Raw genomic sequence first — 46,462 nt, forward strand, 5'->3', positions numbered from 1 at the left:
GGATTAGGAAAAAATGGCCTTTCGTCTTCTCTATCTGGTTATCTGTTGTTTCTGTCAATTCTGTGTCAATGAAAATGGAGTGATCACTGACTTGGGAGATTTCCAACAGTCCCGTTACCACAATCGCGCCTACCATATCAATGGTGACTTGCGGTACAGAAGGTGTGACCGCAAGCCCAATACACTCAGATAGCGCTGTTAAATAGTGAGCAGAAATTATATTCCCTAGTTCTTGTAAGGCGGATAAACCAAGTTCATGTGAGGGAAGTTCCTCTACACTTATTTTCTTCTCAGGAATAAGTTGGTTAATCAGCTTCGTTGCATCATCTAATGATAAAACAAAGAATAAGCTTCCTGATAATTCACCTTCCATTCTAAGAAAAACAGCTGCGACAGGTCTGTCTGAGCCTCCCATTAAGTCCATCATCTCATTAAAAGAGACAATTTTGGCTAAAGGGACATTCATGTGTATCTCTTTATTAAGAAGCTGGGATAATGCGGTTGCTGCATTGCCTGCCCCTATGTTTCCCAACTCTTTTAATAAATCTAACTCATTTAATTTATCTTCATTGTTCATCTGTATGGCCTCAATCCTTGGATTGATCTAGCTGCAGGATTTCATTTAGGTCTAAACATACAAAAAGCCTTTTATCGATTTTCACTACACCTTGGACATATTTATTTTCAACAGAGCCTACAACTTCCGGAGCGGGTTCTATTTGGTCCTCTGTAATATCGACTACATCATTGGCCGCATCTACAATAAATCCTACTTCATGTTCGTCCACTACGGTGATGATGATACGAGATGCATCTGTTTTTCTTTTTTCCTCAATGTCGAACCTTGCTCGCAAGTCCACAATTGGTGTGATGACGCCCCTTAGGTTGATGACTCCTTTTATATGAGGAGGGACGTTGGGAACACGTGTGATCGGCAGTAGTTTTTCAATGGACCGTACTTGTTGGACTGGTATGGCGTATTCTTCTTTTTGAAGTTCGAATACTATTAGCTTTAATTTCTTTTCTGTTGCTTCCATAAATGTTACCTCCTGTTCATATTTAATAAATGGTATCGTTTGATACTGCTGTTGATTTCCGCAAATGGCTTCGCTTTCCTAGGGGCGCTGCTGGAGCCTCCTCGGCTACGCCATGGCCACTGAAAAAGTCTTTGATGTTAGATTTTGTTAAGCTACCGCTGTTGATTTCCGCAAACGGCTTCGCTTTCCACGGGGCGACCTTGAGCCTCCTCGGGCTACGCCCTGCGGGGTCTCAACATTGTCGCTACTCCCCCGTAGGAGTCTCCGCCTATTGCTCCAATCAACAGCTATTAATTATCCAAAAGATAGGTTATTGGGTTTTTCAGTGGCCTCGCTACGCCTGCGGGGTCTCCACCTAGCGCTATCTCCCTCAGGAGTCTTCGCCTTTTGCTCCAATCAACAGCTAGGGTCTTTATTTAATTAAAGCATTACAGTCTACGATTAGGGCTACTTGGCCGTCTCCGAGGATGGTTGCTCCGCTGATTGCAAAGGTAGAGTTCAGGTATTGTCCTAGTCCCTTAAGAACTACTTCTTGTTGTCCTATGAAGGAATCCACCACTAATGCGGCAATTTTTTCACCTTTTTTCACCAAGACAAGTGAATAAAACTCTGGAGGTTCTACTTGCTGCTTATGAACCTCGAATACTTTTTCCAAGTAGACTACAGGTACAATTTTACCCCTGAAATCAATGACTTCCTGGTTATGTGCTGTCAGGATTTCCTCTTTTTTAATAATGGCAGTCTCTATAATAGAAGATAAAGGAATTGCATATTTTTCGTTCTCAATTTCCGTTAATAAAACGGAGATGATGGATAGTGTCAACGGTAGCTGGATGGAAAATGTCGTACCTGCTCCTTCAAGAGAATCAATGGTGATTTTCCCGCCTAATGACTCTATCGTGTTTTTCACCACATCAAGTCCTACGCCTCGGCCGGATATATCAGAAATTACTTCTGCTGTGGAAAAACCGGAAGAAAGTATAAGTTGATACACTTCTTGTTCACTTAATCTTTCCCCTTCTTGTTGAGTAATGACACCCTTACTGATGGCTTTGTTAAGAACTTTTTCTTTCGAGATACCGGCACCATTATCCATGATTTCAATAAAAACATGATTTCCGCTATGATACGCTTTTAGCGTTATTTTGCCTTCTTCGGGCTTTCCATTACTACTTCTAATCTCAGGGATCTCAATGCCATGGTCTATGGCATTGCGCAATAAATGAACAAGAGGGTCTCCTATTTCATCCATCACGGTTCTATCAAGTTCTGTTTCCGCCCCAATAATTTCAATGTCCACCTTTTTCCCTAGATCTCTTGCCAATTGCCTTACCATTCTAGGAAAGCGGTTAAAGACTGTTTCTATTGGGACCATACGCATATTTAAAATTATATTTTGTAAATCATTAGAGATTCGGGACATTCTTTCCACAGTTTCAATTAATTCTTGCTCATTCAAATCCTTAGAGATTTGTTCTAATCTGCCTCTGTCTATGACAAGCTCTTCAAACAAGTTCATTAAACCGTCTAAACGATCAATGCTAACCCGGATTGTTTTATTGGATCCCGGTGTCCCCTTGACTGGAGTTGACTTCTCTTCCTTTTTTTCCAACACTGAGGTTGTTGGAGCTGCTTCTACTTGTGCTGAAGTTATTTCTTCTACAGCTGCTTCTACGGAACTTTCGCCATCAAAAGTTGCAAGCTCTTGCGTATCTAGCTTAATGACATTTACCTTTTCAAGCTCAGATACCTTCATTATCTTTTCTTTGATACTACTTACTTCTTCTTTTGAAACCATCGTAATTTGGAAACTATTTTCAAACTTCTCTTCTTCTAAAAGATCAACGGATGGATTTGATTTAATTACTTCTCCCATCCCCTCCACCACTTCAAATACCATGAACACTCTTGCAGCTTTTAACAGACAGTCTTGTCGAAGAGTGATTGTTACTTCATATGGTGTGTATCCCTGTTCCTCTGATTGTTGCAATATCGTAATCTCATAGGAATCATAAGAATGCTCTGTAGATTTTTGTTCCTCAGAGTTTTTGGGCAAGGAATATTCTTCCCCCTTCTCAATTTTAATAAGCAGGGCAACCACTTCTTTGACATCTTTCTTTCCATCTCCACCTTCTGAAATAGAAAGCACCATTTCCTCTAGGTATTCAACGGAACGAAATATAATATCTAACAGGTTGGTGGTAACATTTAGTTTTTCATTACGAATAAGATCAAGAACGTTTTCCATCTGATGGGTAAGGCTTGCCAGATCTTCATAACCCATTGTGGCAGACATACCTTTGAGGGTATGCGCAGACCGAAAAATCTCGTTAACAATTTCAATGTTGGCAGGGTGTTTCTCCAACTCTAATAGCTGATTATTGATAGTTTGCAAATGTTCTTTGCTCTCTTCAAGAAAAATATCTAAATATTGGTTTAAGTCCATTCATTGCACCCCTAAGACAAAATGTATTGGTTAATTCTCTTTGACATATCTTTTAGATGATGTACTTCATCTACCATACCTGAATGTATTGCGGCCCTTGGCATGCCATAAACGATACATGATTCTTCTGACTCAGCAAGTGCCACTGTTTCCGTTTTTCCATTTTCCTTTAATTGCTTTAATCCGGCTGTTCCATCATTCCCCATGCCTGTTAGGATCACAGCAATTTTTTGATAGGTTTCAAGATTCCCAATGGAACGGAATAATGTGTCTACAGAAGGACGGTGGCCCCGAATAGGAGGGGCTTCATGAAGATGAATGAAGAGGCTTCCTGCACGCTTTATCACTTCCATATGAAAATCTCCCGGTGCGATATATGCGGTCCCCTTTTCCACTTTTTGATTATGTACAGCCTCTACTACTGTTATTTCGCAAATGGAGTTTAGTCTATTTGCAAGTGACTTGGTAAAATGTTTTGGCATATGCTGAACAATAAATAATGGTGCAGGAAAAGATTTAGGAAGCGCCGTAAGAAGTGTTTGCAACGCACGTGGACCTCCAGTGGATGTTCCGATACAAACCACTGCATCACGCTTACCCGCCTTTTCCAATAGGTCTATTTTACTATAAAAACTCTGAGAGGAAAGTATTTCCTTCTCTTTTTTTATAGGTTGCTTGAAAAGAGAGATGTTTGATCGGGATGCAAGCAGAATTTTTTCGATTAGTTCCTCTTTCACTTTATGTATATCAAGTGAAATGGCACCTGAGGGTTTGGCAACGAAATCTACTGCACCTTGTTCCATTGCAATGATCGTATTTAAGGAACCCTCTGTTGTTGTACTTGATAGCATAATAGTAGGAACCGGATGTTCTCTCATAATGACCTCTAGTGCCTGCAAGCCATTCATCTGTGGCATCTCTACATCCAACGTTATAACATCAGGAGAGTACTCTTTAATTTTCTCAATAGCTTCTTTTCCGTTTTTAGCAGTGGCTATTACCTCTATCTCAGGATGTTTTTCCAATAGATCGGATAATAGCTTTCGCATAAAAATGGAGTCATCCGTAATAAGTACTTTCACTTTGTTCATGCTAAACGCCTTCCTTTCCATAACGCTAACCGAACAGTCGTCGCAGCTTATGTATAAATGAGTTCGTTTTCTTGGTGGAATTAGTGTCCTGTCCACGTAAATAATTTGAAGCAATGTCTTGGACAGCACGACTTACATGACTGTTGGGAAATCTTAATACAAATGGAGTTTGTTCCATCACAGCTAACGTCACATACTTATCGTCAGGTAACGACCCCAAATGGGAAAGGCTTCTGTTCAAGAATTTTTGAGAAACAGATTGTAGCCTTACAGCAGTATTTGTGGCATGTTTTACACTTATCGCACGATTGACCACCAACTGAAAAGGTATATTTTGGTCGTGGTTGTGGATAAATTTCATGGCAGAGTAAGCATCTGTCATTGCGGTAGGTTCGCATGTTGAAATCAAGATTATTTCGTTACAGGACAAGATTAATTGCAAACTTTCATTTGTAATCCCTGCTCCCATATCAAAAATAATGTAATCATATTGAATGGACAATCGTTGAAGCTGAGAGAGAAAATGATTTCTTTTTTGTTCATCAAAATGAAATATATCTTTTAAGCCGGAACCACCGGCAATATATGATAATCCTTCTGGCCCTTTTTGAACAATCTCTTCTAGTGGAAGGTTCCGTTCAAAAAGGTGCAGAATGCTGTATCTTTGCGTAACTCCCAGTAGAATGTCAATATTGGCCATCCCTATGTCCATATCAAAAAAGTAAAACGTTATAGCCTTTTTTTTGCAGGGATAAGGAGAAGTTCAATGAGAAATTCGACTTGCCGACCCCACCTTTTCCGCTCATCACCGCAATGGCCCTTGCTTCTTGTCTTATGGCAGGGTCTTCTTGCGGACTTTCTTTTGATCTTTTCACTTGTTCCCTTAAAGCTCTTGCCTGATCATTCATTCCCCAATTTCCTCCATGATCGTGCGAACCATCAGTTCTTTCGTGAACGGAATAAGGTCCTCAGGAACATTTTGGCCATCTGTTACAAACGCAGCACTTTTTTGATACGTTCTGGATATCTCGTACATCGAACCAATCGAGGTTGTTTCGTCTTTTTTAGTAAAAATGAATTGATGGATTCCCACATTCCAAAACTGGTCCGTTATTTTTTTCATATCAGACATTTTGGAAGTAAGGGATAAAACCAAGAAAGTCGTCATTTCCTCTTTAAAATCCAGTACTTCCTTCAATTCTTCTACAAATCGTTCGTTTAGAAAATTTCTTCCAGCTGTATCGATAAAGACGACATCCAAATGGGATAGCTTGTTTTTAGCTGCCGAAAAGTCCTCGGCGGAATAACAAACTTCAATGGGTGCATCTAGAATGCTTGCATACGTTTTTAATTGTTCGATTGCAGCGATACGGTAAGTATCTGTTGTAATGAAACCGATTGATTTCCCCTTTTTAAGGGATGCGTCGGCAGCAAGCTTTGCCAATGTTGTTGTTTTACCGACTCCTGTTGGGCCTACTAGACAGATAAACTTCTTTTTGTAAGAATCTTGATCAAAAGATACCTCTCCTAAAGACTGAAGCACTTCCGTTTCCAACAGTTTCAGCAAAGATTTATCTGTCATTGTTTTATTTTCCAGCCATTTTTCATAAATGGTTTCCATCAGCTCTTCTACATGGAGGGAGCTAATTTCACTTTGTAAGAGCTTTTCTTCCAAATGGAAGAAAAAATCCGGCAACAATGGGTCCCTTTGCTTTTCTTGGGTTAAGCTTTTCATCATTTTCTTCATTTCTAGTATGCTGTCAAAAAGTTTATCTTGTTCTATTCTCGAGGCTGCTGGAGAAGAGATTTTTTGCTTAGAATCTGGAATTCCCTCAGATTGAATAGGGATATTTTTTGTTTTCACCGTCTGGTTAGATAAATCTTCATCCACTGCTGCTATCACTTCCACTCCCTTTTTGGAAAGGAGCCCGAAAAATCTTGATGTCTTAACTGCTTTGGAATTAAGGATGACCGCATCATCTCCCAATTCAAGTCGAACCAGTTGCATAGCCTGTTGCATATTCTCGGCTTTATATTTTTTCACTTTCATCCTTCCACATTCACCACCCCGATGCTTTGTACTTCTATGCTTGCTTCCAATTCGTTATAAGACAGAACAGGTACTTGCGGTAAATATCGATCTAGCATTTGCTTCACATACATCCTGACAGCCGGAGAGCATAATAGGATCGGGGATTGCTCATAAACAGAAAACTGTTCCATTTGCTCGCCCACCTTTTGTACAATTTCCATCGATACATTGGGATCAAGGGATAAGAAGTTGCCATGTTCTGTTTGTTGAATGTGATCAGCAATCAGTTTTTCCACCCTGCCTGCCAATGTAACGACCTTAAACGTCTCATTTCCAACGGCATATTGATTGGTTATCTGTTTACTTAGTGCTTGTCTTACATACTCTGTCAGAAGGTCTGTGTCTGCTGACATCTTCCCGTAATCTGCCAACGTTTCAAAAATAATAGGCAGGTTCCTAATCGATACGTTTTCTTTAAGAAGTTTGGCAAGGACTTTTTGAACATCCCCAATGGAAAGTGGCGAAGGTGTTACCTCTTCCACTAAAATTGGCGTACTTTCTTTCAAATGATCGACAAGTTGTTTTGTTTCCTGCCTACCAAGAAGTTCGTAGGCATGTTGTTTCATTTTTTCTGTAATATGTGTTGATACCACTGAAGGAGGATCTACAACGGTATAGCCATACATTTCTGCTTCATCTTTCATATCCTCGCTTATCCATTTTGCTGGGAGACCAAAGGAAGGTTCTATCGTATCAATTCCTTCAATGCTGTCTTCATCCATTCCCGGGCTCATAGCAAGATAGTGATCAAGCAAGAGCTCGCCTTTCGCGACTTCATTTCCTTTGATTTTTAAACGGTATTCGTTGGGTTGCAGCTGAATATTATCCCGGATGCGAACAACAGGGATGACTAACCCAAGCTCAAGTGCTAGTTGGCGTCTTATCATGACTATCCTATCTAGCAAGTCTCCCCCCTGCTTGGAGTCTGCCAATGGAATCAATCCATAACCGAATTCAAATTCTACCGGGTCGACAGATAAAAGGTTGACCACACTGTCAGGACTCCTTAATTCATCTGTCACTACTTCCTCTTCCGTTTCCTCTTCCACAACAATATCTGCTTTTTGCTTTTGGCTTATCATATAGCCACCTACGATAATAAGAGAAGCAATTGGTGCCGTTAATAAAGGACCAATCGGAGTGGCAATACCAAGAAGGAGAATGGTGGTTCCAGCAACATAAAGCATTTGCGGATAGGCAAACAACTGTTTCGTAATATCTCCACCAAGATTCCCCTCAGATGCCGCCCTTGTAACCACGATACCTGTAGCAGTTGCTATCAGCAGGGCAGGAATTTGAGATACAATTCCATCCCCTACCGTTAGAAGCGTAAATTTTTGAGCAGATTCAGCAAAACTCAATCCCATCTGAGCCATCCCGATAACAATACCGAAGATTACATTGATGAACACGATGATAATCCCTGCTATGGCGTCACCTTTCACAAACTTACTGGCCCCGTCCATCGCTCCGTAGAAGTCTGCTTCTTTTGCAATTTTTTCACGTCTTTCTTTTGCTGCTTGTTCAGAAATCATTCCTGCGTTCAGGTCTGCATCAATGCTCATTTGTTTCCCTGGCATTGCATCCAATGTAAAACGTGCAGCCACCTCTGAGACACGTTCTGCACCTTTCGTAATAACAACAAACTGTATAACCACCAAAATGATAAATACAACAAGTCCAACGACCACATTGCCACCTACCACGAATGTTCCAAACGTTTCTACAACAGTACCCGCAGTACCTTCACTCAGAATGGATCTTGTCGTAGAAACGTTTAGACCTAACCTGTACAGTGTTAGTAATAAAAGCAAGGACGGAAATATGGAGAATTGCAACGGCTCTTGAATATTCATGGTTGTTAATAGGACAATTAGAGCAAGGGAGATATTAATAATGATAAAAATACTTAGCATCCATGGATAAAAAGGAATAATTAACATGGCAATAATCAAAATGACACTAAGTAATACGGATAAATCTTTTGCTGACATGAACTTCTATCTCTCCTTTTCTTTCAACCATCATTTCACTTGATTTTGTAATCGATAAACATATGCCAGAATCTCCGCTACCGCCTGAAAAAATTCTTCAGGGATGGCATCTCCTATTTCAGCTTGGCTATAAAGTGACCTTGCCAGCGGTTTATTTTCCACTGTGACAATGTTATGCTCTTTTGCTTTTTCTTTAATCTTTTTAGCAACATAATCCACGCCTTTTGCAAGAACAATCGGCGCATCACCTTTTGATTCATCATATTTCAATGCAATCGCAAAGTGGGTTGGATTTGTAATGATGACATCTGCCTGAGGAACGTCCTGCATCATCCTCTGCATTGCCATTTCGCGTTGTTTTTGCTTGATTTTTGATTTAATCAGCGGATCACCTTCCGCTTTTTTATACTCATCCTTTACATCATGCTTAGACATTCGGATGTTTTTTTCATAATCATACTTTTGATATAAATAATCAAAAATGGATAAAAACAGTAATGCTCCTCCTGCAAACAAACCCATTCTCACGGTCAAGGTGCCCAAGAAGGCAAACGCTTCATGTAAATTCTTTTGAGAGAGAATCAGCACTTCTTCTAAACTCATCCACAAAATAGAAAAAGTTATAATCCCTACAAAAACAATTTTCAGCATGGACTTAACCAATTCGACTATGGCGCGAACGGAATAAATCCGTTTGAACCCTTGTATTGGATCCAACTTATTGAGTTTCATATGTATCGCTTCTGTCGAGAATAATGGACCTACTTGGAGATAATTTGCTATGACTGCTCCAAGAAGAGCAGCTAGCATAATTGGTCCGATGATCCAGATCAATTGCATGATCAACTCCAGAAATATCATATGAACTTTTTGGACAGTCACTTCCTCGAGCAGATAAACGCGGAAGGAATGCTCAAACAGCTTTAAGGTCTCATCCTTCATCCAAGGACCAATTGCAAACAGGCATAAGAAAACTGCAATTAATACGAAGGAAGTATTTACATCTGCACTTTTGGCAACCTGCCCTTTTTTCCTTGTATCCTGCTTCTTTTTCGGTGTAGCTTTCTCCGTCTTTTCACCACTGAAATATTGCAGGTCTAACCTAACCCAATTTGTCATCTAGATACCTCCAAGCAATTCCAATAAGCCTCTCATGGTATAAAGCATGAGTTCAAAAAGCTTATAAAACAGGGTGAAAAGGATGGTGAGAGAGAATATGATCGTAATAAAACTTACCCCTATCTTCAAAGGAAGACCTACCACAAAAACATTAAGCTGCGGCACTGTCCTAGCGACAATCCCTAGCGCCACATCCACTAAAAATAGTACACCGACTATCGGAATGGCTAGTTGCAACGCTATGACAAACATGGTGTTGATTGTTTTGAGCACAAACTCAAATACTTGTGCTTCCCCAAGTGGTATCCATGCCTGCGTAACTGCTATCATTTCATAGCTGTAAAAGATGCCATCCATCATTAAGTGGTGCCCGTTAACAGCCAAAAGAAGCAGCAAGGCGAATGTATAAAAGAATTGGCCCATGATTGGACTCTGTATGCCTGTCTGCGGATCAATGACATTGGCAATCGCAAATCCCATTTGGAAGTCGATGAATCCCCCTGCAATTTGAATAGCAGATAAGACCATATATGCGACTAGACCTATCAAAAGCCCTACCATCAACTCTTTTATTACCAACAAAATATATGTCCCATCAATCCCTATAATCGGGAGGTCCAACGAAAAGGACATAACAAGTGCAAAGAAAAATCCGAGACCCACTTTAAAAGTGGAAGGTACATTCCGATAAGAAAAGAGTGGCAGGGTGACAAAGAATGCCGTCACTCTTGTCAAAACCAATAAAAATGCTGGAAAATAGTTCACCCATTCTAGCATGGGACTAACTCACATACCGGTGAATATTATTGAAGATTTCCAAAGCATATGAAAGCATGTTGGACAGCATCCACGGACCAAAAACAACCAACCCCACCAATACCGCTACAATTTTCGGTATAAAAGCCAGTGTTTGCTCTTGGATCTGGGTCGTTGCTTGAAAGATACTTACAATTAAGCCCACGACTAAAGCCAATATCAGAAGAGGTGCGCTAATTAATAGAATCGTATAAACTCCTCTTTCTGCCATAGATATTACAAATTCCGGGCTCATTTTTACACCTCATTCAAAATGTTAGCAATAAAGATTTCACGATTAAATACCAACCGTCCACAAGGACGAACAATAAAATCTTGAACGGCAAAGAAATCATAACAGGCGGCAACATCATCATCCCCATACTCATCAAAACACTTGCGACAACCATGTCAATGACTAGGAAGGGAATAAAGATCATAAAGCCAATCTGAAAGGCGGTTTTTAATTCACTGATGGCAAAAGCCGGTACAAGAACGGTAAGCGGTATATCTTCAATGCTCTCAGGTCTTTCCATTCCTGCATAATCGATAAATAATGCCAGGTCCTTTTGTCTAGTATGTTTGCTCATGAATTCCTTTAAAGGAATGCTCGCTTTTTCATACGCCTCATCAAGCGTTATTTCTTCGTTGAAAAGAGGCTGTAGAGCCTGATCGTTCACTTGTGAAAATGTTGGTGCCATAATAAAAAATGTCAAAAACAATGCAAGGCCTATTAAAACTTGGTTTGGCGGCATTGATTGGGTGGCAAGGGATGTTCGGACAAACGATAACACAATAATTATCCTCGTAAAACTAGTCATCAAAATAAGTATCGCTGGTGCTAAAGAGAAAACAGTCAGTAATAATAATAGTTGCACGGATGTGGAGACAGTCGACGCTTCATTCCCGCTAAATAGTCCCATGAATTCCGTCATTGCCCATACTCCTTTTTATCATCCATTTCAGTCAACTTCTTTTTCCGATCTTTAGATAATTGACCTAATTGATCTTGTAAAAGAGAGGAAAAGCTTGATTTGCTGTTTGTTTTCTTTATTCCTTTGAACTTTTCCATCATACTTGACAACTTATCGGAATTAATTGTCATATTCTCAGAACGGTCTCTGTAAGACTGAATAAGTTGTTCACGTTCTTGTTCATCTGTTATTTCTTTCAGCAGATTGATGGAGTCTCCCACCCCCACAACCAACACACTGTTTCCAACTTTCACAAGTTGAAGAGATTTGTTGTTTCCGAGGTTTGTCCCACCAATGTTTTCAACCGACCGTCCACTATCTAACTTGTTTCTGCTATTGATTAGTTTCAACGCTCCATAGAGCAGTGCCAATACAAATAACAGAGCGAATATCATTTTAATAAAATCAAAAAAGGAGACAGATGGCGGCTTTTGCTCCAAAATATCCTGTTCACCTTCAGAAGGAGTGTTCAGTTCTCCTTCTGTTTGATCAGCTTTTTGTTTGTCTAATTCGTTTTTTACACTATTTTCTAAACCGGCCGCAAAGCCTGTCATCGGCAGTGAAAATAGAAGAGCCACCACTAGTAAACTACGTAAAATCTTGTTGGCATACAAAACAGACACCTCTATGAAAGAGTTTTGTGGATAGCTTCAATCACTCGATCCGCCTGGAAAGGTTTTACGATGAAGTCTTTCGCACCCGCCTGGATTGCATCAATGACCATTGCTTGTTGCCCCATTGCAGAACACATGATTACTTTTGCATTTGGATTGATCGCTTTGATTTCTTTAAGGGCAGTGATTCCATCCATTTCAGGCATAGTGATATCCATAGTAACTAGGTCTGGGTGGTGTTCTTTGTATTTTTCCACCGCTTGCACGCCATCCGCTGCTTCACCCACAACGTCATAGCCGTTTTTCGTCAGGATATCTTTTATCATCATTCTCATAAATGCCGCATCATCCACAATTAAAATTCTTTTACTCATGTTATTTCCTCCTAGGATCTATCGAAGTTTTCTAATTCTATCTGTTTGACTTACAATATCTGTTACTCTTACTCCAAAACTCTCATCTATCACTACCACTTCACCTTGCGCGATAAGTTTGTTATTGACAAGAATATCCACCGGTTCCCCTGCAAGCTTATCCAGTTCAATAATGGAGCCTGTTGACAATTCAAGGATGTCTTTGACAGAACGCTTCGTTCTTCCTAGTTCCACCGTAACCTGTAGAGGTATATCCAAAAGCATATTTAAGTTATTAGGTTCAGATTCTTCCACGGTTGTTGTTTCAAAACTCGAGAAGACTGCAGGTTGTACATTAACTGCTTGCTGCGTTCTTGGTGCAGGATTGCTAGGCCTTTCATGCCCGCCTGCATATGCATGTTCTCTAATAGGAGCTTCTGTAACCGAACGCTCTTCTTCCCTTTGATAGTAATCTGCAGTGGAAGCTGTTTGTTCTTGATTCCGTTGCTCATAGGAAGATTCATTTGCTTGACTAGTTGGTTTTTCTGTTTCCTGGATAACTTCTGAAACTTGATTGGTTTCGTCATCGCGGTGCAGGAGTTCTTCCACTAATTTCTTTGCAAATGGATAGGGAAGTATTTGCATGATGGATGAATCTATTAATTTGCCGATCTTAATGGAAAAGGCCACCTTAATTAACAGTTCATCTTCTGGCATCTCACTGGTCCCATCTCCTGCTTTAAAATCAATCAACATGACAGAAGGAGGTGAAATATCAATCTTTTTTGCGAACACAGTCGACATGGAAGTAGCGGCAGAACCCATCATCTGATTCATCGCTTCATGGACGGCACTCAAGTGAATTTCATCAAATTCATTCTGAGGGTTCTCCCCTGTTCCTCCAAGCATCAGATCTGCAATGATAGCAGCATCCTTTTGTTCAACAACCAGTATGTTAGAACCAGAAAACCCTTCTGTGTAACTTACTCTTATTGCTACATAAGGATCTGGGAATTCACTTTCCAATCTGCTTTTCTCTACCAAAGTAACCTTTGGTGTTGTAATTTGAACTTTTTGATTCAATAAAGTGGATAAAGCGGTTGCGGAACTGCCAAACGATATATTGCCAATTTCACCAAGCGCATCCTGCTCCATTGTAGATAGATATTCTTCAATATTAAGATCAACAAAGAGGGGTTCTTCATTGTTGCTATCTGTACCTCGAAGCAACGCATCTATCTCATCTTGAGATAACATTCCATCACTCATCATCCTCGTATCCCTCCTTGATTTTTTCTAAAATCTGTACGGCCATATTTTTCTTCACCTGGCCGACCTGTCCATAAAAACTAGGTTTATTGTCCACTTTGACAATTATGGGCTCATCTATTTTCTGTTGTAGTGGAAGTACATCACCAATTGTTATGTTCAATAGATCTGAAAAAGATATTTCTGAGTGTCCCAATTCAGTCGTAACCGTTAATGCAGTGGCTCTGATCGCTTTTTCTAGAGTAGCTATCTCATGATCCTGCCTCACTTTGTTTTTCTCTTCCATCCAATAGTGAGCAGATAATTTAGGAATAACTGGCTCTAGCACTACATGAGGAATACATATATTGATCATCCCCGTTACTTCACCGATCGTAATATTCATGGATATTACTATTACTGTTTCATTCGGAGAAACTAATTGCAGAAACTGCGGATTCACTTCTAAATCTGAAAGAAATGGTTGAATGTCCGCTATTGTATCCCATGCTTCGCCGAAGTTCTCAATGGCTCCCTCAAAAAGAGTGGTCATAAGCTTTGTTTCTATTTCTGTTAAGCTGTCCACTTTATTAACGCCCGTTCCCTTGCCTCCAAGTTGCCTGTCAAGCATCGCATAAGCAATAGTTGGGTTTATTTCAAGAACAACCCTTCCTTCAAGCGGCGCCACTTCAAATACATTCAGAATGGTCATTTTAGGGATAGAACGAATGAATTCTTCATAAGGCAGCTGATCTACAGACGCCACACTGATTTGTATGTAGGTTCGCAATTGAGCAGAAAAATAGGTCGTTAACAATCTGGCAAAGTTTTCATGAATTCTTGTTAAATTTCTGATTTGATCTTTGGAAAACCGAAGTGCCCTTTTAAAGTCATATACTTTAACCTTTTTCTCCTGATTTTCCTTTTTTAGCTCCTCGGCGTTCATTTCCCCTGTCGATAGGGCAGAAAGAAGCGCATCTATTTCACTTTGTGACATCACTTCTGTCGACATATCCACCACCTCCTAATTTACATGAATCTCTTGGGTGATTAATTTTGAAGGAGAAAGGAGGTTGTATAGACTTTCACGATTTCTCCGTCCTGCATCACTTCATTGATTTTTTGTTGAATTTCCTCTTCCAGTTGCGTCAGACCTTTTCCACCTTCAAAATCAGAAGCAGTCTTGCTGGCAATTTGGTGTATCACGATGTTTTGAACCTGAAAATCCCTTTTCAATAGTTCTTCCGTCGCTTTTTTACTATCTGTTTGGACTTTCATCTTCAAACGGACATAGCCCCCGCTTTGCAGGTTCGTTGTCATTTCATCGAAATCAATGGAGTATTTAATGATTTCATCAATGGTGGGCTCTTCAGTTGATTCATCCGCATAGAACTTATCCACAGTAACCAATGCAATTACTCCTATAAGTGAAATACCAAGGAGGATAATGATCATGATATTAAGTAACTTATTGCGAAACATCTTTTGTACCCTCCAAATGTGTTCCATGATGCATGTGAGCGAAGAACTCTTTGCAATGCAGGACCACTTCTTCCATTCTCTCTTTGACTATCACCTTTTTACCATTATTTAAGGTAATCATCGTATCAGGTGTTTCCTCTACCTGCTCAATCAACCAGACATTGAGCGCAAAAGGCTTCCCGTTAAGCTTTGTTAGCTTTATCATTTTAGTCGGGCTAAGTTATTCCAACTCATCCCTTCCCCCTTTATCGCTTCAGATTGACAAGCTCTTGAAGAATTTCATCTGATGTCGTGATGATTCTGGTGTTCGCTTGGAACCCTCTTTGAGCCGTGATCATTTCCGTAAATTCCTCAGATAAGTCCACATTGGACATTTCAAGTGTGCCGGAAATAATGGATGCAGCGCCATCGTCACCTGGTTTAAACATTTCCTCAAGCTGGATTCCATCACCATTTTTATCCATTGTTCCGGAGTTGTTGGATTGTTGGAATAGATTTTCTCCAATTCTTTCTAAACCAGCATCATTTGGAAATTTAGCTAACATTAGCTGACCTGCAACTTTTAAATCTCCAAACTGATCAATAAAGTTCACTTTTCCATCTCCGGAAATACTGAAGCTTCTTGCATTAGGCGGAATTTGGATTAGACCAGGGCTGCCGCTTAATGAATCTGTCCATGTAGGTTGTTGGATCATTTCAGCTTTGGCGATGAAATTCTCGAAAGTCTTGTATGCGGTGTCAAGGCTGGTTTTGACTGATTGTGCATAGCTTACAAGATTTGAAAGGTCATTGACATTGGCTGTTGCTGCAGTAGGCATCGGGATGGTTGGGTCTTGGACAACCGGGTCAATCATTCTGTATGCTACTTCACCAGTTTCACCAATAAAACTGTCTATCCCGTCGTTCATGTTTTGGGCTGAAGTTGTAAAAGCAGTTCTTTGATTCACATAAATATCCGTATTGAAATCATTGAACTGGGTTGCTGCATTATCTCTGGCGGTTTCGGCTGCTGTCGCCGCTGCTGCAAGTTGAGGATCATTTCCGCCTGATTCCAGATTCGCTTTTTCAGCATCTTCAAATGTTCGTTGAGCTTCCAAGAACTTCATTGAAAGGTCTAGGAATTTGTTCGTGTCATTTCTAAAGTCCCTGTATTCATCAAAGAAAATCTCCCCAGAATTCAACGCAGCGTTGGACGCTTCCATGATTTGGTCATTTGGAATTCGCTTCTCCCCTGTTTCTCCAACCATGTACATTCCGTTTGAGTTTACGATGTATCCATTATTATCAAGGTAGAAGTTACCTGACCTTGTATAGTTCATCGCTACCGCATTGTTAACGGCACCACCTAGTATCTTGTTATCCCCATAGTTGGTGTCACTATCAACATTCACTCTTGTAACATCTGCAATGGAGGCTACTGCGAAGAATCCATCTCCGGATAAGGCTAAATCAAGTGGTCTTGCAGTGGTTTGCAGTGACCCTTGAGTTTGGATGGTATCTATCGTACTAATCATGGAGCCTAGTCCAATTTGCTTCGCATTAACTCCACCTTTTCCTGCTGCAGGTCCGCTTGCACCTGATAATTGTTGGACCATCATCTCTTGAAAAGTAGCTCTTCCTTTTTTAAAGCCATACGTATTGACGTTTGCAATATTGTTACCAATCACATCTAGTTTTGTTTGAAAGTTTCTAAGTGCTCCGATACTTGAATACATGGAACGTAACATTCTTTTTCCCCCTCATTTTGCTTTCTGGTCTATCACTATTTATTGTGTAATTTGGTGGATGGCATTAAGCGGTATCTTTTTATCTGACAAGCGCTCATCTGTAACTGTGAGATGAATTTTTCCGTCCTTGGTAAATACGGAGTTAACCATGACGTTTTCATAGGATTCTTCCCCTAAAGTGATGGAAACCTTTTTTCCAATTAGGTGACTTGCTGATAGTAGGGAGGCATTTCCACCTTGAGAGATCTCTCCAGACTGATTCACTTTTGTGATTTGCTCTACAGTGATCTCACTTCCATCATCCATGATAAGTCTCGCCTTTCCATCTTGCATGGAGATACTTGCAACCGTACCGTTCTTCATTTCGACAAATGGTTCGTCTTCCACCATATATGTGTGCTGCCAAGTAAGTTCTGAGCCTAGATATTGTTGCAGGGAGAGTACGTTCATTTTATTCTGGGTGTCTATAAAACCTTCCATGCTTTTATTCAAGTTCGCCATTTGTTCAAGAGAAGAGAAATTTGCCATTTGGGCAATAAATTCTCTGTCTTCCATTGGGTTTAATGGATCCTGGTTTTGCAATTGGGCAATAAGAAGACGTAGGAAATCGTCTTTTCCCATCACATTGTTCTGATTAGATGTTTCCACCGGACGGTTCTGAATGTAAAGATCAGATGAAATAGTATTTGTCATGTTCTCTCACCTTCAGGGATTTTTATTTCTAACTCTTCTAAAAGGACATCTTCAAAAGTTTGATTGGAATCGTCTTGTTGCTTGTTCTGCTTAAAAGATTGCTTTGCTTGGGAATTTTCTTCATTTGTTCCTTTATGCTGTTGTGTGAACTTTTGCTCTTGATCTAAAAACACAATTTCAATCTTATCCATATTCGCATTCGCCTGTGCAAGAGTTTGTTTCAAATTGGCAATACCGCTCTCAAGAAGCGATGCAGCAGACTTGGAATGAACAATAAGTTTAGTGACTAAACCGTTCTCGGTTTCCTGTAATTTTATATGTAATGTTCCAAGATGATCGGGAGCCAACCGGATGGTCATGGACTGGTTACCGTTAACTAGTCTTGTAGTTGTTTTAGACAAGATACCTTCAAGCTTTTGCATCAATTGTTCTCGTGCAACCTCATTTGAAGTTGTATCCACTACCCATTGGATGGTCGTCTGTTTTGGTTGTTGCAACAAGTTCATCGTAACGGGACCAATTTGTAGTAAGGATTCACTAGGCATAAAAGCTGTTTTCAATGAAGACGAATCCGATGTGGGTGGAAAAGTTGGGGTCGCTGCCCTTACCATCTGTTCTACCTTGCCCATCTTGGAATCTATTGCCTTTAACAGATCCTGTATGTTTGACTGTTCTTTAGTAGACATTTGTAGATCTGACTTTTCATCCATTGGCGTAATATAACTTTTCATAAATATCATCACTCTATCTGATAGCTGAGTGAATGGTTGTATTAACTTTTTATCGACTTTTCCTTGAATATTGCCGTCAAAATTTGAGAGGAGGGACATCATCGCCATAACATCTTCTAACAAATGGAAATATTCTTCTGGTAGTTCTTTATTTTCATTTGAATCAGTCTGCATGTTTTGCCACTCTTGTAGTTCATTAAGAATAGCAAGCTGCAATGTTGTGATGTCATCCATTTCTTTCATCAATTTCTCCACTGCGGCATTATCTTCTCCTACCATCTCACTATCAGACTGAGAAAGGGACAACATGGCAGAAAGGAGACTTTCAGACAAGATTGAACGGAAACTGTCCGACACACTTTCGGTTAGTTGCTCTGACTTTTTCATACCGTCTGGACTCATTTTCTTGCTTGAACCGACGGAAGCAGAAGCTTCACCAGTTACAAAAAAGTTCACTTCTTTCATTCCTTTCTAAAAACCTATTCCTTATCGGCTAGTAGTTCCGTAAATCTTGCTGCCTGTTCTGGTTCGAGTTGTCCTAAGATAGAAGATGTTTTGGAGGTGCTTAATTCATTTAAGATCAAGAGCGCCATATCTTCATCCAGTTCTATTATGATTTGAGCAGCCTTTTTCGTGGACATTCCTTCATATAGCTTGGCCAACTCTTTTGTTGAAGATCTTATTTCTTGTTGTTGTTTCTCTAAATCTTCTATTTTACTATTCGCTTCTTCTAGACTTGCAACAAGCTTAGTGATCTCCCTTTCTTTATCACTAATTTGCCTTTCTAGGAGAATGATTTCTTGCGAGGAATTTGTGTTGTCATTTTTTGTAGATGACGACCCTTCTTCTTCTTTTTCTTCCTCAGTAATAATCACTTCTTCCTTGGCAGGGAGGAAAGATTGGGCAACTTCAAATACATTTTTCCCTTCATACGTCAGATAGCCCAGTACAATGACAAGTGTGAAAAGAAGCGGAATGATAAACAAATACAAAAGCTTTTGCAGGAATGTATATTTTTCTTCTACTTCTTCTGTTTGTTTTTCTATTTTCATTTTTTATTCACCTATTCGTGTGTTGCGAATATTGAAGAATGGAGAGTTCGTCTATAAATGTTGCCTCCACTTTAAGATCATTTTGCTTCCAATAAAGTTTTTCTTTGTTATCCAACACTTCATATTTTTTACATTCCACCGATTGTTCTTTTAGTTTTTCTTCTTTTAAGTTCATGAATGCCCTAGCATGGCTTACTTTTTTTTGTTGGTGAAGCAAGTTTTTTTCCAAGTTCCCCATAAAGAATTGCTGCTGTTTAAGTGTTTCTATTGGTATTCCAGTTTGGAGGCTAACTTGCAAAACTTCATCTAATTGCTCTTTCTTCTTTAATAATTCATATAAGGTTTGGCCTTCTGTTTCAAACTGTGAAATTGCCGTTTGATATTCTGAACTTGCCTGGTCTTTTTCGGCTTTTTTCACCACCAACAACTTTTCTAAACGGCCTCTTCTAACAGACATGCCTACCACCTACTTCATTAAGTTTGTTAATTCTTTTTTTGTATCAGTAAACTTCCAGCTATCATCCACTTCTTGTTTTAAATAGTTTATGATGGCCGGGTAGGATTGAATGGCATCATCGATTTCTCTGGAGCTTCCTCGCTTATAGGCCCCAATATTAATAAGGTCTTCAGCTTGGTAATATTTCGAAAGCTTTTCCCTCATGGATTCCGCTGCACGTTTATGTTCATTATCAACGATATGGTTCATAACCCGACTCACACTTTTTAACACGTTAATTGCCGGGTATTGCCCCTTATTTGCAAGATCTCTATCTAAAACAAAATGACCGTCAAGTATCCCGCGAACTGTATCAGCTATGGGCTCATTCATGTCATCCCCATCCACCAGCACTGTGTAGAAGGCCGTGATGGACCCGTGTTGGTTTGTGCCGGTTCTTTCCAACAATTTAGGAAGCATGGAAAATACGCTGGGTGTATAACCTTTGGTGGTCGGCGGTTCTCCCACTGCCAAACCAACCTCTCTTTGCGCCATTGCCACCCTTGTCACTGAATCCATCATGAGCATGACATTATAGCCCATATCTCGGAAATACTCTGAGATGGCCGTTGCCGTATATGCCCCTTTTATCCGCATAAGTGCGGGTTGATCGGATGTAGCCACGATAACGATGGAACGACTTAACCCTTCAGGACCAAGGTCACGTTCCAAAAAGTCTCGAACTTCTCTGCCTCGTTCCCCAATAAGTGCTATCACATTAATATCTGCATGAGTATTTCGTGCAATCATCCCAAGAAGTGTACTTTTTCCAACTCCACTACCAGCAAAAATCCCGACCCTCTGCCCTTTGCCTACTGTAAGCAGGCCGTCAATGACTTTTACTCCCACTTCCAATTCTTCTGTAATTGATGGTCGCGTCATTGGGTTTGGGGGTGCTTGGTCTGTAGGGTATTTACCTAAACCGACTGGTAATTCCTCCTCTTGATTAAGAGGTTTTCCCAGTGCATCAAGTACCTTTCCCCTCAACTCTTCACCGATTCTAATTTCCAAAGGGTTATTTGTCGCCTCCACCATACATCCAGGTCCAATATCCTGGATATCAGTAAATGGCATTAAAATAACGTGGTCATCTCTGAAGCCGACGACCTCCGCTTGTACAATTCTTTTTTTCTTTTTATGGATGATGATATTGCATACATCCCCAATGGAGCTCTCTGGCCCCTTGGACTCAATCATAAGACCGATAACTCTTTTTACTTTTCCATAGCGCCTGTACGAATTCATCGTGTCTATTTCTTGCAGTAACTCCTCAATTGTCAACATGGTTACAACTCCGCTCTTACAAGTTGTAAAAGATGTTCTTTAATTTCCTTCAACTGAGTATCAATAGATACATCCATTCTTCCTGCAGTAGAATCAATCCAGCAACCGTTTTCTTTCAACTCTGAGTCAGGATAGATAATAAGTTCAAATTGGCTATTGATGATATTTTGCAAAATCTGTTTATTCATCATAAGAGTTGGGTATTGTTTAGGACATACATAAATTTTTACATCCTCTTTTTCTTTTACTTCTTTAAGGGCTGCTTGAACCAACTGCGTAAAAGTGGAAGGATCTGAATCCAAGGAAGACCCAATAATCTTTTCAGCCACTTTTACACCAAGCTTGACGATGGACTCCAATGAGCTGTCAAGTTTTTCATTATAATGCAATTGGGCAAGTTCAATTATTTGATTTGCCTCGTTAAGCTTCTCTTCATATAGTGCTTGTGCCTCTTTTTCCCCTGCTTGATAACCTTGATCATGGCCTTCATCATATGCTTTTTGCATCCAAGATTCTTTCTCTGACTCCCATGCTTTCTTGTCCTCTTCAATCTTCTTTGCAGCAGTTTGTCGTTCCAAGGATGCCTGTTCCAAAATATCGGCAGCCTCACGATTTGCCTTTTCTATGGCATGATTAATAGATTCTATACTATGACCAAGTACTGTTTCTGTATTTGCATCCGTTTGTTTCTTGTTGAAAATCGGAGCAACTTTTATAGAAACAGATTGAGAATTTCCTTCTTTAAGAGAAAAAGATTTTATTAACTTAGACAATGATGTCATCTCCTCCGCCACGAGCAATGACGATCTCCCCTGCTTCTTCAAGCTTTCTAATGATTCCTACGATACGAGATTGAGACTCTTCAACATCCTTCAAGCGAACAGGACCCATGTATTCCATATCGTCTTTCATGGTTTCTACCATTCGTTTAGACATATTCTTAAATACAATCTCTTTGACCTCTTCACTTGCAACCTTCAGTGCAAGCATCATATCTTCATTTTCAACGTCACGAATTACTCGCTGAATGGCCATGTTATCAAGCGTAACAATGTCTTCGAATACAAACATGCGTTTCTTGATTTCTTCTGCCAATTCAGGGTCTTGAATTTCCAAGGAGTCAAGGATGGTTCTTTCTGTACTTCTGTCTACCTGATTTAACACTTCTACGACAGAGTCAATTCCGCCAGTGTTTGTATAATCCCGAGTAACGGTAGTAGAAAGCTTTCGTTCAAGGATTTGCTCTACCTCATTAATAATCTCAGGTGAGGTACTGTCCATGACTGCAATCCTTTTTGCAATATCCGCCTGCAATTCTTGCGGTAACTCTGATAATATTTGACCGGACTTTGTCGGTTCCAAGTAAGATAAGACAAGTGCAATCGTTTGTGGGTGTTCGTTTTGTATAAAATTAAGGATTTGAGAAGCATCCGCTTTTCTTGCAAAGTCAAAGGGCTTAACTTGCAAAGAAGAGGTAAGCCTTGTGATGATGGCTGTAGCCTGGTCTTTCCCCAAGGCTTTCTCTAAAACTGTTTTGGCGTAACCAATTCCTCCTTGAGATATATAATCTTGAGCAAGGGCGATTTGGTGAAACTCTTCCAGAACATCCTCTTTAATATGAGAATCGACTGTACGCACACCGCTGATTTCAAGTGTTAATTTCTCGATTTCTTCTTCTGATAAGTGCTTGTAAACGGAAGCCGAAACATCCGGACCAAGCGAGATCAATAAGATGGCTGCCTTTTGCTTATTTGAAAAGGCTTTTGCCTGCGTTGCTTTTGCCATATTCGTCTCCCTTCCCTTCTATTCCGACAACCACGAACGTAAAAGTTTCGCAAATTCGTCCGGCTTTTCTTTGGCCATTTTTTCTAGTTGTTTTCGGCGTGCTGAACTTTCTGACTCTTTTTCATTGTTTATATCCGGCACTTGGAATGGAACAGTTTCCTCTTCTGTAACCATTATTTCTTCCTCTTCCTCTTTACTACTTCGTTTGAATAGTAGGAACAATAACAAGAGGATGACAGCTAAGAGAATTCCAGCAGCGATATATACCCATGTTGGAATTGTAGATTCAGTTGATTCTTCCATTTCTACTTTTCCATTGAACTCTTGAACGGAAACAACAATTTTCTCATCAATGTTAGCTAGTTCAGGGTCTTCCCCTAACATATTTTTATCAATGGTTGTTCGGACAATTGTACTTAGTATTTGTCTAATATCATTTATCGTATTTTCCTGCATGGATAATGGGTCATCAGCGACAGGAGGTTCAACCATAACTTGGATGCCCAAATCTCTAACTTTATAAGGGCTTTCTACAATTTCAGATCTGATTCGATTCACTTCATTATTGATTCTTTCTTCCATTTTTTCATAATCGCCACTGCCGGATCCTCCTCCGGCTACATATGCAGGGATATCTGCTTCTCCAGTTCCAGGAACCCCACCAGCAGTGTCTTCACTACCTGTATAACTCTCCGTAATTCGTTCAACGCTTACTGCAATTCCTTCCATGTTTTCTGGATCAACTGGTGTTACCCTATTCTCTTCTCTTGCTTCCTGCGTGAAATCAATGTCAGTGGTTACGGAAACTACTACTTTGTTGTAACCCATCATCATTCCTAACATCTGCTGTACTTGCCTTTGGATGTCTCTTTCAATTTCCTTCTTTAGCTCCAATTGCGTGGACGCATTAAAGGTGTTACCGGAACTCTGGTTATTATTTAAATCAAAATACTCAAAATTTTGGTTCATGATGACGATATTATCTGTAGCTAAGTTAGGAATACTCTTTGAAACAAGATGATAAAGCGCATTAACATGATTCTGGTCAAATTGATACCCAGGATCGTTTTCTATGACGATGGAGGCTGAAGCCTCTTGTGTTGACTCTCTTACAAACACCCCTTCTTCAGGGAGACTAAGCATGACCTGTGCTTCTTTCACACCTTCAATACTTTTAACCAAATTCGCAAGTTCTGTTTGCATGGCATCCAATTTCATTATTCGGAATTCATTATCTGTCATTCCAAACCCTGATCTTTCTCCAAAAAAACCATAATCAATGCTACCGCTTTTCGGAAGGCCCTCAGCAGCCAATTCCACTTTCAATGAATCTACTGATTGTTGAGGTACCAAAATAGCGGTACCGTTATTTGTAATCTGCGATTGGATGCCTCTTCCATCTAACACTTCCTTAATTTGACCTGTTTCCTGCACGGTCAAATCTTTATATAGAGGAGCCATGTCCGTCTTATTCAGGAAGTACACCATCGCAGCTATTGCAAAAATGGATACGATAACTGTACTGAGCATTGCTGTCTTTTGAGCTTTCGTTCTACTAGTCCAAAAGGAAAAAGTTTTTGTCTTTATCTCTTGTAATCTCTCTTTCATTACGTCAATTCCCCCGGTTATTATCTTGCAGCAAAGTTATGCAGTAAATAACCGCATTTTTCTATCTGTAAGATCACAGTCACGCTTGGGTGACAAAAATTATTTATGTATCAAGGTTGAGCGGAGTTACTTAGCCATATCCTTTAGGCTACACTTGCATTCTCATAATTTCCTGATATGCTTCCACGCCTTTGTTTCTTACTTCCATCGTAAGCGACATGGCTACACTTGCTTTTTGCTGAGCAATCAGCACGTCATGAAGCTCTACTCCCTCATTATTAACTAGCTTTGTAGTAATTTGATTGGAAGCAACTTGTGCATTGTTCACTTCATTTAAAGCATCTTTTAAATAGGTAGAAAACTGTTGATGCACATCCCCACTCGTTTTCTGAACACTATTTAGATTCTGAACCATTTGATTAGAATTAGCTATTTTAGTAATCATCTATATGACCTCCACTTATTTACCAAGCTCCAACGTTTTCATCATAATACCTTTTGAAGCATTAAATACCGTCACATTCGCCTCATAGGACCTTGATGCACTCATAAGGTCGACCATTTCTTTTAAAGGATCGACATTGGGCAGTTCAACATATCCGTCTTCATTTGCGTCCGGGTGCTCTGGGTCGAACATTACACGGAAAGGAGCATCATCTTCTTTAATTCTAGTTACCTTCACTCCACTTCCAAAACCACTTCCATTTCCAGAGGCTTTTTGTAAATAGGATTGGAAACTGTTTTCCTTCGGTGCGGTTTCTACCAGCTTCCTTCTGTACGGTTCCCACTGCCCGTTACGGTATTCCCCGCGGGTTGAGTCGACGTTTGCCATATTTGATGATATAACATCCATTCTGAGCCTCTGTGCGGTAAGAGCGGAGCTCGAGATGTTCATACTTTTAAACATGGACATTATCCTCTCCCTCCTTTAATTACGTTTTGAAGGGATTGGAACTTCCCGCTCATTTGATCAATTAATGTGTAATAATATATTTGATTTTCAGCCAAATCTGACATTTCTTTATCTATGTCGACATTATTGCCATTATGTGAGTAGGAATAAGATGTGTTATCCATTTTAAACGCTTTATTTGAACTTCCGGAAAATTCTCTATGTCTGTCATCTGTTTTATTTGCTTCAAGTGCTCTTTGGTAAGTTTCACCAAAGTTCGGTTTTATTTCTTTTCGTTTAAAGTTGGGTGTATCAACGTTTGCGATATTATGTGAAATAGCTTTATGTTTTGCACCCGAATACTGTATACCTTTTTCCAATGCTTGGATTGATGTCGAAAAAATCTTCATTAGTACCCCCATAAATATATCTTTTGTTACGAATTATATATTTTTGTCGAAATATGTATGTATGTTTTTATTGTAAATTAAGGTAACCGATATGTCTATGTGTCAATTGTTAAAAAAAATCGTCAATTTGACTCATTTTCCTCCATAGGCATAAAGACCTATTACTATTTTAGGATAGAAAAATTACTAATAACTTATACGCCGCTGTTCCTTTCCGCAAATGGCTTCGCTTTCCGCGGGACGGTGCTTGAGCCTCCTCACTTCGTTGCGGGGTCTCAACCAACCGTTACTCCCCCGCTGGAGTCTCCGCCATTTGCTCCAATCCACAGCTGAAGATTACGTAAACCATATTAGATGGCTTTTCATAAACCCTTTAATGAATGAGGTCACCTTGTTGATTGGAGTGGAAGGCGCGCAGACGCCCGCAGGCAAGCGAAGCGCCTGTAAGGAAAATCAACAGTTTTATAAACTTTCTCACTATAAAATAAAAAGGGTCTGACTCTTCTGCGAAATGCAGATAAAAGTCAGACCCTTTTTTTATATATTTAGCATTAATGTGATTTTAGTTTGGAAAGCTCCATAAGGAACTTGTCGTTTAGCACTTTAATATAAGTACCTTTCATCCCAAGTGAACGGGATTCGATAACACCGGCACTTTCTAATTTTCTTAGTGCGTTTACGATAACAGAACGAGTGATTCCTACTCTGTCTGCAATTTTACTTGCTACAAGAAGGCCTTCTTTTCCATCAAGCTCTTCAAAGATATGCTCGATTGCTTCAAGCTCACTGTAAGAAAGGGAGCTGATTGCCATTTGAACAACAGCCTTGCTTCTTGCTTCCTCTTCAATTTCTTCCGATTTTTCACGTAGGATCTCCATGCCTACAACTGTCGCGCCGTATTCAGCCATAATCAAATCGTCATCAGAGAATGGCTCTTGAAGACGAGCAAGAATCAGTGTTCCAAGGCGCTCCCCTCCACCGATAATAGGAACGATTGTTGTTAAACCAGATTTAAACAATTCCTTGTTCTCTACAGGGAAAGCTGTATATTCACTATCCACATCCAGGTTAGAAGATGTTTCTGAGATATTGAACAAGTTCTTAGTATACTCTTCAGGGAATTGACGGTCTTCAAGCATCTTGATCATACGCTCGTTTTCAATCTGTTGGTTAATGGAATAGCCTAATAGCTTCCCACGGCGGGATAATACGAAAACATTTGCTTCAATGACATTGCAAAGTGTTTCCGACATTTCCTTGAAGTTAACTGGTTTACCAGCTGCTCTTTGCAGCATAGCGTTGATGGTTCTTGTTTTTTGTAATAATGGCATTTTATATTTCCTCCTAAAAATCTACTTCTATAAGATAAATTGGCTTAAATCTTTATTTTTTACGATATTGCCTAGTTTTTCGTCCACATATTTCGGTGTGATGACGATTTTCTCCAGGTTGATATCAGGCGCTTCAAATGACAGGTCCTCCAACAATTTCTCAAGGATAGTGTGAAGACGACGGGCACCGATATTATCGGTATCCTGGTTCACCTGAAACGCTACTTCAGCTAGTTTACGAATAGCATCGTCAGAAAATTCGACTTTTATACCTTCCGTTTCCAATAATGCCGTATATTGTTTAAGTAAAGCATTATCTGGTTCCACTAAAATTCTTACAAAGTCATCTATTGATAGTTTGGTCAATTCCACACGAATCGGAAAACGACCTTGCAATTCTGGAATGAGATCAGAAGGCTTGGCGATATGGAAGGCCCCTGCAGAAATAAATAAAACATGATCTGTCTTTACTTGGCCGTATTTTGTTACTACCGTTGATCCTTCCACAATAGGGAGGATGTCACGCTGAACTCCTTCACGGGACACATCTGCAGAAGAACCGCTGTTCTTTTTAGCGATTTTATCGATTTCATCTATAAAGATGATTCCATTTTGTTCTGCTCTATTAACAGCTTCTTGTGTCACTTCATCCATATCAATTAGTTTTTGTGCTTCTTCATGTGCAAGTACTGGTCTTGCCTCACGGACAGTCAGCCTTCTTTTCTTTTTTTTCTTCGGCATGAGATTGCTTAGGGCATCTTGCATGTTCATGCCCATTTGTTCCATACCCGAGCCTTGCAGCATGTCAAACATGGACCCTTGCTGTTCTTCCACTTCAACCGTGACATAACGGTCTTCTAGTTCTCCTAGAGCAAGTTGATGGGCCATTCTTCTTCTTTGATCTTTGATTGATACTTCTTCTTGCTTTTCCTGCTCTTCCGTATCGTTGGAGTTAGTATTTCCTCCAAAAAACATTTCAAGCGGATTTTTATAGGACGCGCTTTTTTGCTTGCCAGGAACAAGTAGTTCCACCAAGCGTTTGTTTGCATTTTCCAGGGCTTTTTCTTTCACACTCGCCATCTTTTCTTCTTTTACAAGACGGACGGATGTTTCCACCAAATCGCGTACCATCGATTCAACATCACGGCCTACATAGCCAACTTCTGTGAATTTCGTTGCTTCTACTTTGATGAATGGTGCACCAACAAGTTTGGCAATTCTTCGGGCTATTTCAGTCTTTCCGACACCAGTCGGACCGATCATCAGAATGTTTTTAGGGACTACTTCATCACGAAGATTGCCTTTGAGGAGACTTCTTCTATATCTGTTTCTCAGTGCAACCGCAACAGCCTTTTTCGCATTTGTTTGACCTACAATATATTGATCGAGCATATCTACTATTTGCCTAGGGGTTAATTTTGTACTCATGTCCACAACCGCCTTTTCTATAGTTCTTCTACAATGATATTGTCATTAGTGTACACGCAAATTTCACCTGCTGTTTCCAAGGAGGCTTTTGCTATCTCACGTGCTGTCATATGCTCTCCTGCATATCGTTTTAAAGCACGGCCAGCAGAAAGTGCATAGTTCCCGCCTGAACCAATTGCAAGTATTCCGTCATCAGGTTCAATAACTTCACCCGTTCCGGAAACTAACAACATGCTGGACTCGTCCATCACAATCAACATGGCTTCCAACTTTCTCAACACTTTATCACTACGCCATTCTTTTGCAAGCTCAACTGCTGAGCGTTGGATATTGCCGTTATATTCCTCAAGCTTCGCCTCGAACATTTCGAATAAGGTAAATGCATCTGCCACAGATCCTGCAAAACCCGCAAGAATCCGTCCGTTAAAAAGCTTGCGCACTTTTCGTGCTGTATGCTTCATGACAACTGCGTTTCCAAATGTAACTTGACCGTCACCTGACATTGCGCATTGTCCCTTATGCTGGACTGCAAATATCGTGGTAGCATGAAATGATGACATGAAAAGATCCTCCATTCGTTCCTCATGCACGAGGATGAAATTGATTATACGTCTTTTGCAAATGTTCTTTTGTCACATGTGTATAGATTTGGGTGGATGATAAACTGGCATGTCCGAGCAATTCTTGTACAACACGAAGGTCTGCTCCTTCATTCAACATATGCGTGGCAAAAGTATGCCGAAGCATATGTGGACTAATATGTAAGGTAGAACATGCCTGTTGTACCATGTCATTAAGTATCAGCCTTACACCTCGGGGGGTAAGGGCACCTCCACGGAAATTAAGAAAAAGATGCTTGGTGGAATTAGGCGTTTTTTGCTTTTCAAGCAGTGACTTTCGGCCGTCTTCCAAATAGATCTTTATGGCGTCTTGTGCAAAACTTCCAAACGGGATGTAACGCTGTTTATTCCCTTTTCCAGTGACAAGGATGGTACCGACTTGAAAGTCAATATCATGAATTTGAATGTGACAACATTCACTAATTCGGATGCCAGTTGCATAGAGCAATTCTAAAATGGCTTGATTCCTCTGACCTAACGGTGTTTCCAAATCTGATACAGCAAACAACTTATCAAGTTCTTCACTATAGAGGAACTGCGGAAGCCGCTTTTCCTGTTTTGGCAAGGAAACACTGGTAAAAGGGTTTTGCTCCACCTTTTCCTCACGCAAGAGAAACTTATAGAAGCTGCGTAAGCTTGATGTTTTTCTTGCAACCGATTTTCGTGCGTACTTTTTTTGATGCAGCCTGGTTAAATACATACGTGCTTCTGTATGAGTGACTTCATTGATGCTTGAAATGGCTTCCTCTTTCATAAAATCAAAAAAATCTTCAATATCCTTCTGATAAAATACAATAGTATATTTTGAGTAATTTTTTTCAATTTGTAAATATTCTAGAAAAGAAATTAATGGAGCGTTAACATTTTGCATACTTATCACCTCACAAGGGCTACTAAATATTATCACAATTTAGTAGCCCTTGCAATTAATTTGATTAATTTTTTACAAAATTCTGAATTGTTTCCAACGCTCTCCTAGCATGCGCTTCATTTCGCTCTTGTTTATTTTTTATCTTCTTCGGAAGATCTGGAAATAACCCAAAGTTTGCATTCATCGGTTGGAAGTTTTTCGCGTTTGTAGAAGTAATATAGTGCGCCATACTTCCAATCGCGGTTTCTTTAGGGAACACCAACGGTTCCTCTCCAAGAACGAGGCGTGCCGCATTCATCCCGGCAATAAGTCCTGACGCTGCAGATTCCACATAACCTTCCACACCTGTCATTTGCCCTGCAAAGAAAAGATCTTCTCTTTCTTTGAATTGATATGTTGGCTTCAATAGATTAGGTGAATTGATAAAGGTATTACGGTGCATGACACCGTACCTTACAATCTCTGCATTTTCCAAACCAGGAATAAGACGGATCACTTCTTTTTGCGGACCCCATTTTAAATGTGTCTGAAAACCAACAATATTATACAAAGTGCCTGCCGCATCATCTTGTCGGAGTTGCACGACTGCATATGGGCGTTTGTCTGTTTTAGGATCTTCTAACCCAACAGGCTTTAAAGGTCCAAAAAGCATCGTTTTCTTTCCGCGGTTTGCCATGACTTCAATCGGCATACACCCTTCAAAGAAAATTTCTTTTTCAAATTCCTTTAATGGTACGGTTTCTGCTTCAACTAATGCATCATAAAAACGATTAAACTGCTCTTCTGTCATCGGGCAATTCAAGTAGGCAGCTTCTCCTTTATCATAACGGGATTTCAAATAAACAATATCCATATTGATGCTGTCTTTTTCAATGATTGGAGCTGCAGCATCGTAGAAATATAGATACTCTTCGCCTGTTAAGGAACGAAGCTGGTCTGAAAGGGCTTTGGAGGTTAACGGTCCTGTTGCAATGATGGTCGGTCCTTCCGGGATTTGTTCCATTTCTTCATTAAATACAGTCACATTAGGATGTTCTTTTACTCTTTCCGTAACTTTTGCAGCAAATTCATGCCTGTCCACCGCAAGAGCACCGCCTGCAGGAACCGCACAGTCATCTGCTGAACGGATAATGACGGAGTCAAGCATTCTCATCTCTTCCTTTAGCACCCCAACTGCATTTGTCAGGTTGTTCGCGCGCAAGGAATTGGAGCAAACAAGCTCTGCGAATTTATCTGTATGATGGGCAGGAGTTTGTTTGACTGGGCGCATTTCGTATAAATGTACCTGAATCCCTTTATTTGCAAGCTGCCATGCTGCTTCACTACCGGCAAGGCCGGCTCCAATTACATTAACTACTGTGTTTGTCATAACTGATACCTCCAAAAACGTTGTAAGATTATTGCTACACTCACTACTTTTTTTACAAAGGAAAAAGGGCTGACCCAACCACTCAAGTGTCAGTCCCCTCTTTACTATAATAAAGCTTATCCTTGTGGTTCTTCTTTATAATCGCACTCTACGCACTGAACCTGTACACCTTTTTTAAGCTTTTTCTCGACCAGTAATGATTCACACTTCGGACATTTTCTGGCAATAGGCTTATCCCATGATAAAAATTCACAGGTAGGGTATTGGTCACAGCCATAGAAAATTCGTTTCTTTTTACTTTTTCTTTCCACGATATTCCCTTTTTCACATTTAGGACAAGGGACGCCGATATCTTTTACGATAGGTTTTGTATTGCGGCAGTCAGGGAAATTGGAGCACGCCATGAACTTTCCGTACCTTCCCATTTTAAAGACCATTTCGTGACCGCAAAGCTCACAATCTTCACCTGCAGGCTCATCTTTTATTTCAATTTCCTGCATTTCCGCTTCCGCTTTTTCTAAACGCTTGGCAAATTCATGATAAAAGCCGTCAATAATATTGACCCAATTCACTTTACCATCTTCCACATTATCCAGGTTCGTTTCAAGATCTGCTGTAAATTCGACATTGATGATTTCCGGGAAGAACTCCAAAATCAATTGAATGACAATCTGTCCAAGCTCAGTCGGAACAAACCTTTTGTTATCAAGCGCTACATAGCCTCTTTTCTGGATAGTATCCAGTGTAGGAGCATATGTGGACGGTCTTCCTATTCCCAACTCTTCAAGGGCACGTACCAGCCTTGCTTCCGTGTACCTTGGTGGGGGTTGTGTGAAATGTTGCTTTTGATCGATATCTTTGGAGAAGACTGTATCACCTTTCTCTAAAGGAGGCAACAGGTTTTCTTTTTCTTCCTGTTGATCGTCATTACCTTCCACATATACTTTCATGAAACCGGCGAACTTGACCGTGGATCCTGTCGCACGGAATTGAACATCATTTTGCGTTAAGTCTACACTGACGGTATCCAAAATTGCTGGTGCCATCTGACTCGCAACAAACCGCTCCCAAATCAATTTATACAAACGGAATTGATCGCGTGATAAATATTCTTTGATCGACTGAGGGTCCTTCATGGTTGATGTCGGACGAATCGCTTCATGGGCATCCTGTGCATTGCTCTTTTTTGTCTCTTTTCTTTCTTCATTAGAAACAAATTGTTTGCCATATGTCTTTTCGATATATTCCACCGCTTCTTTTTTTGCGGTTTCTGAAATACGCGTTGAATCTGTACGCATATAGGTGATAAGACCGACCGTACCTTCTTTTCCAAGCTCAATGCCCTCATAGAGCTGCTGTGCCATCATCATCGTTTTCTTTGCACGGAAGTTAAGTTTACGCGCTGCTTCCTGTTGCAAGGAGGATGTGATGAAAGGAAGCGCTGGATTACGTTTACGTTCCTTTTTGGTTACACTCTTAATTTCAAAAGAGTTGCCCTCAAGCCTTCCGAGAACCTCATTGACATCGGCTTCAGATTTAAGCTCTGTCTTCTTTCCATCTACTCCATAGAAGCTTGCTTCAAATTCTTTTGATTTGCCTGTCAGGAAACTACTTTTTATGGACCAGTACTCTTCCGGTTCAAATGCATTAATCTCTTGCTCTCGTTCAATAACTAATCGAACAGCAACGGATTGAACGCGCCCAGCACTTAATCCTTTTTTCACTTTCTTCCATAATAAAGGGCTTATATTGTAGCCCACAAGTCGATCCAATATCCTTCTTGCCTGTTGTGCGTCCACTACATCCAGATTGATCGGTCTTGGATGTTTGAATGATTCCTTGATTGCATCTTTTGTTATTTCATTAAAAACCACCCGACAATCAGATGTGATATCAATATCAAGACTGTGAGCAAGATGCCATGCGATAGCTTCCCCTTCGCGATCCGGGTCAGCCGCGAGAAAAATTTTCTTCGCTTTTTTTGCCGCTGTTTTCAATTCCTTCAAGACGGGACCTTTCCCTCTGATGGTTATATATTTAGGCTCAAATTCATGATCTACATTTACACCCATTTGACTTTTAGGTAAGTCTCTTACATGCCCCATGGAGGCTTTCACTTTATATTTTTTTCCTAAATATCGTTCAATTGTCTTCGCTTTTGCTGGTGATTCCACAATCACTAAATAATCTGCCATTCAATAATCCTCCTCAAGAGGGTAAATTCTCAGAAAAAACATTAAGGTGATGCGTTTTCTCAAAGTTTTTAGCTTCTATTTTCATTTTTGTTTTATCTATTATAATAAATCTTCACCATTATCAAATATTATGTAACCGTTTGTCAAACAGAGCTTTTCAATAATTTATGTAATTTCCTAGTTTTACTCACATTAAACATCCCGGTTATCCTTATGTATTATATGTAGACACAGAATCTTCTTTATATACTTGCCTCTGCAAACTTTTCTCATTAGAATAGTCCATCTAATAAGGAAAAAGGGTACAATTTTTAATATCATTGTACCCTATAATAATATAGACATATATTGATTTGTAAAGTAAAAAACGAAAATTCTCTCAAAAATAGTTAATTTTTTGTCACTTAATTGTAATCTCTTTTACTATTTATTTATTTTTATCATTTCACTGCTACCTAATTCTTCTAAAATATCATGATGACTTATCACAAGCTTTGCTCCCTGTTGGATAAGCGCATTTGTCCCCTTAGAGGTTTCAGAAAGGATGGACCCTGGAACAGCAAACACCTCTCTTCCTTGTTCCATCGCTTGATCTGCTGTAATGAGGGACCCCACTTTTCTCTTTCGCTTCAATAATGATTACTCCTTCACTTAAACCGCTGATAATACGATTCCTTTGTGGGAAATTCCATCTTGTTGGAGGTGTGTATGGAGGATATTCTGAGAGGAGTAGATGGCAAGAGGCAATTTTTTTCTGCATAAGACAGGTGTTCTTTCGGATAAATTTGAAAAAATCCGCTTCCTAAGACTGCTATGGTGTTCCCTCCCATCTCCATTGTTAATTGATGAGCAGAAATGTCCACTCCTTTTGCCAATCCGCTAACAATTGTTAAATTTTTCTTTTACTAGAGGGGGAATTAACTTATTTAAAGAGTGATTACCATAAGAAGACATCAATCTTGCACCAACTATTCCAAGCATCCTGGTCTTTAACAGATGTTGATTTCCTTTTGTGTATAGGACAACTGGTGGGTCGTAAATTTCTTTTAATAGGGCAGGGTAATCTTTATCCCAAATGGTTAATGGTAGTATGCTTTGCTCATTATAAATAGAAAGAAGTTGTGAAACATTATTGTTGTGGATATGGTGATAAATGGACTGTGCTTGCTTTTGAGTAGTGGTGAAGTATGAAGCAATATCAGAAGGTTTCATGGTGTATAGTCGTTCAAGCGTGGGATCTTTCATTAATAGATTTTGGAGTGCCTTTATGGTGAGACCTGGACAATGATGCAGGGTTATCAATCTTCTTTTCTCCATTTGCATATACGCAAAAACACCTCTTTCCTAAGAAACGGAAACGGGGATAGCCTGACCCGACTATCCCTTTTCCAATATTATATTAGTGAGTTTTACATTTATCGTAAATGCCTTGCTCTTTAATCACTTTGATAAGCGTTTCACCCATTACAGATGGAGTATCAGCAACTTCAATGCCACACTCATTCATCACACGGATTTTCTCATCTGCAGTACCTTTACCGCCAGAGATGATTGCTCCTGCGTGACCCATACGCTTACCAGGAGGTGCAGTACGGCCGCCGATGAAGCCGACAACAGGTTTTGTCATGTTCTCTTTTACCCAAAGAGCTGCTTCTTCTTCAGCTGTTCCGCCGATTTCACCGATCATGATAACTGCAAACGTATCTTCATCTTCATTGAATGCTTTTAATACATCAATGAAATCAGTTCCGTTAACCGGGTCTCCACCGATACCTACTGCTGTAGATTGACCGATGCCTTCTTGAGATAATTGGTGAACCGCTTCGTACGTTAATGTACCAGAACGGGAAACAACCCCAACATGGCCTTTTGTGTGGATATAACCAGGCATGATTCCGATTTTACACTCACCAGGAGTGATAACGCCAGGGCAGTTAGGACCAACAAGACGAGTCTTTTTCCCTTCCATATAACGCTTCACTTTTACCATATCGAGTACAGGAATATGCTCTGTAATACAAATAGCCAAATCAAGCTCTGCATCTACCGCTTCCATGATTGCATCTGCAGCAAATGGAGCAGGTACATAGATGACAGATGCATTTGCACCAGTAGCCTTGACAGCTTCTTCTACTGTATTGAATACAGGTACACCTTCAACTTCAGTGCCGCCTTTACCTGGTGTTACCCCACCAACGATTTGTGTGCCATACTCAAGCATTTGCTTTGTATGGAACAACGCTGTGGAACCAGTAATACCTTGTACGATTACTTTTGTATCTTTATTAATGAATACACTCATGAATGTCCCCTGCCTTTCTTATCCTACTTGCGCTACGATTTTTTGTGCACCATCAGCCATGGATTCTGCTGCCACGATGTTTAAGCCAGATTCACGTAAAATTTGTTTTCCTAAGTCTACGTTCGTACCTTCCAAACGCACTACTAGAGGAACTTCAAGTCCTACTTGTTTCGCCGCTTCCACAACACCTGTAGCAATGATGTCACACTTCATAATTCCACCGAAAATGTTAACGAAAATACCTTTTACATTATCATCAGAAAGGATAATTTTAAAAGCTTCTGTTACTTTCTCAGCAGTCGCACCGCCCCCAACGTCCAGGAAGTTAGCGGGGTCTCCACCATAATGTTTGATAATATCCATCGTTGCCATTGCAAGTCCGGCACCATTTACCATACACCCGATGTTTCCATCAAGTGAGATGTAGCTTAGGTCATATTTGGATGCTTCGATTTCTTTTGCATCTTCTTCTTCTAGGTCACGGTATTCCAAAATGTCCTTGTGGCGGTATAGTGCATTGGAGTCGAAGTTAAGTTTTGCATCCAAAGCCATAACCTTCGCGTCACCTGTTACAACAAGTGGATTGATTTCTGCGATGGAGCAGTCTTTTTCCACGAAAGCTGTATAAAGGCTCATCATGAATTTAACCGCTTGTCCAACCAACTCTTTTGGAATGTTGATGTTGAATGCAATACGACGAGCTTGGAACCCTGTTAATCCTACAACAGGATCAACCACTTCTTTGAAGATTTTTTCTGGCGTTTGCTCTGCCACTTCTTCAATTTCTGTTCCACCTTCTTCAGATGCCATTAGGACAACTCGGGAAGTTGCACGGTCTAATACAAGTCCAATATAGTATTCTTTCTTGATGTCGCATCCTTCTTCAATAAGTAGGCGTTTTACTTCCTTACCTTCTGGACCCGTTTGATGAGTAATTAACGTTTTGCCTAGGATTTCTCCCGCATATTCACGAACTTCATCCAAGTTCTTGGCAACTTTCACTCCGCCCGCTTTACCGCGGCCACCAGCGTGAATTTGCGCTTTCACAACACAAACTTCTGTTCCTAGTTCTTTTGCAGCTTCTACTGCTTCTTCAACAGTGAACGCTACACGGCCATTTGGAACAGCCACCCCGTATTTTCTGAGGATCTCTTTTCCTTGATATTCATGGATATTCATTTCCCATCCTCCAATCTTATGTATAACAGAACATTATTTAAAAATAGACTGCGCTTTCATTTTATTAAATGAGCCAACAAATGTCTACCTTTCTGCAAAAATATTATACTATTTTCAAAAAATTAATAGATTGACATCTGATAATGTCGAAAAAAACAACTTATGACGCAAAAACGAGCTAAATTTGACAGATAATTCAATCTTCTTTCATTATGCTGAAAAACTTTCACGTGGAGTTTTTCACATTCTTTTCCGCCTCTTCATGGAGGTTGTACACGTATGCCAGAACCTCTGCTACCACCTCATACAACTCTTCAGGTATGCTCTCATTCAGCTCTAATTCCATCAGAACCTCCAAAAGTGCCCCGTCTTCTTGGAGTGGAATTTGATGTTTTTTCGCTTCTTGTATTATATTTTCTGCAATAATACCTGCACCTTTCGCTTTAACAACCGGCGCTACTGTTTTCGCTTGATCATATTTTATGGCAACCGCTTTTTTTCTCTTATCTTGCTCCTTGTTCATATTTTGATATCCAACCCTTTCTCGTTTGGAGTCAGAATTACCTTTAAAAAATCAACAGGTACGCCATCGTTTTCTTCGTGTTCCCTCCACTCCGTTTTAACGGCACTTAGCTTAAAGCCTTTAACGGATAGACTTTCCTTAAGAAGTGGTGCACTTTTCTCCACCAACTTCTCCATTGACGGATAGGAGTGATGAAGTGATACGCTTACCACTTTCTGTTGTACAAATACATCTACCATGACAGAAGAAAATACAGGCAAATCTAACATAAGAACGATCCTGCAATAATCAGGATCAAGCATTTCATTCTTTTTCTTTGAACTTATATGTACATACCAATCTTTCGTTTCTTCATGCATTTTGATAGGAATTGGTATAAAGATGTGGTGCAGATTGCCTTCTTCTCTTGAAAGCAACTGAAAGCCTGTCAATTTGGAGATGAGTTGTGTTACCGCTGCTTTCTCTTCAAGGGTCGCCACTTGTTGTAAATAATTCATCATTAAAGGCTTCAACTGTTCCAATTTTCCTTCAGAAAAGGGCTGCCCCTGCCGGATGAGGTCACTGAGGCCCTTTTCGAAGTCGAGGCCGAGCAACGTCACAGCCTGCCTGATAAATTGCAATGCTTCCGCTTTTGTATGTAGTGTTTGGGGCTGCTGCATCTTTTGAATAACCTCCATGAGCTTTTCCTGGGCAGGCGTTGGTTGAGTTATCTTTTGAAGGCTTGCTTCCACTTTTGTAAGTGTCTGTATGGTTGTTTCTTTATCAGATAAACCTCCTATCATCATTTGCAGCTTATCTGGAATGTTCGTGATGCCATTTTGTTTAGCCAGAACTTTCAGCATTTCGATAGCCTTCTCCTTTTCGGTTGCTGGAAGGCGTTCTATTACTGCTACAAGTTCTTTTACAGTAGTTGCAGGCATGTTGTCCCCTTTTTGTGCAACAATCGCCTGAATTCGCTCCTGCGTCGTTTGTAAGGGGGTGGGGGTTTGTGGAGGGCGGGCAGGCGTCATTCCACCAGTTTTAGCTTCGACTTGTATTGGGAGTGCTCTCGGGACAGTAGGTATTTTTTCTGTAGGTACCAAAAACAATCCTTTCGGGCCCTTCTTAACCTGGAATAGATATTCCTCCCCGACCTTCACTTCCCCCTGTATGACGGCCTTAGAAGAGACTGCACCTTTTTGAATGGCAAAAAGAGCACCATGAAGCTGCTCTGTTACCAATGCTTTGAACACCCTTCCTGGTGCTATGGATAGATTATCGAGAGATGTTTTATTTAACATCGACTCAGGAACTTTGGACTGAATCAATTGCCATAGGTTCATAGCGTACTCCTTTTATCTCAGTCAACCATTTCCTTTACCGGCGAGAATGATTGACGATGCTCTCGGGTTACCCCTGTTTCTTGCAGAGCAAGAAGATGCTCTGGCGTGCCGTATCCCATATTTTTATCAAACCCGTAATCCGGAAATTCCTGAGCGAGGTTTTTCATATATGTATCCCTCGTCTCTTTTGCCAATACTGACGCTGCTGCAATGGATATGCTTGTTGCATCCCCTTTAATGATGGATGTCTGCTCAATGTCGAGATCCAACTTCATCGCATCAATCAGCAGATGCTCCGGTGTATGATGAAGATTTTTCACAGCTTGCACCATCGCAAGCTTTGTCGCTTCATATATATTGACCTGGTCAATTTCCCTTGAATCAATGATCCCTATACCGTAGCTGATAGCATGCTCTTTAACATAGCGGAAAAAGTGTTCTCGTTTCTGCGCATTAAGCTTCTTTGAGTCAGTCAGTCCAGGCAGATGGAAATCCTCTGGCAGAATGACAGCTGCCGCCACCACAGGCCCTGCAAGAGGCCCACGTCCCACTTCATCTATGCCGGCAATATATCGGCACCCTTTATCCCAAAGAGGACGTTCATATTTTTTCATCTCTTCAAACTGTTCGAGAAGTTGCCGAGTTTCCAACCTTTTCTTTTCCCACCTTTTCAAAAGTGTCTGAACACCTTTTCGCTGGTCCTCTCTTATAGATAAGAGGAATGGGTCGTTTTCACTCTTTATTCCAACAAGCAATCTTTCTATGTCTTTTATCGACTTCTTTTCCATATTTTTTAACTCCATTTCCCCAAAAGAAAAAGGCTGTACAGATGACAGCCTTTTTCTAAAGTTTTTCCGGCCTTTCCAAACTAAGCTTGCCTAGCTTCTCAGAACGGATCTCCCTTATAACCAGTTCAGCAGTCTTATCGTAATCAATCAGTCCGCCGCTCATCTTACATCCGCGTTTTGAGCCGATTGCGTCAAAGAGTTCTACAATATCCTCTGGTATTTCCTCGAGTCCGTATCGCTCCTTTAATCTATCCGGATAGGCTGCCGTCAGGAATCTTAAAGCAAATACTGCAATATCCTGCAGATTGATAATGGTATCTTTGATGGCGCCAGTTGTAGCTAAGCGGTAGCCTACTTCCTGATCCTCAAATTTCGGCCAGAGAATCCCGGGAGTATCAAGCAGCTCCAATTCTTTCCCGACTTTGACCCATTGTTGAGCTTTTGTTACACCGGGCCTGTCTCCTGTTTGAGCGATATTTTTCTTTGCCAGCCTATTAATAAGTGTCGACTTCCCAACATTAGGGATTCCTACAATCAAAGCCCGGATTGCTCTTGGTCTGATTCCGCGAGATTGCATTTTATCAAACTTCTCTTTTAACAGCTCTTTTGATAATGTGGCAATCTGTTGAATCCCTTTACCAGTTTGGGAGTCGATGGCAATCGCTTTAGTTGATGAACCTGGAAGATTAAAATAGTCCAGCCATTCCCGTGTTACTTTTGCATCTGCCATATCCGCTTTGTTTAATAGGATGATTCTTGGTTTATTGGAGATGATTTCGTCGATCATAGGGTTTCGTGATGAAACAGGGATGCGGGCATCTACCAATTCATAGACGATATCAATCAATTTAAGTTTTTCTGTTACTTGTCTGCGGGCTTTCGCCATATGCCCGGGAAACCACTGTATTGTCATGATAATTGCCTCCTGAAGTCCTTGCGAAAAACATTAATTTTAAATTTCGTTATTCACCGCTGTTGATTTCCGCAAATGGCTTCGCTTTCCTAGGGGCTGACGTGAGCCTCCTCGGCAAGCCTGCGGGGTCTCCACCTAGCGCTATCTCCCTCAGGACAAGGAAGGCTTCGACAGCGAAACATCGCAACGAAAAAAATGCGTAGCATTTTCGAGGAGTCTTCGCCTTTTGCTCCAATCAACAGCAAGGGTTCTATTTTACCATTCTTAGGTCTGGTAGCGGCCAGTAGACGATATTGGTTTTGCCTAATACTTCTTCTTGTGGCACTGTTCCGATATGACGGCCATCCTTACTGAATCTGCGGTTATCTCCCATTACAAAAAGGTGGCCATCTGGCACTTCTTTAAGGCCTGTCTTTTCTTCCAATGTGAAATCTTCCGTTAATGGACCATCAGGATACTGAGCTTTATAGTTGTCTAAATACGGCTCTTCATATGCTTCTCCGTTGATATACAAGACATCATCCCGGTATTCCACTTCGTCGCCCGGCAAACCGATGACACGCTTGATATAGTCCTTATCTTCTGTTGCATGGAACACAACGATGTCAAATCGTTCTGGTTCGCCAACTTTATATCCGATCTTGTTCACGATCATTCTATCCTGATTATGCAGAGTGGGCATCATGGAATCACCATCTACCACAATCGGTGCGAAAAAGAAATAGCGTATTGCTGCTGCAAGAATTACTGCGATTGCTAAGGCCTTTACCCATTCCCATAGCTCATTTTTAGAACGTGCCATATCTGTTCCTCCGCCGTTTTCATAATGTTCTCTTGTTTAAATGAGAATTTATATGTAATTCTACTTCAATTATATACCTTGTTTTTGTTTATACAAAACGTAAGATATTGCGCAGCCGTTTTTTTAGTAAAAAAAGAGAGCTTGTCTCCAAGCTCCCCCTTTGATTATCGAATCTCTTTGATACGCGCTTTTTTACCACGTAATGCACGTAGGTAGTAAAGTTTCGCACGACGTACTTTACCACGACGAACTACATCAATTCCCTCAATTTTAGGGGAATGAAGTGGGAATGCACGCTCAACTCCAACACCGTAAGAGATCTTACGAACTGTGAAAGTTTCGCTGATTCCGCCGCCACGACGCTTGATTACTACTCCTTCATACACCTGAATACGCTCACGCGTTCCCTCTACAACCTTAACGTTAACACGTACAGTGTCACCAGGACGGAAAGAAGGAAGATCAGTTTTCAACTGCTCTTGAGTAATATCTTGAATTAATTTTTGCATAGTTTTCTGCTCCTTTTCCACAGATGCTCATACCATACTTATTTGATGCAGCGGAACATCGTTTTTAGACATAGCAATAGCTAAGTCACAAAGAGTATAATAGCATATTAGAAAGATAAAATCAATATGCCTAGCCCTCTTTTTTTATTTCTTCGAGCCATGCTCGTTGTTGATCTGTAAGTGGATATTTATCAAATAAGTCAGGTCTTCTGTTCCAAGTTCTTCTGATGGACTCTTTTGTCCGCCATTCTTCAATATGTGCATGATTTCCTGATAGAAGTACATCTGGCACTTTCATGCCACGAAAATCAGCCGGTCTCGTATAATGAGGATGCTCAAGGAGTCCAGTACTAAAGCTGTCCTGTTCATGGGAAGCGGCTTTTCCTAATACATCTGGAAGTAAACGAACCACACTGTCTACAATAACCATTGATGCAAGTTCCCCGCCAGTAAGAACATAGTCGCCAATGGAAATCTCATCTGTAACTACATGTTCTCTTATTCGTTCGTCATAGCCTTCATAATGACCGCAGATGAATATCAAGTGCTCTTCTTGTGCCAGTTCTTCTGCTTTCTTTTGCGTATATCGCTCTCCCTGGGGACACATCAGAATAACTCTCGGCTTATTACCAGTTTGGCTTTCCTCTGTAAGAGATGATACTGCATCAAATATCGGCTGGGCTTTGAGCACCATTCCAGCTCCGCCTCCGTAAGGATAGTCATCGACTGTCTTATGTTTATTGTCCGCAAACTCTCTGAAATCGGTCACACTGTATTGAACGGCACCTTTCTCCGCAGCTTTGCTCAGAATGGAAGATCCAAGAACACCTGTAAACATCTCCGGAAAAATGGAAAGAATATCAATCTTCATCTTAAAACAGTCCTTCTAATGGCTCTATGATGATTGTTTTTTCCTGCACGTCCACTTTCTTTACTACTTGATCGATATAAGGGATTAAGATATCCTTCCCTTTCTTTGCCTGTATGACCCAGACATCATTTGCTCCCGGTGTCAGTACTTCCTTAACGGTGCCTATCTCCTCCATTGTTTCCTGAAGGATGACTTTACACCCAACGATTTCGTGAAAATAATATTCCCCTTCTTCAAGCTCCCCTAGTTGATCTTCCGGAACCTTAATAATCGCACCTTTAAACTTTTCCACTTCGTTTACATTATGGAATCCTTCGAATGTAAGAAGATCAAAGGATTTATGTACCCTTCTAGATGCCACCTTAACTTCTACAGGTTCCTTATCATTTGGCAAGAATAAGTATAGAAGATTCCCCTTTTTATAACGTTCATCCGGAAAATCCGTTCTGGAAACCACACGCACCTCACCTTTTATCCCATGCGTATTAACAAGCTTACCTACATTGAACCATTTTGACATTCCATGCACCTCCACGCGCAGTATTTAACTGACTGTTCTATGTATTATAGCGTACCCCTTTAAGGGAACACTTTAATCTAAACTTTGAGTAATATTATCATTCTTCAACCATAAGAAAAGGGGAAGCATCAAAGCCTCCCCCTACTCCATAATCTCTAATTGTACTCGTTTATTCTCGTGAGAAGCAGCAGCGAACAAAACTGTCCTGATTGCTTTTGCAATTCTACCCTGCTTGCCAATCACTTTCCCTAAATCATCTTGATGCACAGTAAGTTGGTACGTAAGAACATTACCTGTTTCTTTTTCCGTAACCTCTACATTTTCTGGATGATCTACTAACGACGTCACAATTGTTTGGATTAGATCTGTCATTTTGCCTCTTACTTACCTAATTTGGCATTGTGGAATTTTTCCATAATACCTTCGTTAGAGAAAAGGTTACGAACTGTGTCAGAAGGCTTCGCGCCATCTTGTAACCATTTAAGAGCTAGTTCTTCATTGATTTTAACTTCAGCTGGTTGTAATACTGGGTTGTAAGTTCCAACTGTTTCAATAAAACGTCCGTCACGAGGAGAACGAGAATCTGCTACTACAATACGATAGAATGGGGATTTTTTAGAACCCATACGTTTTAAACGAATTTTTACTGCCATTTAATATAGCACCTCCGAAAATATTTCACACAAGATAGTATGATAACAAGTAGTTACTTGTTTGTAAAGTGTTTTTTCTTGTCACTTTATTTATTAAGAGAAAAAATGCTGTTGATGCTTACATGAAAGGGAATTTGAAGCCGCCTTTTTTACCTTTTCCTTTTTGCATGCTTGTCATCTGTTTCATCATTTTTTTCATCTCTTCAAATTGTTTGAGTAGACGGTTAACTTCCTGGATAGGTCGTCCGCTACCTTTTGCTATCCGCTTTTTGCGGCTTGCGTTGATTAGATCTGGATTATCTTTCTCCGCTTTGGTCATGGATTGGATAATTGCCTCCACGTGACCAATCTGCTTTTCATCCACCTGGACATTTTTTAAGCCCTTCATCTTGTTGGCTCCAGGAATCATTCCCAGTATTTCATCAAGCGGGCCCATGTTTCTTACTTGGCCAAGCTGTTCCAGGAAATCATCAAACGTAAAGTTCATCGTACGCAGTTTCTGTTCAAGCTCCTTGGCTTTCTCTTCATCTACATTCGATTGTGCTTTCTCGATAAGAGTCAGCACATCTCCCATACCTAAAATACGAGAGGCCATACGTTCAGGATGGAAAGGCTCGATGGCATCCAATTTTTCACCCATACCAATATACTTGATTGGGGTATTGGTTACCGCCTTAACGGATAATGCAGCTCCACCTCGTGTATCTCCATCAAGCTTTGTTAAGACAACTCCAGTCAAGCCAAGCTGTTCATTGAAGCTTTGCGCTACATTTACAGCATCTTGTCCTGTCATTGCATCGACAACAAGGAAGATTTCATCCGGGTTGGAGATTTCTTTTACTTGTTTTAACTCGTCCATTAAGTTTTCATCCACATGCAAACGTCCGGCAGTATCGATCAGCACATAATCATGGTGCTCATCTTTCGCTTTTTGGATGGCTTGCTTTGCGATTTCAACTGGACTCACCTGATCTCCTAAAGAGAATACAGGCATGCTTAGTTGTTTTCCAAGTGTTTCAAGCTGTTTAATCGCTGCCGGTCGGTAAATATCCGCCGCAACTAGAAGTGGTTTTCTATTGTGCTTTTTGCGCAATAGGTTTGCAAGCTTTCCGGTTGTCGTCGTTTTACCAGCACCTTGTAGACCTACCATCATGATAACGGTTGGCGGTCGGCTGCTTACAGCTATTTTACTTTGCTCCCCGCCCATAAGTGCGGTTAGTTCTTCTTTTACCACTTTAATTACTTGCTGACCGGGTGTAAGACTTTTCATGACTTCTTGTCCAACTGCACGTTCATTCACGCGTTTCACAAAGTCTTTCACTACTTTGAAGTTAACATCCGCTTCAAGCAATGCCAATCGAACTTCACGCATCATTTCTTTAACGTCTTGTTCGCTTACCTTACCTTTTCCGCGGATCTTCTGTATCGTATTTTGCAAACGGTCGGCTAAACCTTCAAATGCCATGTATGCCGCCCCCTAATCTAATTTCTCAAGCGACTCGATCAGCGCTAAAAGAGACTGACCGTAAAGCGGTCTTTCCGCTTTTTCGACTTCATCCTTCATCTGCTGCAAAAGCGTCTGCCGCTCTTGAAACTTTTGAAATAACAAAAGCTTTTCTTCATATTGCTCAAGCATCTGTTCTGTACGTTTTATGTTATCATACACTGCTTGACGACTTATGTTATATTCCTCTGCTATCTCACCAAGGGAGTGATCATCTAAGTAATACAAAGACATATAGCTTCGTTGCTTTGGTGTTAACAACGACTGATAGAAATCATAAAGATAGTTCATTCTCGTTGTTTTTTCAAGCATCCTCTTCACTCTCCCTTGTTAAGTGAAATGCCTTTACAATAGCTTATTTTACAGGTTGGGATATGGAATGTCAAGTTTTTTTCTTGACTTGGGGGAAAAGCGAGAATGAGAGAAAACATCTAACCACCTTAGGTTCTTTTATACTTAAAAAATATTTGTTGGTTGGTTATCCACCGCTGTTACTTTCCGCACATGGCTTCGCTTTCCGCGGGACGGTGTTTGAGCCTCCTCACTTCGTTGCGGGGTCTCAATCTACCGTTACTCCCCCGCTGGAGTCTTCGCCATTTGCTCCAATCCACAGCTGAAAATTGAGTAGATGTAACGTTAATGCTTATCCCGTTAACTCGGTTAGATGCTTTTTCATAGACCCTTAAATTAATGAAACCTTCTTGTTGATTGGAGTGGAAGGCGCGCAGACGCCCGCGGGAGGAAGGGACAGGGAAGACCCCGCAGGCAAACAAAGCGCCCGAAACGGAAATCAACAGGTTCCCACACTTTCTTCTCTATATAAAAGCCGCCCGTCAGAG

At 40.5% G+C, this 46,462-nt stretch carries 53 protein-coding genes (1 of these 53 running past the window's edge); all 53 read right to left on the reverse strand.

Annotated elements, in window-relative coordinates; all coding sequences use genetic code 11:
• Positions 1 to 577, reverse strand: partial view of a chemotaxis protein CheC gene (locus tag M313_RS0105905; RefSeq protein ID WP_010193350.1) — the 5' portion only. The gene continues 50 nt to the left of window position 1, outside the view; 577 of the gene's 627 nt are visible here — the first part of the coding sequence; it begins with the start codon at positions 575 to 577; its stop codon lies beyond the left edge, outside the window.
• A 10-nt stretch (positions 578 to 587) separates the two neighbouring features.
• Positions 588 to 1,037, reverse strand: a complete 450-nt coding sequence (locus tag M313_RS0105910) for a chemotaxis protein CheW (protein ID WP_010193352.1) — start codon at positions 1,035 to 1,037, stop codon at positions 588 to 590.
• A gap of 412 nt (positions 1,038 to 1,449) precedes the next feature.
• A complete protein-coding gene (locus tag M313_RS0105915; protein WP_010193354.1) occupies positions 1,450 to 3,483 on the reverse strand; it encodes a chemotaxis protein CheA in 2,034 nt (677 codons plus the stop codon).
• Positions 3,484 to 3,494: 11 nt separating this feature from the next.
• Positions 3,495 to 4,574: a protein-glutamate methylesterase/protein-glutamine glutaminase gene (locus M313_RS0105920; protein WP_010193356.1), complete on the reverse strand. Its 1,080-nt coding sequence runs from the start codon at positions 4,572 to 4,574 to the stop codon at positions 3,495 to 3,497.
• A gap of 25 nt (positions 4,575 to 4,599) precedes the next feature.
• Positions 4,600 to 5,274 carry a P-loop NTPase gene (locus M313_RS22825; protein WP_010193358.1) on the reverse strand — a complete coding sequence of 225 codons (675 nt, stop codon included), beginning with the start codon at positions 5,272 to 5,274 and terminating at the stop codon, positions 4,600 to 4,602.
• A gap of 13 nt (positions 5,275 to 5,287) precedes the next feature.
• Entirely contained in the window at positions 5,288 to 5,482 is a 195-nt protein-coding gene (locus M313_RS26285) for a P-loop NTPase (RefSeq protein ID WP_010193359.1), read from the reverse strand.
• Positions 5,479 to 6,618 (reverse strand): flagellar biosynthesis GTPase FlhF, encoded by a 1,140-nt coding sequence (gene flhF, locus M313_RS0105930; protein WP_157182424.1) that lies wholly within the window; start codon positions 6,616 to 6,618, stop codon positions 5,479 to 5,481. The genes M313_RS26285 and flhF overlap by 4 nt, the downstream gene beginning before the upstream one ends.
• A gap of 2 nt (positions 6,619 to 6,620) precedes the next feature.
• On the reverse strand, positions 6,621 to 8,660 hold the full coding sequence (flhA, locus tag M313_RS0105935; protein WP_010193363.1) for a flagellar biosynthesis protein FlhA: 2,040 nt from the start codon (positions 8,658 to 8,660) through the stop codon (positions 6,621 to 6,623).
• 30 nt (positions 8,661 to 8,690) lie between these two features.
• Entirely contained in the window at positions 8,691 to 9,779 is a 1,089-nt protein-coding gene (flhB, locus tag M313_RS0105940) for a flagellar biosynthesis protein FlhB (protein ID WP_010193364.1), read from the reverse strand.
• On the reverse strand, positions 9,780 to 10,556 hold the full coding sequence (gene fliR / locus M313_RS0105945) for a flagellar biosynthetic protein FliR (RefSeq protein WP_010193365.1): 777 nt from the start codon (positions 10,554 to 10,556) through the stop codon (positions 9,780 to 9,782).
• Positions 10,557 to 10,560: 4 nt separating this feature from the next.
• A complete protein-coding gene (gene fliQ / locus M313_RS0105950) occupies positions 10,561 to 10,830 on the reverse strand; it encodes a flagellar biosynthesis protein FliQ (RefSeq protein ID WP_010193366.1) in 270 nt (89 codons plus the stop codon).
• 13 nt (positions 10,831 to 10,843) lie between these two features.
• The gene (gene fliP, locus M313_RS0105955; RefSeq protein WP_010193367.1) at positions 10,844 to 11,509 is read right to left on the reverse strand and encodes a flagellar type III secretion system pore protein FliP; all 666 of its coding nucleotides are present in this window, start codon (positions 11,507 to 11,509) and stop codon (positions 10,844 to 10,846) included.
• A complete protein-coding gene (locus M313_RS22830) occupies positions 11,506 to 12,162 on the reverse strand; it encodes a flagellar biosynthetic protein FliO (protein ID WP_010193368.1) in 657 nt (218 codons plus the stop codon). Before M313_RS22830 ends, fliP begins: the two co-directional genes overlap by 4 nt.
• Positions 12,163 to 12,173: 11 nt before the next feature.
• A complete protein-coding gene (locus M313_RS0105965; protein ID WP_010193369.1) occupies positions 12,174 to 12,536 on the reverse strand; it encodes a response regulator in 363 nt (120 codons plus the stop codon).
• 18 nt (positions 12,537 to 12,554) lie between these two features.
• Positions 12,555 to 13,787, reverse strand: coding sequence for a flagellar motor switch phosphatase FliY (gene fliY, locus M313_RS0105970; protein ID WP_010193370.1), 1,233 nt, complete (start codon positions 13,785 to 13,787; stop codon positions 12,555 to 12,557).
• A complete protein-coding gene (gene fliM / locus M313_RS0105975; protein WP_010193371.1) occupies positions 13,777 to 14,775 on the reverse strand; it encodes a flagellar motor switch protein FliM in 999 nt (332 codons plus the stop codon). The genes fliY and fliM overlap by 11 nt, the downstream gene beginning before the upstream one ends.
• A 38-nt stretch (positions 14,776 to 14,813) precedes the next feature.
• The gene (gene fliL, locus M313_RS0105980; RefSeq protein ID WP_010193373.1) at positions 14,814 to 15,245 is read right to left on the reverse strand and encodes a flagellar basal body-associated protein FliL; all 432 of its coding nucleotides are present in this window, start codon (positions 15,243 to 15,245) and stop codon (positions 14,814 to 14,816) included.
• Positions 15,232 to 15,450: a flagellar FlbD family protein gene (locus M313_RS22835; protein WP_010193375.1), complete on the reverse strand. Its 219-nt coding sequence runs from the start codon at positions 15,448 to 15,450 to the stop codon at positions 15,232 to 15,234. The genes fliL and M313_RS22835 overlap by 14 nt, the downstream gene beginning before the upstream one ends.
• A 40-nt stretch (positions 15,451 to 15,490) precedes the next feature.
• Complete coding sequence (locus tag M313_RS0105990) at positions 15,491 to 16,972, reverse strand: flagellar hook-basal body complex protein (protein ID WP_010193376.1); 1,482 nt, start codon at positions 16,970 to 16,972, stop codon at positions 15,491 to 15,493.
• A gap of 39 nt (positions 16,973 to 17,011) precedes the next feature.
• Positions 17,012 to 17,665: a flagellar hook assembly protein FlgD gene (gene flgD, locus M313_RS0105995; protein WP_010193378.1), complete on the reverse strand. Its 654-nt coding sequence runs from the start codon at positions 17,663 to 17,665 to the stop codon at positions 17,012 to 17,014.
• Positions 17,662 to 18,852, reverse strand: coding sequence for a flagellar hook-length control protein FliK (locus M313_RS0106000; RefSeq protein ID WP_157182425.1), 1,191 nt, complete (start codon positions 18,850 to 18,852; stop codon positions 17,662 to 17,664). The genes flgD and M313_RS0106000 overlap by 4 nt, the downstream gene beginning before the upstream one ends.
• A gap of 23 nt (positions 18,853 to 18,875) precedes the next feature.
• The gene (locus tag M313_RS0106005) at positions 18,876 to 19,448 is read right to left on the reverse strand and encodes a MotE family protein (RefSeq protein ID WP_010193381.1); all 573 of its coding nucleotides are present in this window, start codon (positions 19,446 to 19,448) and stop codon (positions 18,876 to 18,878) included.
• A gap of 7 nt (positions 19,449 to 19,455) precedes the next feature.
• Positions 19,456 to 19,905, reverse strand: a complete 450-nt coding sequence (fliJ, locus tag M313_RS0106010; protein ID WP_010193382.1) for a flagellar export protein FliJ — start codon at positions 19,903 to 19,905, stop codon at positions 19,456 to 19,458.
• A gap of 9 nt (positions 19,906 to 19,914) precedes the next feature.
• Positions 19,915 to 21,228, reverse strand: a complete 1,314-nt coding sequence (gene fliI / locus M313_RS0106015; protein ID WP_010193384.1) for a flagellar protein export ATPase FliI — start codon at positions 21,226 to 21,228, stop codon at positions 19,915 to 19,917.
• 2 nt (positions 21,229 to 21,230) lie between these two features.
• Positions 21,231 to 22,001, reverse strand: coding sequence for a flagellar assembly protein FliH (gene fliH, locus M313_RS0106020; protein ID WP_010193386.1), 771 nt, complete (start codon positions 21,999 to 22,001; stop codon positions 21,231 to 21,233).
• Entirely contained in the window at positions 21,994 to 23,013 is a 1,020-nt protein-coding gene (gene fliG / locus M313_RS0106025) for a flagellar motor switch protein FliG (protein WP_010193387.1), read from the reverse strand. Before fliG ends, fliH begins: the two co-directional genes overlap by 8 nt.
• Positions 23,014 to 23,031: 18 nt before the next feature.
• On the reverse strand, positions 23,032 to 24,621 hold the full coding sequence (gene fliF, locus M313_RS0106030; RefSeq protein WP_010193388.1) for a flagellar basal-body MS-ring/collar protein FliF: 1,590 nt from the start codon (positions 24,619 to 24,621) through the stop codon (positions 23,032 to 23,034).
• 148 nt (positions 24,622 to 24,769) lie between these two features.
• Positions 24,770 to 25,036, reverse strand: a complete 267-nt coding sequence (gene fliE / locus M313_RS0106035; protein WP_392396760.1) for a flagellar hook-basal body complex protein FliE — start codon at positions 25,034 to 25,036, stop codon at positions 24,770 to 24,772.
• Between the two features lie 45 nt (positions 25,037 to 25,081).
• Entirely contained in the window at positions 25,082 to 25,534 is a 453-nt protein-coding gene (flgC, locus tag M313_RS0106040; protein WP_010193390.1) for a flagellar basal body rod protein FlgC, read from the reverse strand.
• Positions 25,534 to 25,923, reverse strand: coding sequence for a flagellar basal body rod protein FlgB (flgB, locus tag M313_RS0106045; protein ID WP_010193391.1), 390 nt, complete (start codon positions 25,921 to 25,923; stop codon positions 25,534 to 25,536). The genes flgC and flgB overlap by 1 nt, the downstream gene beginning before the upstream one ends.
• 551 nt (positions 25,924 to 26,474) lie before the next feature.
• On the reverse strand, positions 26,475 to 27,254 hold the full coding sequence (gene codY / locus M313_RS0106055; protein WP_010193394.1) for a GTP-sensing pleiotropic transcriptional regulator CodY: 780 nt from the start codon (positions 27,252 to 27,254) through the stop codon (positions 26,475 to 26,477).
• A gap of 27 nt (positions 27,255 to 27,281) precedes the next feature.
• Positions 27,282 to 28,682: an ATP-dependent protease ATPase subunit HslU gene (gene hslU / locus M313_RS0106060; RefSeq protein ID WP_010193396.1), complete on the reverse strand. Its 1,401-nt coding sequence runs from the start codon at positions 28,680 to 28,682 to the stop codon at positions 27,282 to 27,284.
• Between the two features lie 17 nt (positions 28,683 to 28,699).
• Positions 28,700 to 29,242 carry an ATP-dependent protease subunit HslV gene (gene hslV / locus M313_RS0106065; protein ID WP_010193398.1) on the reverse strand — a complete coding sequence of 181 codons (543 nt, stop codon included), beginning with the start codon at positions 29,240 to 29,242 and terminating at the stop codon, positions 28,700 to 28,702.
• A 22-nt stretch (positions 29,243 to 29,264) separates the two neighbouring features.
• Positions 29,265 to 30,173: a tyrosine recombinase XerC gene (gene xerC / locus M313_RS0106070; RefSeq protein WP_010193399.1), complete on the reverse strand. Its 909-nt coding sequence runs from the start codon at positions 30,171 to 30,173 to the stop codon at positions 29,265 to 29,267.
• Positions 30,174 to 30,237: 64 nt separating this feature from the next.
• The gene (gene trmFO, locus M313_RS0106075; RefSeq protein ID WP_010193400.1) at positions 30,238 to 31,542 is read right to left on the reverse strand and encodes an FADH(2)-oxidizing methylenetetrahydrofolate--tRNA-(uracil(54)-C(5))-methyltransferase TrmFO; all 1,305 of its coding nucleotides are present in this window, start codon (positions 31,540 to 31,542) and stop codon (positions 30,238 to 30,240) included.
• Positions 31,543 to 31,658: 116 nt separating this feature from the next.
• Entirely contained in the window at positions 31,659 to 33,737 is a 2,079-nt protein-coding gene (topA, locus tag M313_RS0106080) for a type I DNA topoisomerase (protein WP_010193401.1), read from the reverse strand.
• A 423-nt stretch (positions 33,738 to 34,160) separates the two neighbouring features.
• Entirely contained in the window at positions 34,161 to 34,370 is a 210-nt protein-coding gene (locus tag M313_RS26585) for a DNA-processing protein DprA (protein ID WP_010193402.1), read from the reverse strand.
• Positions 34,273 to 34,497 (reverse strand): DNA-processing protein DprA, encoded by a 225-nt coding sequence (locus M313_RS26590; protein ID WP_083800880.1) that lies wholly within the window; start codon positions 34,495 to 34,497, stop codon positions 34,273 to 34,275. The genes M313_RS26585 and M313_RS26590 overlap by 98 nt, the downstream gene beginning before the upstream one ends.
• Before the next feature lie 119 nt (positions 34,498 to 34,616).
• Entirely contained in the window at positions 34,617 to 35,060 is a 444-nt protein-coding gene (locus M313_RS26295; protein WP_010193403.1) for a DNA-processing protein DprA, read from the reverse strand.
• Positions 35,061 to 35,136: 76 nt separating this feature from the next.
• Positions 35,137 to 36,039, reverse strand: coding sequence for a succinate--CoA ligase subunit alpha (sucD, locus tag M313_RS0106090; RefSeq protein ID WP_010193404.1), 903 nt, complete (start codon positions 36,037 to 36,039; stop codon positions 35,137 to 35,139).
• A gap of 18 nt (positions 36,040 to 36,057) precedes the next feature.
• Positions 36,058 to 37,218 carry an ADP-forming succinate--CoA ligase subunit beta gene (gene sucC, locus M313_RS0106095; RefSeq protein ID WP_010193405.1) on the reverse strand — a complete coding sequence of 387 codons (1,161 nt, stop codon included), beginning with the start codon at positions 37,216 to 37,218 and terminating at the stop codon, positions 36,058 to 36,060.
• A 226-nt stretch (positions 37,219 to 37,444) separates the two neighbouring features.
• Positions 37,445 to 37,741 carry an EscU/YscU/HrcU family type III secretion system export apparatus switch protein gene (locus tag M313_RS0106100; RefSeq protein ID WP_010193406.1) on the reverse strand — a complete coding sequence of 99 codons (297 nt, stop codon included), beginning with the start codon at positions 37,739 to 37,741 and terminating at the stop codon, positions 37,445 to 37,447.
• Entirely contained in the window at positions 37,738 to 39,063 is a 1,326-nt protein-coding gene (locus M313_RS0106105; RefSeq protein WP_010193407.1) for a hypothetical protein, read from the reverse strand. Before M313_RS0106105 ends, M313_RS0106100 begins: the two co-directional genes overlap by 4 nt.
• A gap of 17 nt (positions 39,064 to 39,080) precedes the next feature.
• The gene (gene rnhB, locus M313_RS0106110; RefSeq protein WP_010193409.1) at positions 39,081 to 39,851 is read right to left on the reverse strand and encodes a ribonuclease HII; all 771 of its coding nucleotides are present in this window, start codon (positions 39,849 to 39,851) and stop codon (positions 39,081 to 39,083) included.
• A gap of 55 nt (positions 39,852 to 39,906) precedes the next feature.
• A complete protein-coding gene (ylqF, locus tag M313_RS0106115) occupies positions 39,907 to 40,764 on the reverse strand; it encodes a ribosome biogenesis GTPase YlqF (RefSeq protein WP_010193411.1) in 858 nt (285 codons plus the stop codon).
• A gap of 250 nt (positions 40,765 to 41,014) precedes the next feature.
• Complete coding sequence (lepB, locus tag M313_RS0106120) at positions 41,015 to 41,566, reverse strand: signal peptidase I (protein WP_010193412.1); 552 nt, start codon at positions 41,564 to 41,566, stop codon at positions 41,015 to 41,017.
• 164 nt (positions 41,567 to 41,730) lie between these two features.
• Entirely contained in the window at positions 41,731 to 42,075 is a 345-nt protein-coding gene (rplS, locus tag M313_RS0106125) for a 50S ribosomal protein L19 (RefSeq protein ID WP_010193413.1), read from the reverse strand.
• Positions 42,076 to 42,205: 130 nt separating this feature from the next.
• On the reverse strand, positions 42,206 to 42,946 hold the full coding sequence (gene trmD / locus M313_RS0106130; RefSeq protein WP_010193414.1) for a tRNA (guanosine(37)-N1)-methyltransferase TrmD: 741 nt from the start codon (positions 42,944 to 42,946) through the stop codon (positions 42,206 to 42,208).
• A 1-nt stretch (position 42,947) separates the two neighbouring features.
• Positions 42,948 to 43,466 (reverse strand): ribosome maturation factor RimM, encoded by a 519-nt coding sequence (gene rimM, locus M313_RS0106135; RefSeq protein WP_010193415.1) that lies wholly within the window; start codon positions 43,464 to 43,466, stop codon positions 42,948 to 42,950.
• A 141-nt stretch (positions 43,467 to 43,607) separates the two neighbouring features.
• Positions 43,608 to 43,838: a KH domain-containing protein gene (locus M313_RS0106140; RefSeq protein WP_010193417.1), complete on the reverse strand. Its 231-nt coding sequence runs from the start codon at positions 43,836 to 43,838 to the stop codon at positions 43,608 to 43,610.
• An 8-nt stretch (positions 43,839 to 43,846) separates the two neighbouring features.
• Entirely contained in the window at positions 43,847 to 44,119 is a 273-nt protein-coding gene (rpsP, locus tag M313_RS0106145; RefSeq protein WP_010193419.1) for a 30S ribosomal protein S16, read from the reverse strand.
• A 118-nt stretch (positions 44,120 to 44,237) separates the two neighbouring features.
• Entirely contained in the window at positions 44,238 to 45,584 is a 1,347-nt protein-coding gene (gene ffh, locus M313_RS0106150; RefSeq protein ID WP_010193421.1) for a signal recognition particle protein, read from the reverse strand.
• 12 nt (positions 45,585 to 45,596) lie between these two features.
• A complete protein-coding gene (locus tag M313_RS0106155) occupies positions 45,597 to 45,935 on the reverse strand; it encodes a putative DNA-binding protein (protein ID WP_010193422.1) in 339 nt (112 codons plus the stop codon).
• Between the last annotated feature and the right edge of the window lie 527 nt (positions 45,936 to 46,462).

Source organism: Bacillus sp. m3-13 (assembly GCF_000175075.1).
Classification (GTDB): domain Bacteria; phylum Bacillota; class Bacilli; order Bacillales; family Bacillaceae_I; genus Sutcliffiella_A; species Sutcliffiella_A horikoshii_C.

Bases quoted from the DNA above. Each gene is read 5' to 3' on its own strand.
- M313_RS26285 (WP_010193359.1), bottom strand. From the start codon at position 5,482: ATGAATGATCAGGCAAGAGCTTTAAGGGAACAAGTGAAAAGATCAAAA.
- hslU (WP_010193396.1), bottom strand. From the start codon at position 28,682: ATGAGTACAAAATTAACCCCTAGGCAAATAGTAGATATGCTCGATCAA.
- M313_RS26295 (WP_010193403.1), bottom strand. From the start codon at position 35,060: ATGCAAATGGAGAAAAGAAGATTGATAACCCTGCATCATTGTCCAGGT.
- fliJ (WP_010193382.1), bottom strand. From the start codon at position 19,905: ATGTCTGTTAGAAGAGGCCGTTTAGAAAAGTTGTTGGTGGTGAAAAAA.
- M313_RS0106155 (WP_010193422.1), bottom strand. From the start codon at position 45,935: ATGCTTGAAAAAACAACGAGAATGAACTATCTTTATGATTTCTATCAG.
- M313_RS0106140 (WP_010193417.1), bottom strand. From the start codon at position 43,838: ATGACAGATCTAATCCAAACAATTGTGACGTCGTTAGTAGATCATCCA.
- hslV (WP_010193398.1), bottom strand. From the start codon at position 29,242: ATGTCATCATTTCATGCTACCACGATATTTGCAGTCCAGCATAAGGGA.
- flgC (WP_010193390.1), bottom strand. From the start codon at position 25,534: ATGTCCATGTTTAAAAGTATGAACATCTCGAGCTCCGCTCTTACCGCA.
- M313_RS0106105 (WP_010193407.1), bottom strand. From the start codon at position 39,063: ATGAACCTATGGCAATTGATTCAGTCCAAAGTTCCTGAGTCGATGTTA.
- M313_RS0105920 (WP_010193356.1), bottom strand. From the start codon at position 4,574: ATGAACAAAGTGAAAGTACTTATTACGGATGACTCCATTTTTATGCGA.
- fliR (WP_010193365.1), bottom strand. From the start codon at position 10,556: ATGCTAGAATGGGTGAACTATTTTCCAGCATTTTTATTGGTTTTGACA.
- flhB (WP_010193364.1), bottom strand. From the start codon at position 9,779: ATGACAAATTGGGTTAGGTTAGACCTGCAATATTTCAGTGGTGAAAAG.
- flgD (WP_010193378.1), bottom strand. From the start codon at position 17,665: ATGACAAATACTATTTCATCTGATCTTTACATTCAGAACCGTCCGGTG.
- fliI (WP_010193384.1), bottom strand. From the start codon at position 21,228: ATGTTGACAATTGAGGAGTTACTGCAAGAAATAGACACGATGAATTCG.
- flhA (WP_010193363.1), bottom strand. From the start codon at position 8,660: ATGTCAGCAAAAGATTTATCCGTATTACTTAGTGTCATTTTGATTATT.
- M313_RS0105990 (WP_010193376.1), bottom strand. From the start codon at position 16,972: ATGTTACGTTCCATGTATTCAAGTATCGGAGCACTTAGAAACTTTCAA.
- sucC (WP_010193405.1), bottom strand. From the start codon at position 37,218: ATGAATATCCATGAATATCAAGGAAAAGAGATCCTCAGAAAATACGGG.
- trmD (WP_010193414.1), bottom strand. From the start codon at position 42,946: ATGAAGATTGATATTCTTTCCATTTTTCCGGAGATGTTTACAGGTGTT.
- M313_RS22825 (WP_010193358.1), bottom strand. From the start codon at position 5,274: ATGGCCAATATTGACATTCTACTGGGAGTTACGCAAAGATACAGCATT.
- codY (WP_010193394.1), bottom strand. From the start codon at position 27,254: ATGCCATTATTACAAAAAACAAGAACCATCAACGCTATGCTGCAAAGA.
- M313_RS26590 (WP_083800880.1), bottom strand. From the start codon at position 34,497: ATGCAGAAAAAAATTGCCTCTTGCCATCTACTCCTCTCAGAATATCCT.
- flgB (WP_010193391.1), bottom strand. From the start codon at position 25,923: ATGAAGATTTTTTCGACATCAATCCAAGCATTGGAAAAAGGTATACAG.
- M313_RS0105965 (WP_010193369.1), bottom strand. From the start codon at position 12,536: ATGAGTAAAAGAATTTTAATTGTGGATGATGCGGCATTTATGAGAATG.
- fliP (WP_010193367.1), bottom strand. From the start codon at position 11,509: ATGACGGAATTCATGGGACTATTTAGCGGGAATGAAGCGTCGACTGTC.
- rpsP (WP_010193419.1), bottom strand. From the start codon at position 44,119: ATGGCAGTAAAAATTCGTTTAAAACGTATGGGTTCTAAAAAATCCCCA.
- M313_RS0105915 (WP_010193354.1), bottom strand. From the start codon at position 3,483: ATGGACTTAAACCAATATTTAGATATTTTTCTTGAAGAGAGCAAAGAA.
- fliY (WP_010193370.1), bottom strand. From the start codon at position 13,787: ATGATGAGTGATGGAATGTTATCTCAAGATGAGATAGATGCGTTGCTT.
- lepB (WP_010193412.1), bottom strand. From the start codon at position 41,566: ATGGCACGTTCTAAAAATGAGCTATGGGAATGGGTAAAGGCCTTAGCA.
- fliL (WP_010193373.1), bottom strand. From the start codon at position 15,245: ATGTTTCGCAATAAGTTACTTAATATCATGATCATTATCCTCCTTGGT.
- xerC (WP_010193399.1), bottom strand. From the start codon at position 30,173: ATGCAAAATGTTAACGCTCCATTAATTTCTTTTCTAGAATATTTACAA.
- rnhB (WP_010193409.1), bottom strand. From the start codon at position 39,851: ATGGAAAAGAAGTCGATAAAAGACATAGAAAGATTGCTTGTTGGAATA.
- sucD (WP_010193404.1), bottom strand. From the start codon at position 36,039: ATGAGTGTATTCATTAATAAAGATACAAAAGTAATCGTACAAGGTATT.
- M313_RS0106100 (WP_010193406.1), bottom strand. From the start codon at position 37,741: ATGAACAAGGAGCAAGATAAGAGAAAAAAAGCGGTTGCCATAAAATAT.
- trmFO (WP_010193400.1), bottom strand. From the start codon at position 31,542: ATGACAAACACAGTAGTTAATGTAATTGGAGCCGGCCTTGCCGGTAGT.
- topA (WP_010193401.1), bottom strand. From the start codon at position 33,737: ATGGCAGATTATTTAGTGATTGTGGAATCACCAGCAAAAGCGAAGACA.
- fliG (WP_010193387.1), bottom strand. From the start codon at position 23,013: ATGGCAAAAGCAACGCAGGCAAAAGCCTTTTCAAATAAGCAAAAGGCA.
- rplS (WP_010193413.1), bottom strand. From the start codon at position 42,075: ATGCAAAAATTAATTCAAGATATTACTCAAGAGCAGTTGAAAACTGAT.
- fliQ (WP_010193366.1), bottom strand. From the start codon at position 10,830: ATGAGCCCGGAATTTGTAATATCTATGGCAGAAAGAGGAGTTTATACG.
- fliE (WP_392396760.1), bottom strand. From the start codon at position 25,036: ATGGTTCAGAATCTAAATAGTGTTCAGAAAACGAGTGGGGATGTGCAT.
- ylqF (WP_010193411.1), bottom strand. From the start codon at position 40,764: ATGACAATACAGTGGTTTCCCGGGCATATGGCGAAAGCCCGCAGACAA.
- rimM (WP_010193415.1), bottom strand. From the start codon at position 43,466: ATGTCAAAATGGTTCAATGTAGGTAAGCTTGTTAATACGCATGGGATA.
- M313_RS22835 (WP_010193375.1), bottom strand. From the start codon at position 15,450: ATGATAAAGCTAACAAAGCTTAACGGGAAGCCTTTTGCGCTCAATGTC.
- fliM (WP_010193371.1), bottom strand. From the start codon at position 14,775: ATGTCGACAGAAGTGATGTCACAAAGTGAAATAGATGCGCTTCTTTCT.
- ffh (WP_010193421.1), bottom strand. From the start codon at position 45,584: ATGGCATTTGAAGGTTTAGCCGACCGTTTGCAAAATACGATACAGAAG.
- M313_RS0106005 (WP_010193381.1), bottom strand. From the start codon at position 19,448: ATGAAAATAGAAAAACAAACAGAAGAAGTAGAAGAAAAATATACATTC.
- M313_RS0105910 (WP_010193352.1), bottom strand. From the start codon at position 1,037: ATGGAAGCAACAGAAAAGAAATTAAAGCTAATAGTATTCGAACTTCAA.
- fliF (WP_010193388.1), bottom strand. From the start codon at position 24,621: ATGAAAGAGAGATTACAAGAGATAAAGACAAAAACTTTTTCCTTTTGG.